The following is a 57,671-nucleotide window of genomic DNA, read 5'->3' on the forward strand; positions in this document are numbered from 1 at the left end:
GGCATCCAGTGACAAGTCGCTCGCAGTACGAGAGGTATTGGGATTGGACACCCCACTGGCAACGGCTGCCATTGGACGTCAGCAGTTGGTGGAACCCGTATTTGCTGACAACAGTATCGTCGGTTTTATTCGCATTACCTTCGAGACAGGCAAAGTGACTGCCTTCTCCGATCATCACTACCGCAAAATTGACCGTTATATGTTTTTGATGATTTTGATGAGCTTTGTCAGTGGCATGCTGTTTATGCTTATTTTGCGTAAAAAACCGCAAACTAAAGTCGAAAACTTACTGCTTAGCCATAAAGAACCTTCTTAATGGACCAAGGTTTTTATGGACCAAGGTTTTTATCGACCAAATCCTCATAAAAAAGCCTGCACAACGAGTGCAGGCTTTCTTTTTACGTCTTTTCTTGAAGCGAATTATTCTGCATCACCAAGCAATACAGAATCCAACGCAACAATCATCATGTCATTGAAGGTATTCTGACGCTCTTCTGATGTGGTTTGCTCACCAGTCTTGATGTGGTCAGAAACCGTACAAATCGTCAGCGCTTTTGCGCCGTATTCCGCAGCAACACCGTAGATGCCCGCCGCTTCCATTTCTACGCCGACAATGCCGTATTTGTCCATCACGTCGAACATTTCTGGATCTGGCGTGTAGAACAGTTCAGCAGAGAACAGGTTACCCACTTTCACATCGATACCACGCGCTTTCGCCGCTTCTTCTGCTGCTTTGACCATTTTGTAGTCAGCAATCGCCGCAAAGTCATGACCTTTAAAACGGATGCGGTTTACTTTGGAATCGGTACATGCACCCATGCCGATCACAACATCGCGTACTTTGATGTCCGTGCTTACAGCACCACAGCTACCCACACGGATGATCTTCTTCACACCGTAGTCTTTGATAAGCTCAGTGGCGTAAATTGAGCACGATGGGATACCCATACCATGACCCATTACCGATACTTTACGACCTTTGTAAGTACCAGTGAAACCATACATATTACGTACATCACAAACCTGAACCACGTCTTCCAGGAAGGTTTCTGCAATGTATTTTGCACGTAGCGGGTCACCCGGCATCAGTACAACATCTGCAAAATCACCCATTTCAGCATTAATATGTGGAGTTGCCATGTTTTCGTTTCCTTGTATTTCAATCACAAAAGAATAGAGAGGCACCCTCTCTATTCGATAAGTTCAATTATAGTTCTGGATTACAAAAAGTTTTTGCCGTAATCCATTGGCGATGTGCCAAAGTAGCTTGCCAGAGTTTGACCGATATCCGCGAACGTTTCGCGACGACCAAGTGAACCGGCAGGGACTTTTGGACCATACACAAGCACTGGGATGTGCTCGCGAGTGTGGTCCGTACCTGGCCACGTTGGGTCACAGCCGTGGTCAGCCGTCAGGATCAGGATGTCATCTTCTTGCATCAGTTCCATCACTTCGTGGATACGACCATCGAAGTACTCCAGTGCCGCTGCGTAACCCGCAACATCACGACGGTGGCCGTAAGCAGAGTCAAAATCAACAAAGTTGGTGAACACGATGGTGTTGTCACCCGCTTGTTTAATTTGCTCAAGTGTCGCTTCAAACAGCGCAGGAATGCCTGTTGCTTTCACTTTCTTGGTGATACCGCAGTTTGCGTAGATATCCGCAATCTTACCAATAGACACCACTTGGCCTTGCTTTTCCTCAGCCAATTTCTGTAGGACGGTCGCTGATGGCGGCTCAACAGAAAGATCTCGACGGTTACCGGTACGCTCAAACTGCCCTTTACCCGGGCCAATAAACGGACGCGCAATGACACGACCAATGTTGTAGTCTGCTAGCTCTTCACGAGCGATTTGGCAAAGCTCAAGTAGACGGTCAAGGCCGAATGTCTCTTCGTGACAAGCGATTTGGAATACAGAGTCCGCAGAGGTGTAGAAAATTGGCTGACCAGTCTTCATGTGCTCTTCGCCTAGGTCATCCAGAACTTGCGTACCAGAGGCGTGGCAGTTACCTAGGAATCCATCAATACCTGCACGAGCAAGAATGCGATCCGTTAACTCTTTTGGGAAGCTGTTTGCTTTGTCAGTGAAGTAACCCCATTCAAACAAAACAGGGACGCCAGCAATTTCCCAGTGACCAGACGGTGTGTCTTTACCAGAAGAAAGCTCCGCGGCATGACCGTAGGCACCGATGATTTCTGCATCCGCATCTAATCCTGGTGCAAAACGACCCGTTGACTCTTTGTGCGCCATCGCCAGACCGAGTTTGGACAGATTTGGCAGACGAAGAGCCCCTTGGCGTTGATCATTGTTTGCCAAGCCCTGCTCACATTGGTCAGCAATATGGCCTAGGGTATCTGAACCGACATCACCAAACTCTTTCGCATCTGCGGTTGCGCCAATACCAAAGGAGTCTAGTACTAAAATAAATGCTCTTTTCATTGCTTCTTCCTCAGGCCTATTACCACCCCATGGCAGTAATAGGCCCAATAGTCATTAAATATCTTCTTGGCGAATTTGACGATATACGTCTGGTGTTGGTGTGTACTCACCACCCACCTTAATCGCTGCTTGTAGTGCATTCGCGGCTTCTTGCCATTGCGCTTCGTTACGAGCGTGAATCATCGCCAGTGGTTTTTCGCTGCTTGCGATTTCGCCCAAACGGATAAACTGATCAAAACCTACCGCGTAATCGATGCTGTCCGTTGCAACGCGGCGTCCACCGCCCATCGCCACCACCGCCATACCAATAGCGCGAGTATCCATTGCAGACACCACGCCGGTCTCTTTGGCGTAAACAGGCTTAATGATTTCAGCTTTATCGAGGTAGTTGTCGTAGTTGTCCATAAAGTCAACCGGACCACCCAAACCTGCCACCATCTTACCAAAGCACTCTGCCGCTTTACCGTTATCCAGTGCTTCCATCAATTTCGCACGTGCATCTTCGGTGTTCTCAGCCAATTTACCAAGTACCAACATTTCTGCACATGACGCCATCGTGACTTCAAGCAAACGAGGGTTACGATATTCACCTTTAAGGAAACGAACCGCTTCACGAACTTCGACAGCGTTACCCGCAGAAGAAGCCAATACTTGGTTCATGTCGGTCAAAATCGCCGTCGTCTTAGTGCCCGCTCCATTCGCCACCGCCACAATGGATTTCGCCAATTCTTCTGAAGCTTCGTAAGTCGGCATAAAGGCGCCCGAACCGACTTTCACATCCATCACTAAAGATTCAAGGCCTGCCGCCAATTTCTTAGACAGAATGGAAGCGGTGATCAGTGAGATGTTGTCCACCGTCGCCGTAATATCACGAGTGGCATAAACTCGTTTGTCTGCTGGTGCAAGGTCGCCCGTTTGGCCGATGATCGCCACACCCGCTTCTTTGGTCACTTGACCGAATACGTCGTTGCTTGGTGTGATGTTGTAGCCAGGAATCGCTTCCAGTTTATCTAACGTACCGCCAGTATGGCCCAAGCCACGACCAGAGATCATCGGCACGAAACCACCACATGCTGCCACCATAGGGCCAAGCATTAAAGAGGTCACATCGCCCACACCGCCGGTAGAGTGTTTATCAACGATTGGGCCACCAAAGTTCATGTGGCTCCAATCAATCACCATGCCAGAATCTCGCATTGCACACGTTAGGGCAATACGTTCAGGCATCGTCATTTCATTGAAAAAGATGGTCATCGCAAACGCGGCAATCTGACCTTCAGAGACCGTATTGTTCGCCACACCTTGGATAAAAAAGTTAATTTCGTCGGCAGTCAGCGCTTCGCCGTCGCGTTTTTTACGAATAATTTCTTGAGGTAAATACATTAGAGCCTCCCAAGCCCAATGGGCCATGGTAAAAGTAGGATAAGAAGGTAACGTGGTGCTTTCACACCACGTTCAGACGTTATTAGAATTAGTACGCTGCAGGATCAGCGACTTGGTCTGTTACTTCTAATGTATTTAGTAGGTTGGTTAGCAAGCTAGATGCACCAAAACGGTAGTGCATATTATCCGCCCACTCAGAACCTAGGATGTCATCTGCCATTGCTAGGTAAGCCGCTGCGTCTTCCGCAGTGCGTACACCACCAGCAGGTTTAAAGCCAACTTTCTCAGCCACGCCCATGTCACGAATCACTTCAAGCATCATGCGTGCGTATTCTGGCGTTGCGTTGACTGGCACTTTACCTGTTGATGTTTTGATAAAGTCTGCACCCGCTTCAATACAGATTTGCGATGCTTTCTTAATCAACGCTTCTTCTTTCAATTCGCCGGTTTCGATGATGACTTTCAAAAGAATGTCGCCACATGCTTCTTTACATTGCTTAACCAATTCGAAGCCCACTTTCTCATCACCAGCCATCAATGCGCGGTATGGGAAAACCACGTCAACTTCATCGGCACCGTAAGCGACCGCTGCTTTGGTTTCAGCGACTGCGATTTCGATGTCGTCATTGCCGTGTGGGAAGTTCGTTACCGTTGCAATGCGAACTTCTGGTGTACCTTGCTCACGAAGTGTCTTCTTAGCAATAGGAATAAAGCGAGGGTAAATACAAATCGCTGCCGTGTTACCTACAGGCGTTTTGGCGTCGTGACAAAGTGCGATCACTTTTGCATCAGTGTCGTCGTCATTTAGCGTTGTTAGGTCCATAAGTTTCAGTGCACGTAGCGCTGCTGCTTTCAAATCGCTCATTTCTATCTCCGATCAATATTCAAAAATTTTACTACTCAGCCCCTTTTTCTGTTCACATCACAACGATAAAACAGCAAAAAAGGTCTTTGCTAAACAGTCATTGATGAACGGACTTGGTTCCTTGAAGACTCGGTAATCATTACAACTACCAATTGCTATCCCTGTCACCGCACAGTACCAATTTGGCCTATGGCACAACAATCTATGATTGCGGTGTCTTGCATATCAGAAGTTAAGCAAGGCATCCTACCTTGTTATTCAACTCTGTTATGTTTGGGCATTTCATTGCCCTTACAAACTCATCTATTCAGCAGGTGATTGGCTCAGCAAGCCTAATCCCTCTGGTCTGATTACTACATTATAGAGTTTCATCGCAAAACTGTAGTGCCAAATAGAGCGCAAACGGTTTGTATCTCAAAAAAACTCAGCCTCTCACACAAGTGAACGTTTGCTCAATGCGTCACCTTCACTGGCGCTAAAAACTGAAAACGCCCCGCAGCAATCTCTTGCTACGGGGCGGATTTAAACGGCGTCTATAAATGCTTTCTCTTAACTAAATTAGAAAGACAGGAAGAAGCCAGCAATGGTCGCTGCCATTAGGTTAGACAGCGTCCCCGCTGCAACCGCTTTAACACCCATACGAGCGATGTCGTGACGACGGTTTGGCGCTAGACCACCTAGACCACCTAGTAGAATCGCGATAGAAGAAAGGTTTGCGAAACCACATAGTGCAAAAGCGATGATTGCTTGAGTCTTCTCAGACATTACAGCACCAGTTGCTGGAATAACCTGAGCATTTTCACCTACGTAAGGTACGAAGTTTAGGTATGCTACGAATTCGTTCACAACCAGTTTTTGGCCGATGAAAGAACCTGCAAATGTTGCTTCTTCCCATGGCACACCGATTAAGAACGCAAGTGGAGCAAATACCCAACCTAGGATCAGTTCGAGCGTTAGGTTTTCCATACCGAACCAACCACCAGCCCAGCCTAACAGGCCGTTGATCATTGCAATTAGACCAATGAACGCTAGTAGCATTGCACCAACGTTTAGTGCTAGTTGTAGACCAACTGATGCACCGCCTGCTGCTGCATCGATAACGTTCGCTGGCTTGTCATCACCGCCGTCAATGTCTGAGCCTAGATCTTCTTTAGGCGTATCGACTTCAGGTTTGATGATTTTAGCGAACAATAGACCACCAGGTGCTGCCATGAATGATGCTGCTACAAGGTACTCTAGAGGTACACCCATAGATGCGTAACCTGCTAGTACACCACCAGCAACAGACGCTAGACCACCACACATTACTGCAAATAGCTCAGATTGAGTCATTTTTGGTACAAACGGACGAACCACTAGTGGTGCTTCAGTTTGACCAACGAAGATGTTAGCTGCTGCAGACATTGACTCGGCACGAGAAGTACCTAGTGCTTTCTGAAGACCGCCACCTAGGATCTTGATAACCCACTGCATCACACCAATGTAGTAAAGTACAGAGATAAGTGCTGAGAAGAAAATCAGTGTTGGTAGTACTTGGAAAGCAAAGATGAAGCCGATACCGTCAACTGAGAAGTTAACTAGGCTGCCGAACAAGAAACCAGTACCGTCTTTACCGTAGTCGATCACGTTTTGAACACCAGCAGAGAAACCCGCCAGTAGATCACGACCCCATGGTACGTAAAGAACGAAACCACCGATGATGAATTGGATAGCAAAAGCGCCAGCCACAGTTCTAAGATTGATAGCTTTACGGTTATCTGACAGTAGTAATGCAATTCCTAGCAATACTGCCATACCGACTAGGCTCATAAACAGGCTCATAGTTTATGACTTCCTTATTAAGTTATTTATTGGCGTGTTACAAAATGGAGCTATTAAGCGGGGCCATTATACTCATGCCCCAATAATTAAAGTAATGCCACCTTCACACTTTCCCATAAGATTCATCGCTAATTCACTGTCATTTGTGAGCAAATTCACAATAACATACAGAATGGAATTTCATTTGAACACGTTTATTAGATTTCATTCACAGATAGAGAACAGGGAATTGCTATTTTTCCAGATTTGAGAGGCAATCGTTTGCCTTGTTTGATTATGCAACAAACCCAACTCATTGAGAGGATGAATAATCTGAGAGGGGGTATTGAGCTTTCCTTGAAAGCCAAAGATGGGCATATCTGGCGCATCAGTTTCAAGCAGCAGTTTTTCTAAGGGGAGTCGACAGACCGCATGGCGCGTTTTGTTCGCTCTGGGGTAGGTAATGGTTCCGCCGACCCCAAGATAAAAACCCAAACGTATCCACTCCATTCCCTGCTCATAGCTACCCGAAAACGCATGGATAACGCCGCCTTTTGGCAACCGGGCTGCTTTGACTAATTGAATGAGTCGATTGTGGCATCGCCGATTGTGCAATATAACCGGCAGTTGATACTGCTTGGCCAAATCAAGCTGGTAGATCAATGCCTGCTCTTGCAATACAGCGTCTTGTTCAACCCCATCATCCAAACCGCATTCCCCGATGGCTACGCAGCGAGCGTCACGCTCGTCCAACAAAGCCACGAGATCACTTTGTTTTTGCTGATAATCCGCCGTCAGATAATAGGGATGAAAGCCCAACGCATAAAAGATTGCTGGCCGAGTCTGTTCAGATGGCATTGCAGACCATTGCGCCAGTGTTTTTACTTTTTGCCAGTTATCGGGGCCAACGGATGGCAGTAACAAACGCTCTACACCAACCTCAAGCCCTCTTTGAAGATGCTGCGAGCGCGCTGGTTCGAAAACATCAAAATCGAGATGGCAATGCGTATCAAACAGTTTCATCGCTTTTCTTTTCTCGCGCAGGATCTTTTTTGTATGGTACACAACTGCGCTTTTGTTCAGGTGTTAATCCCATCTCTTTGCACCAGTCATCGTAGCGCTTTAACCACTTTTTCCACCATTGCATATCGATTACCTCCGAGCTGCATCCAGCTGAACATGCCCAACTGTCGATTCTTCTTTCACTTTTGCCTAAAAAAAACGCAGCGTTATTTTCGCTGCGTTTTTTTAGAAGTGGTGTTATTCACACACATACTCAACAACGTTCAGACCAAAACCGCCAAGGGCATGGTATTTCTTGTTGCTGGAAGAAAGTAGACGCATGTCGTGCACACCTAAGTCTGCAAGAATTTGCGAGCCAACACCAACACGACGTGAAGTGCCCTGCTTCTTGGCCAATTTAGGTGCCTCTTCTTTGTCTTGAGCTTCAAACATTTTGACGCGGTGGATCAGCAGCTCAGGCGACTCTTCATTGCCCAGAATCACCAAAACGCCCCCTTCTTGGCCAATACGCTTCATCGCTTTATCAAGCGTCCAACTGCGCTCAGCATTGCGATCGCTGCGCAGTAAATCGGTAAAGGTGTCTTGTAAGTGAACACGAACCAGTGGTGTTTGATCACCCATCGTACCTTTACGCAAAGCAAAGTGAATTTGATTATCAATGGTGTCGCGGTAGGTCACGAGATCAAACTCACCAAACTCAGTGGGTAGCTTGCACTCAGCAACGCGCTCAATCGTGGTTTCCGTGTTGTTTCGATACTCAATCAAATCGGCAATGGTGCCAAGTTTGAGACCATGCTGCTCAGCAAACACTTCCAAATCAGGGCGGCGCGCCATGGTGCCATCGTCATTCAGAATTTCAACGATAACAGAGGCTGGTTCGAAACCCGCCAAACGAGCAAGGTCGCAGCCCGCCTCAGTATGACCCGCGCGAGTCAACACGCCACCATCTTGCGCGGCTAATGGGAAAATGTGCCCCGGTTGCACCAAGTCTGCCGCTTTGGCTTCTTTTGCGACTGCCGCTTGAACGGTACGAGCACGATCCGCTGCGGAAATGCCTGTTGTCACGCCTTCCGCCGCTTCGATGGAAACAGTGAAGTTGGTGGTGTATTGCGCGTTGTTATCTTGCACCATTGGTGGTAATCCAAGACGCTGACAACGCTCTTTGGTCATGGTCAAGCAGATCAAACCGCGACCATATTTGGCCATAAAGTTGATGGCTTCTGGCGTAATGTGCTCCGCCGCCATAATCAAATCACCTTCGTTTTCGCGGTCTTCATCGTCCATTAGGATGACCATTTTGCCCAAACGAATGTCTTCAATGATCTCTTGGGGTGTACTGATTGGCATAGCGATATTTCCTGTCAATTTAAGCGCTAAAACGCTGATAGACACTAGTCTGATTCATCGTTACCGAGTGTCAACCTGTGGGCTAACATTCTGTGAACTAAGCAAAACCATTCTGTTGCAAGAATTCCATGGTGATGCGGGACTCGTCATTGGATTGTGCTTGTTGACCAAGTAACAAACGTTCCATGTAGCGAGCGAGAACATCCACTTCTAAGTTGACTTTGCGCCCCACTTGGAAATCATTAATCGTGGTTTCGTCTCCCGTATGAGGAACGATGGTCAGTTTAAACGCGTTCTTACGTAGATCATTTACGGTCAAGCTGATCCCATCAACGGTGATTGAGCCTTTTTCCGCAACGTATTTACTCAAACTCTCAGGCATTGCGACCCAAAACTCGATAGCACGACCAACCTGATTACGCTCAACAATTTCACCAACGCCATCCACATGGCCAGAAACAATATGACCACCAAAACGGGTGGTAGGCAGCATCGCTTTCTCGAGATTAACCTTGTCACCCACTTGATAATTGGCAAAGCCCGTTTTCTTTAAAGACTCTAACGAGAGATCGGCACTGTAATGACGGTCTGAAAAATCAATCACCGTCAGGCAAACACCATTCGTGGCAATACTGTCGCCCAACTTAACGTCCGACATATCGAGCTTGCCTGTATTAACCGTAACGGTAATGTCTTCCCCTCTCGGGGTAATCGCAGCCAAGGTTCCAACTGCTTCGATAATTCCTGTGAACATATCAACTTTCTTTTGCTTTGATGTGCGCAATGATGCGGATATCCGCCCCAACCATTCGCACATCTTTAATATCTAAATCGATCACGTGTGACATGGTTTGCAAACCCAGTGCACCCATCAATCCACGTCCATCGCTGCCCATCAGTTTGGGGGCGAGGTAAACAATCAGTTCGTCCACCAAATGGTGTTTTATCAGTCCAGCGGCCAGCGTTGCTCCCGCTTCAACCCAAAGATGGTTGATTGACTGTGTTTGACTCAGTTGCGCGAACAGTTGGGGCAAATTGATCTGTCCGTGCTCATCCAAAGGTGCGGGGAGATCGCCTTTAGGACCAACAATGAGTCGCTCACCCTCGGTTTGGTAAAGTTTTAGCTCCGACGAAAGCTCGGCTTGTCTGTCTAACACAACACGAGTGGGCTGGCGCAGCTGCTCTTGCGGTAAAGCGCGTTGCACAGACGAAGGTAACTCGGACCAACGAACATTAAGAGACGCATTGTCAGCGAGCACCGTTTTACTGGTGGACAAAATCGCCCCTGATTGCGCCCGAAAACGTTGCACATCTCGGCGAGCTTGTGGAGAGGTGATCCACTGACTCTTGCCATTAGCTAAAGCCGTTTGACCATCGAGGGACGCGGCCATTTTGAGTTGAACAAACGGCATGCCCGTTTTCATTCGCTTAATAAAAGCAGGATTCAGTGCTTCTGCTTCTGTTTGAAGTAGGCCCACCGATACCTCGATCCCTGCCTCTCGCAACATGGCAAAACCTCTCCCCGCGACTTGGGGGTTTGGGTCTTCCATTGCACACACCACTCGGCTTACCCCAGCTTTAATTAAGCCTTCCGCACACGGGGGCGTTCGACCATAGTGTGAACAAGGCTCTAGCGTGACATAAGCGGTCGCACCTTTGGTTTTGTCACCAGCCATGCGCATCGCGTGCACTTCCGCATGAGGCTCGCCAGCGCGAAAGTGAAAACCTTCTCCGACAATTTCGCCGTCGCGCAGTAATACACAACCAACATTAGGATTAGGTGCGGTGGTATAGAGGCCGCGTTTCGCCAAAGCAATGGCGCGCAGCATCATTTGTCTATCGATTGCAGTAAATTCCGACATGGTGAACCGTTACCTTGCGTTAATCTTCCAATCTGGCGATTTCTTCACCAAATTCACGAATATCTTCAAAACTACGGTATACGGAAGCAAAGCGAATATAGGCCACTTTGTCTAAATGTTTAAGCTGTTCCATCACCAAGTTGCCGATCATTTTGCTCGGCACTTCACGCTCGCCAGTGGCACGTAATTTGGATTTGATCATGCTGATCGCCAGTTCAATTGCATCGGCACTGACAGGACGTTTCTCTAAAGCACGCTGAATACCACCAACCATCTTGTCTTCATTGAACGGCTCACGGTTGCCATTGGATTTGATCACCTTTGGCATTAACAACTCCGCGGTTTCAAACGTGGTAAAACGTTCGTTACAGGCGAGGCACTGACGACGGCGACGTACTTGATGACCATCGGCCACCAAACGCGAATCAATTACTTTGGTGTCATTTTCTGAACAGAAAGGACAATGCATATCACCTCCCAATGATGCATAGATCCATCTGCACGCTATTGCGAATATCCGTGGTAATAGAGCGAATCACGGCGGCAAAGCAGGTGCAGAACTTGCGGCTAGTTTAGCGGAATTGCTAGGCCGAATAAAACAAAAAGGGGCGTGATGCCCCTTTTTCAAAACGGTTTAGACCGGATATGTTAACTCAAACTCGATTACGCTTACGCGCGTGAAAGGTAATTCGCCTTGCCAACCCATTTGTAACTGGTTAACTCTTCTAATCCCATTGGACCACGTGCGTGCAATTTCTGAGTAGACACCGCCACTTCTGCGCCCAAACCAAATTGTGCGCCATCGGTAAAGCGTGTCGATGCGTTGACATACACCGCCGCAGAGCCCGCCGAGTTGATGAACAACTCAGCATTTTGCAGATGGTTAGTCATGATGGCATCAGAGTGACTCGCGTTATGTTCACGCATGTGGTCGATCGCTTCTTGCACATCCGCAACCACTTTAACTCCCAGCGTGTAACTCAACCATTCGGTATCAAAATCACCCTCACTCGCATCACGCACCTGTTCAGCTTTAGTCATGTACGCTTTGGCTTTTGGCTCAACAACAAAAGTCACTTTGCCATTGAGTTTTGCCACCAGCATCGGAAGAAACTGCTCTGCAATACGCTCATGAACAAGTAAGGTATCCAGCGCATTACAAGCGGAAGGACGCTGAGCTTTTGCATTCTCCACTACATCCACGCTTTTCGCGAGATCGGCCGTTTCATCAACAAAAATATGGCTGATACCGAAGCCACCAATGATCACAGGGATGGTGCTGTTCTCTTTACACATTTTGTGCAGCCCCGCGCCACCACGAGGGATGATCATGTCAACGTAATCGTCCAGTTTCAGCAATTGAGTGACCAGCTCACGATCCGGTTTTTCAATGTACTGCACCGATGCCGCTGGCAGGCCAGCTTTCGCTAACGCCGATTGAATCACCTTCACCAACTCCATGTTGGAGAAGAAGGTCTCTTTACCGCCACGTAGGATGCTCGCGTTGCCGGTTTTTAGGCACAATGCCGCGATGTCGATAGTGACATTTGGGCGCGCTTCGTAAATCACACCAACCACGCCAAGCGGCACACGACGGCGTGACAACTGCATGCCATTTTCCAACACTTTACTGTCGATTTCGCTACCAACCGGATCCGTTAGGCTGATCACGTTACGTACATCGTTGGCGATGCCATTCAAGCGAGATTCATTCAAAAGTAAACGATCCAGCATCGCTTCGCTCAAACCCGCTTGTCGACCGAGTTCGATATCTTTGTTGTTTGCCGCCAAAATATCCGCCGCATTCGCTTCAAGTTCATCTGCAATGATGGCCAATGCTTTGTTCTTTTGTGCCGTAGAAGCTGTGGCAAGCTGAAAAGCCGCGTCTTTTGCCGCTTTGCCTAATGTGATTAAATCCACTTTGTTGTCCTCTTTGATTCTGGTGAGCGACTATTCTTGAATGACAACCATGTCGTCACGGTGAATCACTTCTGAACCATAGTCATAGCCCAGAATCGAAATAATGTCTTTGCTGTGCTTACCGGCAATTTTCGCCATATCTTGGTTGGAATAACTCGCAATACCTCGCGCAACCAAATGGCCTTGTGCATCCGTTACACGAACCACTTCGCCACGAGAAAACTCGCCAAGTACTTTGGTCACCCCTTTCGCCAACAAACTGCTCCCTTTTTCGACCACGGCTTTCACCGCACCTTGGTCAATCACAATATCACCAGAGGCCGCAGGGCCAGCGAGAATCCAACGCTTACGATTTTCCAACGCTTCTTCACAAGGCAAGAAACGAGTTCCTTGAGGGGCAGGGCTCAACGCATCAAAAATGACATTTTGACCACGGCCTGCCGCAATGATGACTTCAATGCCAGCACGACGCGCAATGTCCGCAGCTTGGAGCTTTGTTGCCATCCCACCAGTACCTAGTGTTGTACCACTGCCACCAGCAATTTTACGCAAGGTGTCGTCAATGACTTTAACTTCTTTGATCAGCTCTGCATTGGGATCTTTACGAGGATCGGCGGTATACAAGCCTTTTTGGTCTGTCAGCAATAGCAGTTTATCAGCACCACATAAAATGCCCACCAACGCAGAGAGGTTGTCGTTGTCACCCACTTTGATTTCGCTCGTGGCAACGGCGTCATTTTCATTAACAACAGGAATAATGCCGTTATCCACTAACGCGTTAATCGTATCTCGAGCATTGAGAAAACGTTCGCGATCTTCGAGATCCGCTCGAGTGAGCAGCATTTGGCCAATTTTGATGCCATACAGTGCAAATAACGATTCCCAAGTTTGAATCAACTGACTTTGCCCAACCGCAGCAAGCAACTGTTTGCTTGCCATCGCATTGGGCAGCGCGGGGTAACCTAAGTGCTCACGTCCAGCGGCAATCGCGCCTGACGAGACGACCACCACAGAGTGGCCTTGTTTTTTTAACTCTGCACATTGGCGCGCAAGCTCAACCATATGAGCGCGATCTAACGCTAATGTACCACCGGTCAATACACTGGTTCCAAGCTTCACAACGATAGTTTTTGGTTGAGAAGCTGCGACGCTTTGTTGATTCGTTGTCATGATGTCTTCTGAAATGAAACACAAAAATAGAGAAGATGTTTTAACAATCAAATGAAGAATTCACAAGCAGAAAAGGTGCGAAAATCGCACCTTTTTGATTTAGGTAGTTCCAAGAGGATGAAATCAGACAAATTCCACTGACTGCTCGTGATACGCCACGCTTAGCTGAAAATGCTCTTCCAAGGTTTTGACTAATTTGAGGTGAAAACAGTTCTGGGTTTTGTTCACTTCTTCAAGTAGATTTTTGGGAATAGCCAAATCGAGCCAATTCCCTTCAACATCATATTTTCCAATATGATAGTTTGCTGTAAAGCCTCCCTCTGCCGCTTCCAGCTCCATCCACCAGCCCCAAAATTCGCGCAACTCTGGTGATTTTCGATCATCAATACAAACAGACAAGCAATCAAAGTAGTAAAGCCCTTCCTTAGATTGAGGGTCTCTCAAGTAAGGCCCCATCGCTCGCAATTTTGCCAATAAACGATTGTGGGTAGGGTTGTTCGTCACTTCTGACATGTGAATCTCCATTTTCTTCAATGTTAAGAATGACAATAATTTTTATTTATCATGAGCTTAAATTTTCAGGCTCATATATCACTCTTGACTAAATTAGGAGATTTGTCACCTTAAGAGTTCATCTTCCAGCCATTTTATCGCTAAATCGAGGGATTGCTCATATCCTTGTGTAATTGTTTTGGAACTGATTTTCTTCGCTTTTCCATAAGTGCTAAAAAAAGCAACCATCTGATTATCCGAATATGGCGAGACAGGATCCCCTTCTAAGCTCATCGCCAAGATAGGCACCTTGGTTTTACGACTGCTCAAAAAGCCTTGTACTTTCAGTGACCACGCGGCCATTTGCCCCGATAAGCTGTAAATATCTACCACACTCTTACCTAAACGCGAGGCTAAGACATCGAGATACATCTTCGGCATTTGCTGCAATTTCTGTGGGGAGGCAAAAATATCATGAATAGGTGCGCCTAAGATGACGCACGCTTTGATCTTTTCTTGCTCAAGAAACGAGAGCCTCACCATGGCGTTACCGCCAAAACGAAAGCCGATCAAACCCACTCGATGATGATCGACATAAGGAATAGAGAAAAGCTCGTTCAACACCGCTTGGTGAAGGCGACTGTAATCCTCCGTTAAGGGGTATTTTGAGCTGTACCCCACCGATGGCATGTCTACTGTCAACATGGCAATATCGTGCTTGGCAAGGTGATCTCGAAATAGACGCCACATGTCGGTTTGCAGACTGTCTAATCCCGCACTCACAATAACCACAGGATGCGGTTTGTCCGTATTGGTCAGATGCAAGTGCGCGGTGATCTTCCCTTTCTCAAATGGGATCTCGAGCTGCTTAATGATGTATTTGCTTTTTTTCGCGGCTTCAAGGTAAGCGCTGTTGGCCAATACTTGGGCTTGAATGGCCAAATTATCGCTCTTGAGGTGTGGGTAACCTGCGATGCTGTAACACAAGGATGCGGAGAAGAGCGCTTCCGATGCTGCTTCATTAGTCATCTCACCGGCACGTTTTTGATGCTCCATACCGAGCCGCGTCCATTCATAAGCCCAGTTACCACTGTGATATCCCATCACCGTATCGAGCCATTGCTCATCAGTGCGTGAATGTTTGGAAGACGCAATACGAGCCAATACTTGTTCTTGCTCAATAGGATCGACACCTTGCCACACCCATTGCAAGCGACGAAGGTTGCGATACCAAGAAAAACCATTCTTCTCTTTAATTTCATCAAGTAAGGATTGGCTGGTCGGCATGTATTGAGTCAATGCCGAGGTTTCTTTGGCTTGCTTATGTTTGACAAATAGCGTTTCTGACAGGTTTTTGCTGACTTCTTCTGACATATTCGGGCTCAGAGTGACATTCCAAAAGACTAAAAAAATACAGCTCAGAGGCTTAATACTCTTTCCATGCAAGAGTGTGTGCGCCTAAAAGCCAAATCAGTATAACAGTATAAAAAAAAATGACCCGTAAAAGGGTCATTCTCTCAACAAAATCAGGATTTACTTCTGCTTTCGGTTTACGGGTTCAGCGTAAGCCAAAGCCATATCCCATGGCTGCTCAATCCAAGTATCTTGAGCGATGTCGACGACATAATCATCCAACAACTCTTTACCAGAAGGTTTTGCACAAACCGCAATCAGTTTCGCTTTAGGGTACATTTCACGCAGTTTACGCGCGGTGTCACCGCTATCGACTAGATCTTCAACGATTAGGTAGCCTTCGCCGTCACCTTCCGGTGCTTTCAGTACAGTCATATCACGTTGATGATCGTGGTCATAGCTGGAAATACAGATGGTGTCGACATAGCGAATACCTAGCTCACGAGCCAGAATAGCCCCAGGAACCAAACCACCACGGCTCACTGCCCAAATGCCTTTCCATTGGTCTGCTGGCATCTGTTTTTCAGCAAGTTGACGGCAGTAAGTTTGCATGGCGTCCCAGGTAATAACGAATTTGTTGCTCATTGTAATAACCTAATTATTTGAAAAATCTACTGTCCCAAACAGACAACAGGCTCTCATAAAGATGAGAGCCCGAAACGTAACAGAAAGTTTGGGTATCGAGCTGCGCAAACGATTATTCTACCGGAACGCAACTCTAAAAGCTATTTAAGCCACCAGATACTTGATGATAAAAATAGCCGACATAATCCAGACGCTGAGCGAAACATCACGCCCTTTTCCGCTGAACAATTTGATGGCAGCGTACGCGATGAAACCTAAAGAAATCCCTTCTGCAATCGAGAAAGTCAGTGGCATCAGCAAGCATGTCACAACGACAGGAGCCGCCTCGGTTAAGTCGCGCCAATCAATGCTGACCAATCCAGAAAGCATCAAAATTGCCACGTAGAACAGAGCACCTGCTGTTGCGTATGCGGGAATCATGCCTGCCAGTGGTGAGAAGAACAGTGCCAATAGGAATAGCACACCCACGACAACCGCCGTTAAACCGGTACGGCCACCAGCCGCCACACCAGAGACACTTTCGATGTAAGACGTTGTGTTTGATGTCCCTAGTAGCGCACCTACAGAAGTCGCTGTTGAGTCAGCAAGCAGTGCTTTGTTCAAACGTGGCAGTTTGCCATCTTTCTCAATCAGGTTCGCTTTGGTTGCAACACCCACGAGCGTGCCCGCCGTGTCGAACAAGTCAACAAACAAGAAAGCAAACACCACAGAAATCATGCCAACTTCAAATACCGCAGAGAAGTCCAGTTGCATGAACGTAGGCGCAATACTTGGTGGGGTTGACATCACACCCGCCCATTGGACATCACCAAACACCAAACCAAGTGCTGTCACTGCCAAGATCGCAATCATGACTGCCCCTTTCACACCACGGTGAACCAGTGCAATAGTCAAAAAGAAGCCAAAAGCCGCCAGAGCTGGTGCAAGAGAAGTAATATCGCCTAGAGAAACAAACGTCGCTGGGTTATCAACAACGATACCTGCATTTTTCAGTGCAATGAACGCAAGGAACAAGCCGATACCCGCTGAGATCCCCGTTCTCAAAGAGAGCGGAATCGAGTTGATGATCCACTCACGAATTTTGAAGATGCTCAACAGGATAAAAAGCACACCCGACACAAATACCGCCGCCAATGCAACTTGCCACGTATAGCCCATGCCCAGCACAACAGCATAAGTAAAGAAGGCATTTAGCCCCATACCTGGCGCCTGCGCAATAGGATAGTTGGCAAGTAGACCCATGATGAAACAGCCAATTGCCGCAGCAAGACAGGTGGCGACAAACACCGCACCACGATCCATACCTGCGTCTGCTAAGATCGCAGGGTTAACAAAAATGATGTAAGCCATCGTCAGAAAGGTCGTTACACCTGCAATGATCTCAGTGCGCACATTTGTGCCATGTTCGCTGAGTTTAAATAGCCTTTCGAGCATGTTCGAGTCCTGAAATAGTAAAAGTAAACGGTTGCGTAATCGATTGGCTACAGATTATAAAGTTATCAAATAACAAATTCCAGATAGATTTATCACTCTAATCAAGATTTCTAACTAGATTATGAAACCAATTCAGCAAGAAAAATCAGCCGCCATTATTTTTCCTTTAAGAAACAACTAGAAAAAACAGGGGCCTTAGAAGATAAACTGAAGAATAAATCGACAATGTCGTAAACTTACACGGAATAACGAGGAAAAATTGCAGAGTTTACATGTAAGAAATGCGGCAGATTCGAGCTAAGCGCTCACGCTAAATCAAAGGAAAGAAAACTTAAGGTAATGTGAGACATTTTCCCTAGCTAGAATAAAAAAACGCCACTCAATTTGAGTGGCGGTAGAATCATGTCAGTTCGATTACTGAAAGAAAATTCCAATTTAGGGGTGAACAAATCGTTCGGGGGTCACATGCACTTGGTTAACTTACGTTACTTGTAACCAAAGCTTGTTGGGTACGCAAAGTTGCTGGTGTAAACAGAGTTGTTTGTCCAAAACATTGCAGATGCTAAACCTTTCATAACTATCACCTTATTAAATCAATTAAACACGTTTGATTTCTCGGTTCCTTGGAGGCGATAAACGGACTCATCCTTTGAGCATTTTTTCTTCGCTTCAGAAGCTGGTTATAAATATACCACAAAGAAATTTTATTACAATACTTTTAGTGATTAAAATCACATAAATTTCATTTAATGATCTATATCAAGTTAATTTGGTAATTAAATTACAGAATTATCAAACTCAAAATAGGTTAAGTTACAGAGCATAGCCAACCAATTGAGTAAGTGCTGACAGCCATGTTCACATTCTGTGACAGTGAACTTGTAAACAGCCTGTGACTGGCACTACTCGGCTCTGCTTGCAAGTGATATCCTTGCTCACAACTTATTATTTGCTGAACCCACAACCATCTAATCTACTGGGCTAACAGCAGTGCCATCATCCGGCAAACCTAGAAAAAGGAGTCATCTGTGTCTGAGTTCCATTCTGAAATCAGTACCTTATCACCTGCTCCACTTTGGCAGTTTTTTGATAAGATTTGTTCTATCCCACACCCATCAAAGCATGAAGAAGCCCTTGCTCAGTACATCGTCAACTGGGCGACAGAGCAAGGTCTAGACGTCCGTCGCGATCCAACCGGCAATGTGTTTATTAAAAAGCCTGCGACACCAGGCATGGAAAACAAAAAGGGTGTTGTTCTTCAAGCGCACATCGACATGGTGCCTCAGAAAAACGAAGACACTCAACACGACTTCACCACCGATCCTATTCGTCCATACATTGACGGTGAGTGGGTAACCGCAGAAGGTACAACGCTCGGAGCGGATAATGGAATTGGCATGGCTTCCTGCCTTGCGGTATTGGCCTCAACAGAGATCAAGCACGGTCCAATTGAGGTTCTGCTAACCATTGATGAAGAAGCAGGCATGACGGGCGCTTTCGGTTTGGAAGCGGGCTGGCTAGAAGGCGACATTCTTCTTAATACCGATTCAGAGCAAGAGGGTGAAGTCTACATGGGCTGCGCAGGCGGTATCGACGGCGCGATGACGTTTGATATTCAACGCGAAGCGGTTCCTGCAGACTTTATTACTCGTCAGTTAACGTTAAAAGGCTTAAAAGGCGGTCACTCAGGTTGTGACATCCACACTGGCCGTGGTAACGCAAACAAACTGATGGCACGTTTCCTTGCTGGCCATGCACAAGAATTGGATCTGCGTTTAGTAGAGTTCCGCGGTGGTAGCCTGCGTAATGCGATTCCTCGTGAAGCATTCGTCAAAGTGGCGCTGCCTGCAGAAAACCAAGATAAGCTTGCTCAACTGTTTGACTACTACACTGAACTTCTGAAAGCCGAACTCGGTAAAGTGGAAACCAATATTGTCACGTTTAACCAAGCGGTCGATGTAGAAGTGGGTGTATTGACGAATGCAGATCAACAACGCTTTGTCGCTGCATTAAATGCTTGTCCAAACGGTGTCATTCGCATGAGCGATGAGATTGAAGGTGTGGTTGAAACGTCGCTTAACGTGGGTGTTATCACCACTGAAGAGAACAAAATCACCGTATTGTGCTTGATCCGTTCACTGATCGACTCAGGTCGCAGCCAAGTGGAAAGCATGCTGGCATCAGTAGCGGAACTGGCAGGTGCACACATCGTGTTCTCTGGCGCTTACCCAGGTTGGAAACCGGATGCTGATTCTGAAATCATGGCGATCTTCCGTGATATGTACGAAGGCATTTACGGTCACAAACCGAACATCATGGTTATTCACGCGGGTCTAGAATGCGGCCTATTCAAGAAACCTTACCCTGACATGGACATGGTGTCATTTGGCCCAACCATTAAGTTCCCGCACTCTCCAGATGAGAAAGTGAAGATTGACACGGTACAACTCTACTGGGATCAAATGGTGGCGTTGCTGGAAGCGATTCCTGAAAAGGCGTAACCGCGAAGTTTGCTCTTAAATGAAAGAAGGAGGACCAAGGTCCTCCTTCTTTGTATGCGCTTTATCAATCGCTTTTCCGCTTATAACCAACCAGCAAAATACCCTAGCACATAGAGAGAAATGGCAGACATCACCCCAGCGACAATGTCATCCAGCATAATACCTAACCCACCATGCACACGCTTATCCAACCAGCCAATCGGCCAAGGTTTGACCATATCGAAGAAGCGGAACAACACGAACCCTGCGCCTACCCATTTCAACTCAGAAATGGGGATTTGCAACGCAGGCATGATGGTCATGGTGATCCAAAAGCCAGCAAACTCATCCCAGACAATCGAGCCGTGATCGTGCACGCCCATGTCGTCTGACGTCACTTGGCAAATTTTAATGCCGACTAGACAGGCCGCGAGAACAATCACCAAATAGATAGGAAGAGGCAATGGAGCGAAAACCAAAAACAGAGGAATGGATGCCAACGTCCCCATGGTGCCAGGGATAATCGGCGATAATCCACTGCCAAACCCCGTTGCCAATAAATGCCAAGGATTATTTAAAGAAATTTTATCAAGTGGATTGTTCATGGTGATTACGCCTTAAAGTGGTCAAAGCCACTCAAATCCCAGTTTAATTTTTTGCCATCATCATGGAGTTCAAAAAAGCCATGTGGACGAATTTGCCCGATACACGTCACTTTGCAACCAACGTGTGCCAAGGTACTTTCGATTGTTCCTCTTGCCTCTTCGGGCACGGTAAAACAAAGCTCGTATTCTTCGCCGCTGGTCAGCGCATATTGAAGTGCCGTTTCGCGCTCGGTCACAAAAGAAAGCAGTTCAGATGAAATCGGCAGCTTAGAGACATCCAGGCTAACACCAACCTGAGAACGGTTTAAGATGTGCCCTAGATCCGCAATTAAGCCATCGGAGATATCGATCGCCGCCGAGGCTAATCCGACCAACGCTTGCCCTGCTAAAATCCGCGGCATACTCATATAATGCGCTTTTTCTAGCACTTGTGCGGCTGGGCGAGTACGCAAGTTGCTATCGAGAATCACATCCAATCCCGCCTTTGCATCGCCTAGCGTCCCCGTAACAAACACATAGTCGCCCGCTTTGGCACCACTGCGCGTGATCGCTTTCCCTTCAGGGACAAATCCTTGCACCGTCATGGTCAAACTCAGTGGACCTTTCGTCGTGTCACCACCAATGAGCTGTATGCCGAAGTAATCCGCCAGCTTAAAAAAACCATCACAAAAGGGAGCCAACCAGGCTTCGTCGGCTTGCGGCATAGTCAGAGCAAATGAGACCCACGCTGGTGTTGCCCCCATGGCCGCCAAATCACTGATGTTCGATGCTAACGCCTTATGCGCCACCCAAGCGGGATCAGCATCGGCTAAGAAATGAGTGCCACATACTAAGGTATCGGTGCTAATGGCAATTTGCACGTTAGCTGGGGCTTTGACTAGCGCGCAATCGTCGCCAGCAGCTAGGTGTACATCTTTACGTTGTGCCTGACGGCCAACGAAGTATTTTTCAATCAGATTAAACTCGCCTGACATCAAAATCCTTTCCTTTGTTATAAAAAAGGCCAGCATTGTGCTGACCTTTTGTTATTCAATAACGCTTATTTTTTGCGAACGTGCGGTGCGGCTTTATCAAGCACACCGTTAACAAACTTATGGCTATCTTCTGCTGCAAATACTTTTGCTAGCTCGATCGCTTCGTTAATCACAACTTTGTAAGGTACGTCTTCACGGCGAGTCATTTCGTACATCGCTAAACGTAGCAGCGCCAACTCCATCATATCCAAATCTTGCATTGGACGAGAAACGTAAGGGCGAATCTTACTGTCCAGTTCGGTGTGACTTAGAACAACACCGGTCAACAAGTCGCGGAAGTATGCTACGTCAGTCTCCGGAGCTGCTAGTGCAGGCTCAGCAGCACGATGCTCTTCTTCATCATACTTTTCGCCAGCCAAAAACTGAGCTTCGATAGTGGCAACATTTTCTTTAGTAATTTGCCATGAATAGATTGCTTGTAAAGCGAATTGACGTGCGTTACGACGTGCGGCTGGTTTCACACTGGCCCCCATTAGGAATCAATTTCAGAAAGAACGTTTATCATCTCAAGTGCGCTCAGTGCAGCTTCTGCACCTTTGTTACCAGCCTTGGTTCCTGCGCGTTCAATAGCTTGATCGATAGTATCAACGGTCAAAACACCAAACGCCACTGGAATGCTAAATTCAAGAGACACTTGCGCTAGACCTTTATTCATTTCACTACAAACATAGTCAAAGTGTGGTGTACCACCACGGATCACTGAGCCAAGAGATACAATCGCGTCGAACTTACCTGTTTTTGCTACGCGCTGAGCCACTAAAGGTAATTCAACAGCACCAGGACAACGTACAACGGTGATGTTGTCTTCACTGACTTGACCGTGACGCTTCAAAGTGTCGATGGCACCAGACAATAGACTTTCGTTAATAAAACTGTTGAAACGAGAAATAACGATAGCAATTTTTGCGTTTGGCGCAGGGAAGCCACCCTCGATCACTTTCATAAGCCTTCCTTTAACTATGTTCATCAAGTGAGAATCGCCGGATTCTAGCACAATTTTGTGAGCAATATCTAATGGTATTTCGATCGAGCGTTGTGTGGAACACTAGGCGCTGTCGATGCTTTCGCTTGCCAACATTCGGTTCAACACACTCAATGAGCCAACCACTGGATCGTGCGCTGCAAGATAAAAAGCCCTTGGTGGTCAACCAAGGGCTCTTAAATCATTCACTAGCGTTGACTGGTGATCAGTGCTCACGCGTAGCGCGGAATTCCACTTCAGGGAAACGCTCTTTAGCAAGATTGAGGTTGACCATGGTTGGAGCGATATAAGTCAAGTTGTCACCACCATCCAGTGCTAGGTTCGCTTGGTTCTTACGCTGGAACTCGTCTAGTTTCTTCGCATCACCACATTCAACCCAACGTGCCGTCGCTACGTTCACACCCTCGTAAATCGCTTCTACGTTGTATTCAGATTTCAAACGCGCCACAACAACATCAAACTGAAGCACACCGACCGCGCCCACGATCAAATCGTTGTTCTGCAAAGGACGGAATACCTGTACTGCCCCTTCTTCTGAAAGCTGAACAAGACCTTTTAACAGTTGTTTTTGCTTCAGAGGATCGCGCAGACGAATACGACGGAATAGCTCAGGTGCAAAGTTTGGAATACCAGAGAACTTCAGGGATTCACCTTGGGTAAAGGTGTCACCAATCTGGATAGTGCCATGGTTATGCAAACCAATGATGTCACCGGCATACGCAGCTTCCGCGCGAGAACGATCGCCCGCCATGAAGGTCACGGCATCAGAAATGTTCACTTGTTTACCCAAGCGAACGTGATTCATCTTCATGCCTTGAGTATACGTGCCCGACACAATACGCATAAACGCGATACGGTCGCGGTGCTTAGGATCCATGTTTGCCTGAATCTTAAAGACGAAACCGGTGAACTTGTCTTCAGTGGCTTCCACTTCACGCTCATTGGCTTGACGCGGTAGCGGCGCTGGCGCCCAGTCCGTCAGACCATCAAGCATGTGGTCAACACCAAAGTTACCCAATGCAGTACCAAAGAATACCGGAGTCAATTCACCCTTTAGGAACATCTCCTGATCAAACTCGTGAGACGCGCCAAGAACCAGCTCCAACTCTTCACGCAGTTGCTCAGCAAGATCAGCACCGACGGCTTCATCCAGTTCAGGATTGTCGAGACCTTTGACGATTCGTTCTTCTTGAATCGTATGACCCTGGCCCGTTGAGTACAAAATGGTCTCATCACGATGGATGTGATAAACGCCTTTGAACTCTTTACCACAACCAATTGGCCAAGATACCGGTGCACAGGCAATATTCAGCTCGCTTTCGACTTCATCAAGCAGTTCCATCGGATCGCGAATATCACGGTCCAATTTGTTCATGAAGGTGACGATCGGCGTATCACGCAGACGGGTAACTTCCATAAGCTTACGAGTGCGATCCTCAACACCTTTCGCGGCGTCGATCACCATCAAACACGAGTCAACCGCCGTTAGCGTACGGTAAGTATCTTCCGAGAAGTCTTCGTGTCCCGGAGTATCAAGTAGGTTCACTAAGCAATCGTTGTACGGGAACTGCATCACCGATGTTGTCACCGAGATACCACGTTCTTTTTCCATTTCCATCCAGTCAGACTTAGCGTGCTGGCTAGAACCACGACCTTTTACTGTACCTGCGGTTTGAATCGCACGTCCGAACAGCAGGACTTTTTCTGTGATAGTTGTTTTACCCGCATCTGGGTGCGAGATGATCGCGAAGGTTCTACGTTTAGATACTTCGCTTAAAAAAGGAGCATTTGACATGAAACTGGTCTTCTGTGTTTTATCTGAGCCGGAAATCGGTGCACTTCATGTGAGGTGACTAACCAGATTCCTGAGTAGATTCAATTTTGCGCGGTATTCTCGCTTATTATCGGCCAATCGGCAACTTTGATCCGATCAACTCATCATTTCAATGAGAATAAGCGAGTACTGATAAATAGCCAATCTTAGCAGAATCAAACGGCGATTCTGCTTGCGTACCCAAACACCTCCTCGCAGCGCTAGAGGGACGAATTTCATTTCCTCACCGTTTTCCTTAATTAACCGGTTTACTCCAAACGTCGACCAGCACTTAAGTAAAAAACGATATATAAACAGTCGCTAATACTTGCCTGATTATCATTAATAACGAGTAGTTATCTTGCTTTATCGAGTAAATAACGTGAACCATTACATTTTGTCTCAACAATAGTACAACGCACTCAACAGAAACTTAGGGAAATAACCTTGTTGCGCAATTTCAAGTTGAGAATTAACCAAACGGGAAATATCGTCTATAACTAAAAGAGTAACTCACAGCGGTCATCAGTATGCTTAGAAACAAAAAGGTGCATTCGTTAGCTTTTAAGCAAGCCAGAACTGTGTTTCTGGTATCCGTTGTATTGGGGCTTTGCTTTAGCCTTTACCATATTTTGGCGGATCTACACCAAGAGCAACGTCGTATCGAAGAGCACTATCACTTTAAGCTATTGCAAAATTATTCGAATGCCAGCCAAGCGGCCTATCATTTGAATCACTTATTAGCGGATCAGGTCGCCTCGACCTTGATGATGGATGGCGCGATTTATCGGGTTAAAATTGTTGATGACTTTGGCGATGTGCTCACTCAGAAACATCGCACCGTTGACTCACAGAACTTTACGACACAGTTGCTTTCGAGCTTCCTGACACCTGCTCAGCCTTTTTACAAGACTGAATTACATCAACCGAACACCAACACGATGGTAGGTGAGTTGAGTTTTTCGGTTGATGGTTCAAGTATCGCAGAAGCCTTTATCAAGAAATCGTCTCGCATCCTGTTGTTTGACCTCTTTCGCAACGTACTGCTAACGTCGATATTGCTGTTCTTTTTCTATTTCAAGCTGTCGAAACCAATCATTACTCTGATCAATTGGGTTAACTCACTACAAAATCGGAAAAATGCCGTTGAACTCCCCCCAGGGAATAACAACGATGAATTGGGACGCTTGGCGCTATCCTTTCACAATCTGTGGCAAGCAAGGGCTGCCGCAGAGAGCCAACTCAATCAGCTGGCCTATTTTGACACGCTCACTGGACTCGCCAATCGCAGCTTGCTGCTCAAAAGCCTCACAGAGACACTGAAAGAGTCCCAAGAATCACAAACGCCTGGTGTGTTGTTTTATCTCGATCTCGATCGTTTTAAAACCATTAATGATTCACTTGGTCACACGATTGGCGATAAGCTGATGCGAACCATTGCTAAGCGATTAGAAGCTTGGCTGAAAACTGGAGAAATTGCCGCACGCATTGGTGGAGATGAGTTTGCCATTTTGATTCCCGCGCTTGACAGAGAAAACGCCGCCAACAAGGCGCAACAACTATTAACGTTGATATCCAATCCCTATTCGATAGATGACCACCAGCTCTATTGCACGGTCAGTATCGGCATATCCTGCTTCACCGACAAAGGTGCCTCGAGTATTGACGTTCTACGCCAAGCCGACACCGCTCTCTACCGAGCCAAAGTCGCAGGTCGCAATAAATACGTTTTTTATGAACCTGAAATGCAGGCGCAAGTGGAGTCGTTTTTAGAGATAGAGAAAGGGCTGCATGAAGCGCTGCATAAAGGGCAACTGGAGCTTTATTATCAACCTCAGGTCAACGCGCAACAACAAATCATTGGCGTTGAAGCGCTCATTCGTTGGAATCATCCAGAGAGAGGGGTGCTACCCCCTGGTATATTCATGCCAATAGCAGAGGAAACCGGGCAGATACTGCAAATTGGGGACTGGATCATTGAACAAGCGTGCTTCCAGTACGCCAAATGGAAAAAAGAGAACGTGTTACCCGCCAGTTTTCACCGATTAGCGATCAACATCAGTCCATTGCAGTTTTCTAAAAATGCCTTTGTCGAGCACATTACCCATGCACTGAAACAAGCCAATATCACGGGCGAACATATTGAGTTGGAAATCACCGAAAGCCTGCTATTGGAAAATGTCGAAAGTGCGATCAATAAAATGGCAGAGTTGAAAGAGCTGGATCTCAAAATCTCGATCGATGATTTTGGTACCGGTTACTCCTCACTACGCTATCTTAAGCATCTTGCGGTGGATGTATTGAAAATTGACCGCTCCTTTGTCACTCAACTTCACCTCGATCAAAGTGATCAAGCCATTGTCGATACCATTATCATGATCGCGGAGCGTTTGAACTTAGAAGTCATAGCAGAAGGAGTAGAAACAGAAGAGGAACTCAATGCGTTGATTGAACTCGGTTGTAAGCAGTTCCAAGGATATCTATTTGATAAACCACTCCCTGTAGCCGTGATTACGCAACGGCTAAAAGAGAGCTGCCAACATGAGGCCAGTAGCTTATCAAAAGTCAAAAGCAACCAAATAAGTAACTCATAATAATCGCGTCTTCGTTGCCTGATTGTGTTGGGTAGTAATTGCGACGACGGTCTACCTCGTTAAATCCGATATCTTGATAAAGGTTCATCGCGCTTTGGTTACTTTCGCGCACCTCCAGCCAGGCACTTTCGGCCTTAGCCGCCTCACCTTTATCGATAAACGCTTCCAACAGCTGACGCCCGTATCCCTTTCGCTGATGCTGAGGAGAAACAGCAATATTAAGCAACGTCAGCTCACCGACGATGTTTTGTGCGTAAAAGTAACCTACGACCTCCTCGCCGAGTAGCATTACATGGTGCATTGCACCACGGCTAGACAAATCTTTTACCAAACTCTCAGTCCAAGGATGGCTATGGGCTTGTCGCTCAATGCGGAAAACGGCATCCAAATGCTCTGACGCCATAGGAACAATAGTGAAACTCATCTTGGGACTACTCATAGGAACGAATTTGTTGCCAAAGTGCTCGGCGATGTTCTGTATTACCATCGATTTTACTTAACTCTGGCGATTGCAGAATATTTGCCGTAGCAGCGTTTTCCATTGCAGATAGTGGCTTCACCGCACAACCTGCAAACCACACCCAATTGACCTTTAAAGGCTTAACCAAGCCCAGCTGTTCAGGCGTAATATGCCGAGCTTTCGCTAAGTCAATTTGCATACTTTTTAGCACTTTTTCGAAAAACACGGCTGTGTGTTGAATAGGGCAACTTGGCGCGACAAGCAATAACTGACAATCATCGGGAAGCACAATGCTCGGAGATTCATACCCCATTAAGCGCTCAGGATGACTCACTTGCCAAAGGGATATCCCCATTTCTTGTAAATACAACTTCTCGTGTTCTGTCATTGTTCTACTACCTAAAAAGATCACGGCATACTAACAAAAAAGCGCCCTTTGCGTCATTTATCCATTGAGGTAAAAGCTCACCAAAAACAAATCGGCCTGTTGAACAGGCCGATATCTCGGATATAAACACAAACGTCACGCTTAAACAGCATCAAACTCTGGGCTATATTTCACTAGACCATGCTGGCCAGCAAACCCACCTTCCGCCATTGCAACCGCTTGGAAAGCCCCTTCAGGCAGTTCCCATTGACTATCGAAGCCCAATGTTTTTGCCGCCGAAAACCCAAAGCGCTGATAGAAAGTGGGATCGCCTAATACAAAGCAAGCAGGATAGCCAAACTCCAGCAATGTCGTTAGCCCCTCATTGACCAAGGTGCTCGCAATGCCCTGCTGTCGATAGTCTGCTTTTACCGCCAACGGTGCGAGCCCTTGCCAGCCATTTTCCTCGCCGTTTAAATACATCGGCGTAAACATAACATGACCCACAACCTCACCTTCATCCGTGCAAGCCACTAATGAAAGGGTTAAACGGCCATTTTCGCGCAGCGCCATCACTAAGTTGGCTTCCGCATCCGTTGGAAAAACCTGTTTAAGCAGGCTGTCTATCACCAGTATGTCGGCAGGTGCTTCAGTTCGAATAAGCATTTGGAACCCCAGAATGTGTTTGAGGCGATTGTACTCCCTTATGAACAAAATCTGCTAACTGATTTAAACTAAATTGCACAGCTTTGGGTAACTGTTCTAAATCGACGCTGTCCATTAAGTTTTTTACTTCTAATCCAAGCTCGGTATCACCTTCAATCGTCAAACGACGTTGGAAAAATAGCGTGTCCGGATCTTCCTTTCTACCTGCTATCAGCACCAAATCATTCAAATTGCCCGAAAAGCAAACATCTTCCATTTGCTCTTTATCAGCCACGACGAGCTGCTCATTTTGAGAACTGATGTACCAACGTAAGTTGAGATCTTTAACTTCTACCTTCAACCACTTACCTTCCAAAAACTCAAAATCACCATCTTCCAATGCTTCTTTGAAGACCAACTTGAGCCCTTCAAGCAAGGCTTTTTTCTGTACAACTTGGGGCAATAACTGGACTGGAGATCGCAAAATTGATGCGGCATTTTGAACTAGTTGACTGCGAATCTTGTTTATCACGCTTATTTTCCGTTACTTTGTCATCAATGCGTCTATCTTAGTAGATAGGATGTGATGAATTACTGTTGTGCGTCAAAAAACGATTTCATATCGCGTTGTTTAAAATAATGACAATCAGCGACGTTTTTTTGACCTTGAATGAAATATTGTCACACTTGTACTGATAAAGCCTTTAATAACGCTATTATCGCAGTTATAGTGATTGTGTTTCAGCGATTTCATGACACGGACGAATAATTACGCTCTCTGGAGATGGGTAGTACTTGATGCCTTCCAAGCAAATGCACCACTGGTTTAATAAGTTAACTTCTAATAGCCCTTTTTTCTTTGCTATTCTTGACCAACATCACCACTATTGCTTGGTTAACGAACGCTATTGTGATGTGGCGGGTTTGACCCAAGAAGAACTGGTCGGTATGAGCGACACTGAAGTACTAGGGGATAATTTTTATCTTAAACTCAAACCCTATTACGAGCGAGCTCTGCTTGGTGAACACATTGAAGCGGAAATCACCCTAGACGAAACCGACCTTGAAACCAGTTTGCATTTCAGCTTATCGCCTCTTCTGGAGGGAAATGAGATTGCGCATTTGCTGTTTCAAGCCATCGACACTTCAGAAAAGCACCTGCTCGTCAAATCCCTAGAAGAATCAGAGACCAAATTTTCACGCTTAACCCAGCTGCTGCCTGATGGATTACTGTTGGTTGAAGACGACATGATTCTGTCCGCAAACCCTTCGGCAGCGAGATTGCTGGGCTTTAATTCTCAGCATGATTTGCTGGGCGAAGAACTAAGCCGTCTTTTTATTGATGAAAAGAGCAAAATGGTGTTCAACCACAAGCTCTCAACGCTGCTTTCAGAAAAAGCGTTTATCTGTATGACAAGTGCACGTTGTGGCTTTGAGCGCCGCGTTCAGTTGCATGCGGATTTCACCACCATACTGGGTAGCCAATCGCAAATCATCTTGATCCAAGATGCCGATGAAACGCCAAAACATCTTTCGGTGAAAAACGGCGATGATATTCATATTGACTCCCTCACGAAACTCTACAACCGTTTTGGTTTTACCAAACGTTTGGAACAGTTGATTAAAAGCCAAACCCCCTTGTTGTTGTTTTATCTCGATATCGATAACTTTAAAAACATCAATGACTCACTTGGTCACCATATTGGGGACAAAGTCATACTTGAGGTCGCAGCTAGACTCAAACGCCTATTGCCACAACACGCAGTGATTGGCCATCTTGGCGGTGATGAATTTGGTATTGTGTTGCCTGAACCTGAGAACAATCGCATGGCGGAACTCCTCTCCGAGCGGATTATCTCTTTGATCAACCAACCCTTTGATTTGCACCATTTCAGCAAACGCCTTGCCTGTTCCATTGGCAGTGTTCGTTATCCTGAAGATGGCCAAGATGCGCGAGTGCTGTTGCAAAATGCCGATACCGCGATGTACGAAGCCAAAGATCGCGGACGCAACCGACTCATCAAGTTTAACGACCAGATGAACAAAGAAGCACGTATGCGCCTCTGGTTGGAGATCGAACTGCAAAAAGCACTACAGCAAAATGGCCTTGAAGTGTGGTATCAACCGAAAGTGAATGCGCGTGACTTCAGCATTAATGGCGCCGAAGCGTTAGTACGCTGGAAGCACCCTGTCGAAGGATACATTAGCCCTGCGGCCTTTATTCCCGTAGCCGAAAAGGCGGGATTGATTGAACATCTCGGCCGTGTGGTTATGCGCGATGTGTTCAACACAGTCAAACGCTGGAAACTCCAGGGGATTCTGCCTGGGCGTGTTGCAATTAACTTATCGCCAGAACAGTTTGGTAATCCCAAATTGATCGACTTTATGGAAAAACTCCTGCGAACTACGGAGTTAGACCCTAACTGCATCACCTTCGAGCTGACCGAAAGTGCGGTAATGAGTGACAGTGACCACACTATTCAGATGCTCAACGCGATTAAGAAACTGGGCTTCTCACTCTCCATCGATGACTTTGGTACCGGTTATTCCTCACTGGCGTATTTAGCCCGCTTCCCGATTGATGAGCTGAAGATCGACCGCGCGTTTATCAACGACATTGACGTTTTACCGAAGCAGGTCACGGTGATTGAAAACATCATTAATCTCGGCAAATCTCTCAATCTCACCGTGGTGGCCGAAGGGGTAGAAACTCATCAGCAAGCGGCACTCCTGTCGAATTTGCGCTGTCACTCGATCCAGGGTTTCCATTTCCATCGCCCTCAGCCTAAACATGAGATAGAAGAACTGTTTGCGCAAAATCGTCGCCATAAAAACTGACCTTCTCCCCTCTCCAAAAGAGGTAAATCTCAATTTATTGCGCCAAACCTAACTTACATCAATTCTGCTATTCATATTCCTTCATAAAATGCCCACACCCTTTTCGTCTCAATTTGTAGTGAGCATATGGAACTCCTTTGTCCAGCAGGTAATCTTCCTGCTCTGAAAACCGCCATCGACTGCGGTGCCGATGCGGTGTATATCGGCTTTAAAGATGATACAAATGCCCGTCATTTCGCTGGACTGAACTTCAGCGGGAAAAAACTCGAGAAAGCGGTTCAATACGTCCACGATCACCAGAAAAAAATTCACGTCGCCTTGAACACGTTTGCGCATCCAGATGGCTTTGAGCGTTGGACAAATGCGGTCGATATGGCGGCGGCATTGGGTATCGATGCTCTGATCGTTGCCGACATCGCTGTGTTAGAATATGCAGCACGAAAATACCCTCACCTTGAACTGCATTTATCGGTTCAAGCCTCGGCCACCAATGTCGCAGCGGTCGAGTTCTATCAGCAGAATTTCAATGTTAAACGCGTTGTACTGCCGCGCGTATTGTCGATTCATCAAGTGAAGCAACTGTCACGCAATATCCCACAAGGGGTAGAGTTGGAGGTTTTTGCCTTTGGTAGCTTGTGCATCATGTCAGAAGGCCGCTGCTACTTGTCTTCCTATTTAACGGGAGAGTCTCCCAATACCGTCGGCGCTTGCTCACCCGCCAAATATGTGCGCTGGCAAGAAACACCAACGGGGTTAGAGTCACGTCTCAACAACATATTGATCGACAAATACGGTCATGGTGAAAACGCAGGCTATCCGACTCTCTGTAAAGGCCGCTTTGATGCCCACATAGAGGGGGAATCCAAACGCTACCACGCACTAGAAGAGCCAACCAGTCTCAACACGCTGTCGTTGCTGCCGGAACTGTTTGCTGCCAATGTCGCCTCGGTAAAAATCGAAGGGCGTCAGCGTAGCCCTGCCTATGTCGAGCAAGTGACTCGAACTTGGCGCGCGGCGATTGATCGTTACCAAGCGAATCCACAAGCCTACCAAGTGGAAGAGGCTTGGAATGCCGCACTGGCGAATGTCTCCGAAGGGACACAAACCACGCTCGGCGCTTATCATCGTCAATGGCAATAAGGATTCAAGGAAACAAGATGAAATACTCACTCGGTCCGCTACTTTACTTCTGGCCCAAGCAGAACGTTGAAGACTTTTACCATCAAGCGAAAAACAGCTCTGCCGACATCATCTATTTGGGGGAATCGGTCTGCTCCAAACGCCGTGAAATGAAACCCGCACACTGGTTTGAGTTAGCGAAAGAGCTTTCCGCTGCTGGCAAACAAGTCGTGCTTTCTACCATGGCACTGCTCGAAGCCCCAAGCGAAGTCAACGTGATGAAAAAGTACATCGATAACGGTGACTTTGCCATTGAAGCGAACGACGTATCGGCTATTCAACTGGCGTTTGAAAAGCGAGTTCCCTTTGTTGTTGGCCCAGCAGTCAATACATACAATGCGCACACACTTAAATTGTTTCTTAAACAAGGAATGATTCGTTGGTGCATGCCTGTCGAGCTGTCTCGTGAATGGCTGCAAAATGTATTAATCCAATGCGATGAAGTGGGCATTCGCAACCAATTTGAAGTGGAAGTCTTTAGTCATGGCTATTTGCCGCTCGCCTATTCCGCACGCTGCTTTACCGCCCGTGCAGAAAACAAAGCCAAAGACGACTGTGAAACCTGCTGCATCAAATACCCAACGGGCATTCAAGTGCACAGCCAAGAAGGCCAAGCGGTATTCAATCTCAATGGCATCCAGACGCAATCTGGTTACTGCTACAACCTGATTAACGATCTCCCTGCCATGCAAGGATTGGTGGATGTGGTGCGTGTCAGCCCATTAGGGTTAGAGACATTGACGACTGTCGATCAATTTCGTGCCAACGAACAAGGTGCACAGCCGCGCCAAATCGAAGACCGTCAATGCAATGGCTACTGGCACCAAATTGCAGGCCTAGAGGTGAAAAATCTCTAGCTTTATCCCGTTCAAACAACAAAGAGGGCTTGCGCCCTCTTTGTTCTCTTACCGTTCTATTTCCCTACTCTTCGATGTTCTTCCATATATCTACGCTTCAACCCACTGATTTTTAAGCATTCGCTTAATATCGCGCCATAGCATAACCGCCACCACTAAGGTCAGCGCAATGTTTGATAATGGGAAAGCCAGCCAAACCCCGGTAATACCGAGCAATTTAGGCATAATGAAGAGAAACGGCAGTTGCACCATCATATTGCCAATGCTGACAAATAACGCCTTTCCACCACGATTCACCGATTGATAATAGGCCGCTGTCACCACCAGAAAGCCATCTAAGAACATGGCAAACATATGGAGTCGTATCCCCGTAATGGTGTGCTGAGTCAGTTCAGCGTCGTTCGCATTAAATACCGCCACCACTTGCTCAGGGAATAGATTCAGTAAACCAATAAACACCATGCCCGTCAGCACCGCAGAGCTCATCGCAATTTTGAGTAACTTTTTGATATTGTCACTGTGTCCAGCGCCATGATAGAAACTCGCCAATGGCTGCATACCATTAGCAATTCCTTCGGCAATCAAATAATAGACAACAATGATGTAACCAAGGATCGCATAAGCCCCCACCAACACTGGGCTACCATAGCTCAACAACAAGCTATTGTGCAGCGCCACCATCATGGAGCCATAGGCGTACATAAAGAAGCTTGACGTCCCAATAGCGAAAACTTGTGGCAACAAACGCCATTGAAACGAGAAATTGCGCTTCGACAAACGCAGTTTGGCTTTGCGTGAAAAAAAGTATCTGAGCCCCACCAGCAGCACCACCATTTGAGCCAATGCTGTGGCGATTGCCGCCCCCGTTAACTGCCACTGCAATAGACCGATAAACAGGTAGTCGAGAACGATATTGGTGATCGCGCCCAACACCATCAGCATCGTCGCCAAATTGGGACTACCATCATTGCGCAGCAAAATCGGCATGGCGATCGAGCCCAAGGTGAACAAGCAAGAAAACACCAATACGTCGAGATACTGTAAGCCGAGTTGGAACACCTCTCCTTGCGCGCCTTGCAAACGCAGAAAGTCATCCGCAAAGCACCAGAGCAAAATCGACACCACAGGGCTCATCAGCAGCAACAGTACCAAGCCCGTCGACAACACGGCTTGCGCTTTTTGCGGCTGTTTCTCACCAAGTCGCATAGAAGCCAGCGCGCCTGTTCCTACTCCCACCATTAAACCGATACCCAAAATAGAGCCAATCAGTGGCCACGCCACATTAATCCCCGCAAGCCCTGCTGCACCGACGTAATGGCCAATAAAAATACCATCCACCACTTGATATAAGCCGTTCACAAGCATGGCGGCAATGGTCGGTATGGTATAGCGCCAAAATTGGCGATAAATGGAGACGTTCATCTAGGAAAACTCAAACAGAACAATGAAAACTAGAACTTGATTTGGCGGGCGCTAAAAGAAACCCTCGAGCATCATCAATGTCGAGGGTGGTTCACTGGCGAAGTGACAATGCCTATGGCGTACTTTTTGTTTGTGCCTTAGCCAGTCGCTCCGACTGAAGTTGCTGATATATATGCCCAAGTTCTAAAAACGCGTAGCGATGCTCAACGTACTCATAAACATTGAAAGAGATCGCTAACTTATACAATGAGATCGCATTGGCAAAGTCGCCTTTCTGCTGGTAGCGCTTGGCAAGATAGAAATAGACTTCGGTTAAACGCTGCGCCAATAGCACATTTTCACGAGATGCATCAATGATCGCTTTGAACGCTTGTTCCTCAGACACTTGCTCACCCATCAACGCAACCAGCACCCATCCCCACTCTTCACTGCGCTGTTGATAGCGACTCAGTAAATCCGCCTTGGCTTGAACAGGATCGAGATCCGATTCAATGATGTAAAGCCAAAGCACACGAAACGGATCTTGCGGATCATCTTGATAATGCTTCTGCATCTCTTCTTTCGCCAGATCCAAACGGCCACCGTAATAGAGTGCAATAGCACGATTGCGCTCTGCATAACTATTGCTTGGGTCGAGCTCTAACGTTGAGTCGAATGCTTCGTAAGCGGCATCATATTCACCCACTTGTGTGAAATAGACGCCCAATAAATTGAAGATATCTGGTTGTGCAGGATTTAATTGCAGAGACTGATTAAAATCGAGTCTGGCTAAATCACGCAAACCGACACTGTCATAGTAGTTGCCACGTTCGTAATGCATTTTCGCACGAACTTCATCACTGAGATCGGTGCGTTGCAGCAATTGTGACAAACGCGCAATTTGCACCTCTTGCTGAACACTCGCCTGCAATGGCACTGCCATTGGCGGATACACCCACTGACTCTTGTTGCCACTGGTGGTTGATGCACAGCCTGTTGTCGCCAACGCGATGCACAGACTAACGGTTTGAAACCATTTCACTAAAAGGCACTCCTGTGAAGACTGCGAAAATAAAAAGGGGAGCTCAATGCTCCCCTTTATAACATGCTTTCAGGCTTTTAAGCGAGAAAAGCCCTAGACAAGTATGTGTCAACGTGAAGATTACTCTTCTTCTGCCGCTGGCGCTTCTGCTTCAACTGGCTTTTCTACCGCTTCTTTCATGCTTAGACGAACGCGGCCTTGGCGGTCGATTTCAAGTACTTTAACTTGAACTTCTTGACCTTCAGTTAGGTAGTCAGACACTTTCTCGACACGCTTGTCAGCGATTTGAGAAATGTGAACAAGACCATCTTTACCTGGAAGAATCGTTACGAATGCACCAAAATCCGCTAGGCGAGCTACTTTACCTGTGTAGATTACGCCCACTTCAACTTCAGCGGTGATCTCTTGAATACGACGGATCGCTTCTTTCGCTGCCGCACCTTCTGTTGCTGCAATCTTGATAGTACCGTCATCTTCGATTTCGATGGTTGTGCCTGTCTCTTCAGTTAGAGCACGGATCACTGCGCCACCTTTACCGATAACGTCTTTGATCTTGTCTGCGCTGATCTTCATCGTGTGGATGCGAGGAGCGAATTCAGAGATATCGTCACGAGCACCAGAGATAGCTTGATCCATCACAGATAGGATGTGCTTACGCGCGCCTTGAGCTTGGTTAAGCGCAATTTGCATGATCTCTTTTGTGATACCTTCGATCTTGATGTCCATTTGAAGTGCAGTGATACCAGTAGAAGTACCCGCAACTTTAAAGTCCATGTCACCTAGGTGGTCTTCGTCACCAAGGATATCTGAAAGAACAACAAAATCGTCGCCTTCTTTAACCAGACCCATTGCGATACCAGCAACAGAAGCCTTGATTGGCACACCAGCGTCCATAAGCGCTAGAGAAGTACCACATACAGAAGCCATTGAAGATGAACCGTTAGATTCTGTGATTTCTGAAACAACACGTACTGTGTATGGGAACTCATCGATTGATGGCATCACTGCAGCAATACCACGCTTCGCAAGTTTACCGTGACCGATTTCACGACGCTTCGGAGAACCGACAAAACCCGTTTCGCCTACACAGTATGGAGGGAAGTTGTAGTGTAGTAGGAAGTAATCTTTCTTCTCACCCGTTAGCTCGTCGATGATTTGCGCATCACGTTGAGTACCTAGCGTCGCCGTTACGAGCGCCTGAGTCTCACCACGAGTGAATAGTGAAGAACCATGAGTACGTGGAAGAACGCCAGTACGTACATCTAGTGCACGAACCATGTCTTTTTCACGGCCATCGATACGTGGGTTGCCAGCAATGATGCTACGACGCACAACAGTCTTCTCAAGATCGTGGAAGATAGTGTGAATTTCTTTTGCATCTGCTTCTGGATCTTCAGCAAGGATAACTGCATTAACTTCTGCCGCAATCTCATGGATACGGTCGTAACGAGCCATCTTTTCAGTAATTTTGTAAGCTTCAACAAGTTTCGCTTCTGCTAGATCTGCCACTTTCTCGTTAAGAGCTGTGTTCGCTTCAGGAGCAACCCAGTTCCAAGATGGCGTCGCAACTTCTGCTGCGAATTCGTTGATCGCTTTGATCACTGCTTGTTGTTGGTCGTGACCAAATACCACTGCAGATAGCATTTCTTCTTCAGTTAGGTTGTCAGCTTCTGACTCAACCATTAGCACTGCAGATTCAGTACCCGCAACCACAAGATCTAGACGAGATGCGTTTAGTTCAGTATTGCTTGGGTTTAGTACAAGTTGACCGTCAATGTGACCAACACGTGCCGCGCCGATAGGACCGTTGAATGGGATACCAGAGATAGCAAGCGCTGCAGAGGTACCAATCATTGTTGGGATATCTGGTTGTACGTCTGGGTTAACAGACACTACCGTAGCGATAACTTGTACTTCGTTATTAAAACCCTCTGGGAATAGAGGACGAATTGGGCGGTCGATTAGACGTGCAGTCAGCGTTTCACCTTCAGAAGGACGGCCTTCACGCTTGAAGAAACCACCTGGGATTTTACCTGCAGCGTAAGTACGCTCTTGGTAGTTTACGGTTAGAGGGAAGAAGTCCTGACCTGGAACTGCTTCTTTCTTACCGACAACAGAAACAAATACTGCAGTGTCATCCATAGTAACCATAACAGCAGCGGTTGCTTGACGTGCGATAACGCCAGTTTCTAGAGTAACCGTGTGGTTACCGTACTGGAACGTTTTAACAACTGGTTTTTCGAACATTGTTATTCCTTGTTCTAAGCGAGGCTTAGATGAGTTATCAGATGTCCATGCATTACGAATCGCGACTAGTAAAAACAGGCTTACAGAGAATAGAAACAGAAGTCACTTTCAGTCCCCAAGGTTAGAGAAACCCACTTTTAATAGTCGCGACCTTTAGGTCGACGAGGTTGACTGTAATGCGATGAACGATATCGTCATTTCCACTAAGGAAATGACCGACCGTAGTATAACGGCTTGAAAACGATTTGGCTAAATTTAGCGTACAAAAAAGGGGCATATAGCCCCTTTTTCAACAAACTGTGCTATGCAGTCACTAATTAGCGACGTAGGCCTAGACGTTTGATTAGGTCTTGGTAGCGAGCTAGATCTTTACCTTTTAGGTAGTCTAGAAGCTTACGACGACGAGAAACCATGCGTAGAAGACCACGACGGCTGTGGTGATCGCCTTTGTGCGCTTGGAAGTGACCTTGTAGGTGGTTGATAGAAGCAGTTAGTAGTGCTACTTGTACTTCTGGTGAACCAGTGTCGCCTTCGCCACGTGCGTAATCAGCAACGATTGCTGCTTTAGTTTCTGCATTCAGAGACATAATTCTCTCCTAATAAGAGTAGGTTAATATTTGTGCCAGCCAATCTCTGATTCAGCCGACACGAGGAGCGCGAATTATAGGGAATATTCTCCCTTTGAGCAATACAAAAATACCGGCCTCTGTGCCGGTATTTTTATTTATGCTCTGCTTCGCTACTCTTCGTCGCGAAAAACCACCAAACGTTTTGGTGCAATTTTCCCATCGCGATTCATTTCACCGACACCGATAAAGCGTCTTTCTTCACCCATGGTCAGTCTGAGTTGGCCTTCTGTAGGCGCACCCAAGACTTGAACAGCTTGGCCATGCATCACCATATCGGCTAGATCCGCGATCAGATTCACTTCTGGCAAATCTTCAACTGCGGTATCCATCGGCATCAGCAGTGGATCCAACACCTCACGTGGTGCAACACCATCACGATTGGCGTTATCAACCAATTCATTAAGCTGCTCTAAGGTCACCATGTTTTCATAAGGGTATTTTGCAACACCTGTACGACGTAGCATGGTTACGTGGGCACCACAGCCAAGCATTTCACCTAGATCGTCGACGATTGTGCGAATGTAAGTACCTTTTGAGCAATGCACTTCCATTTCCACTTCCTCGCCTTCAAAGCGGTGAAGAGTGATCTCATAGACGGTTATCTTACGAGACTCACGTGGCACCTCAATGCCTTTACGTGCATATTCATATAAAGGCTTACCTTGATATTTCAATGCTGAGAACATCGAGGGTACTTGATCAGATTCGCCACGGAATTTCGCAATACACGCTTCTAGGGTCTCAAGCGTCACGTTAACAGGGCGAGTTTCCACTACGTCACCGTCAGAATCTGAGGTGTCGGTGCGCTCACCTAGCTTGGCAATCACTCGATAGCGTTTGTCTGAGTCGAGCAAGAACTGAGAAAACTTTGTCGCTTCACCAAGGCAGATTGGCAACATACCCGTCGCCAAAGGGTCAAGCGCGCCTGTATGGCCGGCTTTTTCAGCGAAGTAAAGACGTTTTACTTTTTGCAAAGCATCGTTAGATGACATTCCTGTTGGTTTATCTAATAAGATAACACCATCAATCGGGCGACCTTTACGACGACGAGCCATTACTCTTCGTCCTCACGACCTGCATCTTTTTGCTTGAGTTTGTCTTTGTTAACCACTTCCGTTACTAGGTTTGACATGCGCATACCTTCAACCAAAGTGTTGTCATAATAGAAGCGAACTTCTGGCGTTAGACGAAGACGGATACGTTTACCCAACATCATGCGAATATGCACTTCGTGTTCACGCAGCGCGGCAAGACAAGATTCAGGGGTTTGCTCGCCAATGCACAGGAAGGTAACAAACACTTTCGCATAAGCGAGGTCACGTGAGACTTCCACATCAGAAATCGTCACCATGCCCAAACGAGAATCACGAACTTCACGCTGAAGGATCATCGCAAGTTCTTTTTGCAGCTGCTGTGAAACACGCTGCGTGCGGCTAAAATCTTTTGACATATCTTTTCTCTTATATAGAAAGAATGGGGGGTGGATATCCCAACCCCCCATGGCGTATTCAACAACCTACTATTGCCCGTTATCGGCAATTTTAGTCAATTAATCGATAGTACGCTTGATCTCAATCGTTTCGAATACTTCGATTTGGTCACCAACGCGAACGTCATTGTAGTTCTTAACGCCGATACCACACTCGTAGCCATTCTTAACTTCTGCAACGTCGTCTTTAAAGCGACGTAGTGACTCAAGCTCACCTTCGTAAATTACAACGTTATCACGAAGTACACGGATTGGTGCGTTACGCTTGATCAGACCTTCAGTAACCATACAGCCAGCGATTGCGCCAAGCTTAGGTGACTTAAATACGTCACGAACTTCAGCCAGACCAATGATCTCTTGTTTGAATTCAGGCGCAAGCATACCGCTCATCGCTTGTTTCACTTCGTCAATCAATTGGTAAATGATTGAGTAGTAACGTAGATCAATGCTTGCCGCTTCGATAGCACGACGCGCAGAGGCATCAGCACGAACGTTAAAGCCCAAGATGATCGCGTTAGACGCTTCAGCCAGAACCGCATCAGTCTCAGTGATACCACCAACACCAGAGCCCACAATGTTCACTTTCACTTCTTCAGTTGAAAGTTTTGTTAGTGAGTCTGCGATAGCTTCAACAGAGCCTTGTACGTCCGCTTTCAGTACGATGTTCAATTCTGCAACATCACCAGCCGCCATGTTAGAGAACATGTTCTCTAGTTTAGACTTCTGTTGACGAGCCAGTTTCACTTCGCGGAACTTACCAGCGCGGTAGTTAGCAACTTCACGTGCTTTACGCTCATCACGAACCACAGTCGCTTCATCACCTGCCGCTGGAACGCCAGAAAGACCTAAGATCTCTACAGGGATTGATGGACCAGCTTCGTTAACTTCGTTACCGATTTCGTCACGCATCGCACGTACACGGCCATACTCTTGACCACATAGAACGATATCGCCTTTACGTAGCGTACCAGATTGAACAAGTACAGTTGCAACAGGACCACGACCTTTATCAAGGCGAGATTCCACAACCACACCAGAAGCCATACCTTCTTTCACTGCTGTTAGTTCTAGAACTTCAGCTTGAAGAAGGATTGTCTCAAGTAGTTGATCAATGTTAGTACCTTGTTTCGCAGAGATGTGAACGAACATGTTCTCACCGCCCCACTCTTCAGGCATTACGTTGTACTGAGATAGCTCGTTCTTAACGTTGTCTGGGTTTGCTTCTTCTTTATCGATCTTGTTCACTGCAACAATCAGTGGAACACCCGCCGCTTTCGCGTGCTGAATTGCTTCTACAGTTTGTGGCATTACACCATCGTCTGCCGCAACAACAAGAACAACGATATCCGTCGCTTGAGCACCACGAGCACGCATTGCGGTAAACGCCGCGTGTCCAGGAGTATCTAGGAAGGTGATCATGCCGTTTTCAGTTTCAACGTGGTATGCGCCGATGTGCTGAGTAATGCCGCCCGCTTCGCCAGATGCAACGTGAGTACGACGAATGTAGTCAAGCGTTGACGTTTTACCATGGTCAACGTGGCCCATGATGGTTACAACAGGAGCACGTGGTACCGCTTCAAACATGTTGTCACGATCAGAAAGTACCGCTTCTTCAAGCTCGTTTTCTTTGCGTAGGACAACTTTATGACCCATTTCTTCAGCAACAAGCTGCGCTGTTTCTTGGTCGATAACTTGGTTGATGGTTGCCATAGCACCCATCTTCATCATCACTTTGATAACTTCTGTCGCTTTTACCGACATCTTGTTCGCAAGTTCTGAAACAATGATCGTTTCACCAATCACAACGTCTGATTTCGCAACAACTGCGCTCTTATCAAAACCGTGTTGCATTGATTTAGGCTTAGAAAGTTTGCCTTTACGGCCACCCTTTCCGCCACGTTGTACACGTGGGCCACCACGCTCATCATTTTCGCTCGCTTTAGCAGAAGATTTAGTCTTCTTCTTACGGCGACGAGCTTCTTCTTCTTTACGATCTGCTTCATCTTCGGCTTCACGTGCATATTGTGAAGTCGTTACATGGTAATCTGTATCTTCCATATCACCCTTATTCTCTTCTGCAGCAGACCAACGCTCTTTATTCTTTTCAGCCATCTCGCGAGCTTCTTCAAGCTTGCGCTGACTTTCCTCTTCAGCCTTACGCTTAGCTTCTTCTTCCTGACGACGTTTTAGCTCTTCGGCCTCTTTTCGCGCTGCTTCTTGCTTAACTTTTTCTTCAACGTCACGTTTTGCTTTACCTTCAGCATCACGTTTCGTTTTCTCTTCTGCATTACGATCAACCGATTTCTCAGCTTCACGTTTTGCGGCTTCTTCAGCTTCACGTTTTGCTTTTTCTTCAGCTTCACGTTTCGCTTTTTCTTCAGCTTCACGTTTCGCTGCTTCTTCGGCCGCACGTTTTGCTGCTTCTTCAGCTTCACGTTGCGCCGCTTCTTCAGCTTCGCGTTTTGCTTCGTCTTCGATTGCACTACGTTTCACGTAGGTACGTTTTTTGCGCACTTCAATCTGAACATCTTTACTCTTACCGCCGCCAGCATTAACACTTAGCGTGCTGCGTGTTTTACGCTGTAGAGTCAAACGAGTTGGTTCGGTCTCACCTGAAGTGTCACCGTGCTCTTTTTTCAGATGAGTCAACAGTTTCTGCTTCTCTTCATCTGATACTTGATCTGAACTCGATTTTTTCATGCCTGCATCAGCAAGTTGTTCCAATAAGCGGTCAACTGGCGTACCAATTTCTTCACTCAGTGCTTTAACTGTAAGTTGTGTCATGCCGCTTCCTCCCCTTGCTGAATATTATGCTTCTTCTCCGAACCAACAGATATTACGCGCTGCCATGATCAACTGACCGGCACGCTCTTCTGTTAGACCGTCGATACCTTCTAAATCATCGATGCCTTGGTCTGCTAGATCTTCCAGTGTCGAAACACCTTTAGCAGCCAGTTTGAAGGCCATATCACGTTCAAGACCTTCAAGGCTCAGCAGATCTTCTGCTGGCTCTACGCCTTCAAATGACTCTTCACGAGCAAGTGCAATTGTCGTTAGCGCGTCTTTCGCGCGGCTACGAAGTTCTTCAATTAGGTCTTCATCCAGACCTTCAACTTCTAATAGCTCATTAACTGGTACGTATGCGACTTCTTCTAGTGTAGAGAAACCTTCCTCAACCAAAAGTTGTGCAAAGTCTTCTTCAATATCCAGATACTTCATGAAGTTTTCGATTGACGCTTGAGACTCTTCTGCGTGTTTCTTTTGCAGATCTTCAACCGTCATTACGTTGAGTTCCCAACCAGTTAGCTGAGAGGCAAGACGTACGTTTTGACCATTACGACCGATAGCTTGAGCCAAGTTACCCGCCTCAACTGCGATATCCATCGAGTGTGCATCTTCATCAACGATGATGGATGCAACATCCGCTGGTGCCATCGCGTTGATAACGAACTGAGCCGGGTTATCGTCCCAAAGCACGATATCGATACGCTCGCCGCCAAGCTCACCAGAAACCGCCTGAACACGAGCACCACGCATGCCAACACACGCACCCACTGGATCGATACGTCTGTCGTTGGTTTTCACTGCAATTTTGGCGCGAGAACCAGGATCGCGTGCAGCCGCTTTAAGCTCAATGATCTCTTCTGCGATTTCAGGCACTTCAACTCGGAATAGTTCAGCAAGCATTTCTGGTTTAGAACGCGTGATGAATAGTTGGAAGCCACGTGCTTCTGGCGCCACTTTATAAAGAAGACCACGTACACGGTCACCCGGACGGAAGTTTTCACGAGGTAGCTGATCGTCACGTAGGATTACCGCTTCCGCGTTGTTGCCTAGATCAAGAACAACTGTTTCACGGTTTACTTTTTTCACAACGCCAGTAACTAGGTCACCTTCGTTGTCAATAAACTGCTCAACGATTTGTGCACGTTCCGCTTCGCGAACTTTTTGCACGATAACCTGTTTCGCGGTTTGTGTGGTGATGCGGTCAAACGTGACTGACTCAATCTCTTCTTCAATAAAGTCACCAAGCTGGACAGATTCGTCGTCGTAGTTGGCAGCTTCGAACGAAATTTCTTTCGTTGGGTTTTCAACTTCGTCAACCACCAACCAACGACGGAATGTCACGAACTCGCCCGTTTTACGGTCGATTGCAACACGAACATCAATTTCGATTTCGTATTTTTTCTTAGTCGAAGTCGCTAGAGCAATCTCCAAAGCTTCAAAGATACGCTCACGAGGTACCGCTTTCTCGTTCGATACCGCTTCTGCTACCGCTAGAATTTCTTTACTCATTTAATTAGCCTCTAATCTGAAAATTTTTTCAGGAACTAAAATTTAGGGATAAGGTTAGCTTTGGATATGTTGCTCAAAGCAAAGTCTTCTTGCTGTCCATCAACAGTCAGCGTGATCGTCTCACCATCAACAGAATGAATTTCGCCTTTCCATTTACGACGGTTGGCGACAGCCATCTTCAGTACAACATTGACTTCTTGGCCAATGAACTGCTCGTAATGTGCAGGTTTAAAAAGTGGTCTGTCTAAACCTGGTGAAGAAACCTCTAGGCTATAAGCCACTGAAATTGGATCTTCTACGTCCAAAACCGCGCTCACTTGGTGACTTACTTCAGCACAGTCATCAACAGTGATGCCATTTTCGTGGTCAATAAAGATACGCAAGGTTGAGTGCTCACCAGCACGAATAAATTCTAATCCAACCAACTCATAACCTGATGCAACAACGGGTGCTTCAAGCATCTCTGTCAGTTGTCTTTCTAAACCAGTCATTCAAACCACTCCAGAAATAAAAAAAGGGCTCAGAGCCCAATAAAAAAACCAAGCAAGATCTGAACACTGACTGTTTGATACAGAGAGAAATTCAGATAACAAAAAACCCCGAAAGTCGGGGTTTTTTGTTGCTGGACCCTGATACGTTAAATAACTTTGTCACTAAAATGACTAACTTATTTAACTTGTAGTGTGGTTAGCACTACCAAACTTGCATCCAATCTAAAATTGGTTGCGGGGGCCGGATTTGAACCGACGACCTTCGGGTTATGAGCCCGACGAGCTACCAAGCTGCTCCACCCCGCGTCCGACTAGCTGAGCATTATACGCTCAACACAGCTATTTACAAGTTTGTAAAACAATGGTGCCGAGAGAGGGACTCGAACCCTCACACCATAGGCGCTAGCACCTCATGCTAGTGTGTCTACCAATTTCACCATCTCGGCAAATTCAAAGCTTTCGCTTATTGAGGAATCTCATCTGACTGAGCAGGAGTTTCACTCGTGCTATCTTGAACCTGTTCAATAACTTGACCTTGTGTTGGGTCAATCCACTGAGACTCAGTTTTATGTGTAGACATACGACCAAGAGTCAAGCTCACGATAAAAAATACTGTTGCTAAAATAGCAGTTGTTCGGGTTAGGAAATTACCTGAGCCGCCAGCACCAAAAACTGTGTTTGATGCACCTGCTCCGAACGAGGCTCCCATATCTGCGCCTTTACCTTGCTGAATCAACACAAGGCCAATTACACCAAGCGCTGCCAACAGGTAAATCACAAGTAGAACGCTAAACATTTTTCCACCTATGTTCCAAATTGTTGAGCCAGCGCCGTTCTCACGTCCCAATTAGACACTCAAGAACAAGGCTAGCATCCTCCTAACTGAAGGCCGAGCAATACTAACGAAAGGTGTCATTCATGACAAGCGAAAAATACAAAAAAAAGAACACAATGCACTGAACGGTCAAAAAAGGGGCAAAATATCAATTTTAACCGAAAAAAAGAGCTACTTTCAAAGTAGCTCCTTTCACATTCTAGAAGATAAGCTTGTGATAATTTAGCAGTTGTCTTTCACTGCTTGTGCAATTTTAAGTGCGCTGTTTTGTACAAGTTCACTATCTTCGCCTTCTACCATCACACGAATTAGTGGCTCGGTGCCTGATTTACGCAGTAGAACTCGACCTTTTGTGCCTAGTGTTGTTTCGACTTCTGCTACTGCATGTTTCACCGCGTCCGCTTCTAATGGGTTGCTATCGCCAGTGAATCGTACGTTTTCTAATACTTGCGGGTACAGGCTCATACCTTTAGAAAGCTCATTTAGGGAGAGTTCGCTACCAACTACCGAAGCAAGAACTTGTAGCGCGGCTACAATTGCATCCCCCGTCGTCACTTTATCCAATAGGATAACGTGACCAGAGTTTTCAGCACCAATTCTCCAACCTTTCTCCAACAGTTTTTCCATCACATAGCGATCGCCAACCGCAGCGCGTACAAACGGAATGCCCAGTTGTTTTAATCCGTTTTCCATACCAAGGTTTGTCATTAGGGTGCCTACGACGCCCCCTTTTAGCTCACCACGACGCAATGCATCTCGCGCAATAATATAAGCAATTTGGTCGCCGTCGATTTTATTACCTAAGTGATCGACCATGATAATTCGGTCACCATCGCCATCAAACGCCAAGCCTAAATCGGCCTTTTCGTCGAGTACACGTGCCTGAAGAGCGCGGACATCGGTCGCACCTACCTCATGGTTAATGTTCGTTCCATTTGGTGTTACGCCCATAGCAATCACATCCGCACCAAGCTCGGTAAATACGCTCGGGGCGATATGGTAGGTGGCACCATTTGCACAATCGACAACGATTTTAAGTTTTGACAAGCTAAGGGCGGAAGGGAAAGTACTTTTACAAAACTCGATGTAACGTCCTGCTGCATCATTGAGGCGCGTCGCTTTACCCAGTTCGGCAGATTCAACACACTCTATCTCTTTATCGAGTTCTGCTTCAATTGCGAGCTCAATATCATCGGGTAATTTAGTCCCTTCGGAAGAGAAAAATTTGATGCCATTGTCATAATATGGGTTGTGTGAAGCAGAAATCACGATGCCTGCTTCCGCACGAAATGTTTGTGTCAGGTAAGCGACAGCGGGTGTCGGCATTGGACCGGTAAATGTTGCTTTTAACCCCGCAGCAGCCAGACCCGCTTCGAGTGCAGACTCAAGCATGTAACCGGAAATACGAGTATCCTTACCGATAATAACTTTTTTGGTTCCTTGCTTCGCCAAAACGCGACCTGCAGCCCAGCCAAGTTTTAGTACAAAGTCGGGAGTAATAGGATACTGACCTACTTTTCCACGAACACCATCTGTACCAAAATAACGTCTTTTATCCGACATATTTATTCCTTCTTATATTCTTATTTAACTCAGATATTTTTATGCATCATTTGAATGACTCGCATCGCTTCAACGGTTTCTTCAACGTCATGAACACGAATGATCTGAGCGCCTTTCATAGCAGCAATCGTCGCACATGTTACACTAGCCACCATGCACTCTGCAGGCTTTTTGTCCAGTAATTTAAAAACCATCGATTTACGAGACATGCCCGCTAAAATAGGCAAACCTAATTGCTGAAACACCTCTAAATGCGCTAACAAATGATAATTGTGTTCAATGGTTTTGCCAAAACCAAACCCAGGGTCAAGAATGAGCAGCTCTTTCGCAATACCGACCTCTTGACAGGCTGCAACACGCTCTTCCAAAAATTCGCTAACTTCTTTTAACACATCTTGATAGCTTGGGCTGTGCTGCATGCTTCGAGGTTGGCCTTGCATGTGCATCAGGCAAATCGGGACTTGGGCTTTTGCTGCAACCGCAAGGGCCCCTGGCTCCTGCAAAGCACGGACATCATTAATCAAATCGACACCGGCGGCTATCGCTTGCTCCATCACTTGCGCTTTACTGGTATCAATTGAAATCCACACATCGTATTTTTCACGAATTGCCTTAATGGCAGGAATTACACGTTGAAGCTCTTCCTCCACTAAAACCTCTGGTGCCCCAGGACGAGTAGACTCCCCCCCGATGTCTATAATACTCACTCCGGCTTTGATCATTTTTTCTGCTTGAGCAAGGGCAGCCGCGGGGGCATTGAACTTTCCTCCATCAGAGAAGGAGTCAGGCGTGACGTTTAGAATCCCCATGACAACAGGGGTAGAGAGGTCTAAAGATTTGTTGTTTGAATATAGAATCATATTTAAAACACAAAAACCCCGAGTCACCTCGGGGTTTTTCCTAGTTAACGAAACCTATTATTCTGCATCTTTCTTGTCAGTAGGTTGCTCTGCTTCTTCAGTTTGAGACTGCTTAGCCGCATCAGTTTCAGCCGGTTTTTCTTCTGCTTTCGCTTCTGCTTGTACCGTTTTCTCTGAGGTCGCTTTATCGCCCCAGCCTGCAGGCTCACGAATGCTCTCTTTGCGTGCCATTAAATCGTCAATCTGGCCAGCATCAATCGTTTCATACTTCATCAATGCATCTTTCATTGCATGCATAATATCCATATTATCGATCAGTATCTGCCTTGCGCGCTCGTAATTGCGATCAATTAACTTGCGAACTTCATCATCAATCAACTTAGCAGTATCGTCAGACATATGTTTGGTCTGTGTTACGCTACGGCCCAAGAATACTTCGCCTTCATCTTCCGCATACAGCATTGGACCTAGTTTTTCTGAGAAGCCCCACTGAGTCACCATCTTACGCGCAATATCTGTTGCACGTTCGATATCATTGGAAGCGCCTGTCGATACTTTATCAACACCATAGATCAACTCTTCCGCTAAACGACCACCGTACAGACTTGAAATCATAGATTCAAGATGTAAACGAGACATACTCACTCGGTCTTGCTCTGGCAAATACATGGTAACACCGAGAGCACGGCCACGAGGAATGATCGAAACTTTATAAACAGGGTCATGTTCAGGTACTAAGCGACCGACAATGGCGTGACCCGCTTCATGGTAGGCTGTTGACTCTTTGATTTCTTCAGACATCACCATAGAGCGACGTTCTGCACCCATCATGATTTTATCTTTAGCAAGCTCAAACTCAACCATGGAGACATTACGTTTGTTACCACGCGCAGCAAACAACGCTGCTTCATTTACCAAGTTTGCAAGGTCAGCACCAGAGAAGCCTGGCGTGCCACGGGCAATTAACGAAGGCTCAACATCACCCGCTAAAGGTACTTTGCGCATATGCACTTTTAGGATCTGCTCACGACCACGCACATCAGGCAAACCAACGACAACCTGACGGTCAAAACGACCAGGACGAAGTAATGCAGGGTCCAGAACATCTGGACGGTTAGTGGCGGCAATAACGATGATACCTTCATTACCTTCAAAACCATCCATTTCAACTAGCATTTGGTTTAGTGTTTGCTCACGCTCATCGTGACCACCACCAACACCTGCGCCGCGCTGGCGACCAACAGCATCGATTTCATCAATGAAGATGATACAGGGTGAGGCTTTTTTCGCTTGTTCAAACATATCACGAACACGCGATGCACCAACACCAACAAACATTTCAACGAAGTCGGAACCAGAAATGGTGAAAAATGGCACCTTCGCTTCACCAGCGATCGCCTTTGCTAGCAACGTTTTACCGGTACCAGGAGGACCAACCATTAACACACCAGTTGGAATCTTACCGCCCAGTTTCTGGAAACGGCTAGGATCACGTAGGTAGTCTACAAGTTCTTTAACGTCTTCTTTCGCTTCATCACAGCCTGCAACATCACCAAATGTCGTTTTGATCTGCTCTTCGCTCATCATGCGGGCTTTACTTTTCCCAAATGACATGGCGCCTTTACCGCCGCCGCCTTGCATTTGACGCATGAAGAAAATCCATACACCAATAAGGAGGATCATTGGGAACCAAGAGATGAAGATAGTACCGAGCAAGCTTTGCTCTTCTGGTGGTGTCCCTTGTACTTTTACGTTTTGGTTGATCAGGTCATCTAATAGCTTCTGGTCATATACTGGCATGTAAGTCACAAACTTACCGCCACCACCACGTCTAACGAAGGTAATTTGACCGTCTTTAAATGTCGCTTCTTGAATCTGGCCTTGACCAACTTCCTGTACGAATGTGGTGTAATCCACTGCTCTGCCATTATTTTCCCCAGGGCCGAAGCTCTGGAATACCGACATTAGCACGACAGCGATAACCAGCCACAGAATTAAATTTTTTGCCATGTCACTCAAGGTGTCAGCCTCTCGATAACTAATTGTAATTAAAGGTAGGGTACTACAGTTTGTAACCTGTATCTATAGTGTTAACTTTTACCTGTGAAGGCAAATAGTTAACCTTTGTAACCAGTGGCTACGACAAAGACTTCTCGTGAGCGCGCTCTCGATGAGTCTGGTTTCCTGATTTTTACGACTTTAAACATGTTTCGGACTTCTTTGACATATTCATCAAAGCCTTCGCCTTGGAAAACCTTTACAACAAAGCTACCATTAGGCGCAAGAACTTGTCGACACATATCTAAAGCCAATTCAACTAAGTACATTGCACGAGGCTGATCAACTGAATTGTTGCCGGCAATATTAGGCGCCATATCCGACATCACAACATCTACCATATCAGGTTGAATGCGATTCAATAACGCCTCCAGTACCGCTTCTTCTCTAAAATCACCTTGTAGGAAAGAAACACCAGCAATGGAATCCATCGGCAAGATATCACAAGCAATTACGCGTCCAGAATCTCCAACCACACCAATAGCGTATTGAGACCAACCACCTGGAGCTGCACCTAAATCGACGACCGTCATGCCTGGTTTTAGCAATTTGTCTTTTTGTTGAATTTCTTCAAGTTTAAAGATAGCACGAGAACGGTAACCTTTTCTTCTGGCTTCGTTCGCATACTTATCGTCAAAATGTTCTTTTAACCAGCGGCCAGAGCTCGCTGAATGTTTTTGTTTACTCATTCTAGTCTCAAAAAAGCCAGTTGCAGAGTTATCAATTTAATAGGCAGAACCTATTAATTAATAAATTATAGTCTTCAGCAATAGATGGCGTTAAAATAGGTTTTTTCAACCCTTAGTTTAAACAAAAATGGCGGCGTAATGAACCTAAGCACCAAACAAAAGCAGCACCTAAAAGGCCTAGCTCACAGTTTAAAACCTGTTGTGCTAATGGGCGCAAATGGACTTACTGAAGCCGTGCTAGCCGAAATTGAGATCGCACTAAACTTCCACGAGCTGATCAAAGTAAAAATCGCTTCTGAAGATCGTGAAACAAAGTTGCTGATCGTTGATGCCATTGTGCGCGAAACAGGCGCAGAAAAAGTTCAAGTCATCGGAAAAACACTTGTTCTTTTCCGTCAATCAGAAGAGCGAAAAATCGAACTTCCTCGTAAGTAATTCGTTAACGCTTCTTCAAAGCACAAAAGAAAGGTCGCCATTGGCGACCTTTTTCATTCTGAGAGCCATCAAATTACAAATATTCGACGCTATCAATTTCAAAGTCTTTCGTGCCACCAGGCGTAGAAATGGCCACTTCGTCACCTTCCATCTTGCCAATAAGGCCACGAGCTATCGGTGAGTTGACAGAGATACGGCCAGATTTAATGTCCGCTTCATCATCACCCACGATTTGGTAGGTTTTTTCTTCTTCAGTATCACAGTCAATCAAAGTGACAGTCGCACCAAAAATCACCTTACCCGCGTTATCCATTTTACTGACATCAATAACTTGAGCCATGGAAAGCTTGTACTCGATATCTCGAATTTGCGCTTCACATATACCTTGCTCTTCTCGAGCTGCATGATATTCAGCATTTTCTTTTAAATCGCCAAGTTCACGAGCTTCTGCAATCGCTTCAGTGATCAATGGGCGTCTTTTTAAAAGTCGATCTAATTCTTTGCGCAGCAACTGTTCGCCGCGAACCGTCATTGGAACTTTTTCCATTTTCAACCTCAATGCCAAAGTCAACTTTGGACAAAAAAAACCTACCCAAACACTGGTTTGGGTAGTTACGGAACGGATTAATTTTGTCTAGTGTAAACAAAGTTTCAGTCTAGATCATCTTAAATTGATTGTGTCCATTTCCTCCTTGCCACTGAACCTAAAAAGCCATTTCCTAGAACTCATTCCTGTAACTTATCAGTTTTATTTGGCTTTATTTAAACGCCAACAACACCACTTTTTGAGAGGGAAATTAACTAAAAAAACATAAAAAAAACCAATGTCAGAAGAGTGTCATGCCAAATATAAACCCAAAAATACAAATACTTAAGATATAAACCAAATAATTGAACACCGTTCAAAATCGGAATTTATATTATTTTACTAACAGATCAAGGAACTTTAGTTGTACAACATTGACGTCAACCAATAACTCTAGTGTGACTATTTGAGATTCATCTCATTTATGAATCTAGAACCATAGTGATAATCTGTGAGATATTGCTCTCACAATCCAAAAGATTATGGACAGCTAAACTAGGACAACAAAACAATGAAAAAGACATTAATCGCACTTTCTGTATCTGCTGCTGCAGTGGCAACTGGCGTTAACGCTGCTGAACTTTACAACCAAGATGGCACTTCTCTAGACATGGGCGGCCGTGCTGAAGCTCGCCTATCGATGAAAGATGGTAACGTTGCAGACAACTCTCGTATTCGTCTTAACTTCCTAGGTAAAGTAGAAATCCAAGACGGTCTATACGGTGTTGGTTTCTACGAAGGTGAATTCACTACTGCAGACAACGCTGATGGCAGCGATCTAGACAACCGTTACACTTACGCAGGTCTAGGCGGCAAGTTCGGTGAAGTGACTTACGGTAAAAACGATGGCGCACTAGGCGTAATCACCGACTTCACCGATATCATGGCTTACCACGGTAACTCTGCGGCTTACAAAATCTCAGCAGCAGATCGTACCGACAACATGCTGTCATACAAAGGCCAATTCGACGCACTAAGTGTAAAAGCAAGCTACCGTTTTGCTGATCGCACAGAACTGACTTCAAATGGATCAATTGCTGGTGACAAAGACACCGTAGACCGTTATGGTGACAACGGTAAAGATGGCTACTCTCTATCAGCTATCTACGCTATTGGCCAAACAGGCCTAACGCTTGGTGGTGGTTACGCTGATCAAGCCGAGCAAAACGAATACATGCTAGCGGCCTCTTACACCATGGGCAACCTATATTTTGCGGGTGTGTTTACTGACGGTGAAGTAGCTAAAAATGTTGATTACACCGGTTATGAATTAGCAGCGAAATACACTTTGGGTCAAACCGTGTTCACCACTACGTACAACAACGCCGAAACAGATAAAGAAACATCAGCAGATAACTTTGCTGTTGACGCAACCTACTACTTTAAACCTAACTTCCGTGGTTACGTTTCATACAACTTCAACCTGCTAGATGCTGACGCAGCGAAAGGGATCACTAAAGCAGATGCAGAAGACGAGCTAGCACTAGGTCTACGTTACGACTTCTAATTTCAGCCTTGACTGAATCGTAAACGCCCGCAACTAGCGGGCGTTTTTTATCCTCGCTATAATCAAGCCATTCTAGATAGATTGGGTTGTCATAATGCGTTTTCTCGCTTCATTTTTCGCATCGAGCTTTTGCTTCTTGCTTGCTGCTTCTCCCACCATTCATGCAGAAGAATACTCACCGCTAAGCAATCTCCCAGATGGCAGTAGAAGCAGTATTTGGGTTGAAGACTTACAAAGCCAAACCTCTTGGCAAACCTTAGCGCAAAATACCCGCTTTTTTCCGCCAGCAAGCACACTCAAACTGGCCACCGCCCTAGCGGCCAAACTGGAACTTGAAGACGACTTTGCCTTCACCACCGAACTGTTAAGCAATGGCCGTGACATCAGCATTCGTTTCTCTGGCGATCCCACGCTTAAAACCGCACATTTAAAACAGCTTTTAGAAGCCTACAAGCAGCAGAATGGCGCGAACATTCGTGGAGACCTTTGGCTCGATAACTCGGTGTTTACAGGCTATGAGCGCGCAGTGGGTTGGCCTTGGGATATTTTGGGTGTCTGCTACAGCGCCCCTTCAAGTGCCATCACATTAGATGAGAACTGCGCACAGGCCTCTATTTACACATTGGCCGATGGCAATACACGAGTTTACGTACCAGAGCAGTACCCGATTCACGTTACCACCAATGCAAAAACCGTCTCTAAAGCGATCCAACAGAGTAATCATTGCGACTTAGAGCTGTTGACGGGGGATAACAACCAATATCAATTGCAAGGCTGCCTAGTTGAGAGAGACAAACCCTTGCCCCTTAAGTTCGCGATTCAAGACTCAACTCAATACACGAGTCGAACCTTATATACCTTGTTGAGACAGCTCAAAATCGAACTTGATGGAGAAATTAAAATTGGCGTCATGCCGAACAAAGCCAATGTCATTGCCAGCCACTCTTCAGCAACCTTGCCAGAGTTATTAGACACCATGCTAAAGGACTCTGATAATCTTATTGCCGACAACCTTACCAAAGCGATTGGTGCTCGCTTTTACTTGCAACCCGGTAGCTTTGCCAATGGCACTGAAGCGGTGAAACAGATCCTTTATTCCAAAGCAGGAATCGATCTTTCTCGCGCTCAACTCGCCGACGGTTCGGGCTTGTCGCGTAATAATCGCATCAACCCTATGGATATGATGTCGATCTTAAAATACATCTGGCAACACGATAAAGAGCTCGGTTTAGTGGCATTGATGCCCAAATCCGGAGAATCCGGCACCCTAAAGTACCGCCAAAGTATGCGCAGTGACCCAGTTAAAGGGCAGATCGTTGCTAAAAGTGGCTCACTTTATGGCAGCTATAATATGGCTGGATTTGTGTTAGATCAGAACGGACAGCCAAGCGCCGCCTTCATTCAATTTATTACCGATTACTACCCTGATAAAAGTGAAGAGAGTAGCAATGTTGCGCCTATCACACGCTTTGAGCGTGAGTTTTATCGAGACTTAGTTGAGTTCACACAAGTAAAACACCACTAACGAAAAACAGCACAAGTTGCCATTTCAGGCAAACCCCAGCCATACTTGTTGATATTTGGCTGGGGAACATCATCATGAAACATCACCCAATAAAAAACAAAGAAGCCTTTCGCCGTAAAGGTTACAGCTGCATTGGCTGGACGTGTGTCATTCTAGGCACCATCGGCGTCACAGTGCCACTGTTACCCACGGTGCCCTTTATCCTATTGGCGCTATACTGTTTCGGGAAATCTTCCCCTGTTTTTCAACAGTGGCTACTCAATCATCCTAAGCTTGGACCTTTAGCACAGCGCCTTAACAAGAAACAAGGTTTAACGCGGCGAGAGAAAACTCACTCTTTACTGTTGATTTGGGTATCTATGCTCAGCGTATTATTTTTTGTGGCTTACGGAACGCATTGGCAGTACGCCATTTTGTCGCTTCTCCTCTTTGAAACTTGGTTCATCTTACGTTTCAAAACCTATCAACAAGCAGAAAAAAAGCGCCTTTAAGGCGCTTTTCAATAGTAGTGAGATGTCCTAGGGGCGCATCTTACGCAATGGTGATTCGAGCAAACTTACGTTTACCAACTTGGAACACATACGTACCAACGGCTGGTTCTACTTTGGCATCTTCTACTTTTTCACCATCCATCTTGGCCGCGCCTTGCTTCACCATACGCATCGCTTCCGATGTTGATGAACATAGCTCTGCTTCTTTTAGCAAGTTCGCCATTGGCGTGCCTACAGCAAAAGTAAACTCCGGCATTTCATCAGGGATCTGATTTTTCGCAAAACGGTTCACGAACTCTTGCTCTGCCGCATCCGCATCGGCTTCACTATGGAAACGAGCAATGATCTCTTTTGCTAACAGTACTTTGATATCACGTGGGTTTTTACCTGCTGCAACATCCGCTTTGAACTGAGCTAACTCTTCCAATGGACGGAAAGAAAGCAACTCGTAGTAGCTCCACATCAGATCGTCTGAGATGGACATGATCTTACCAAACATCTCGCTTGGTGCTTCGCTAACACCAATGTAGTTGTGGGCTGATTTTGACATTTTCTTCTCGCCGTCTAGGCCAACAAGAAGAGGCATCATCAATACCACTTGCGGTTTTTGTCCGTTCGCTTTTTGCAGTTCACGGCCCATTAGCAAGTTAAACTTCTGGTCAGTACCACCGAGCTCTACGTCGGTTTCCATCGCTACAGAGTCATAGCCTTGTAGAAGTGGGTACATAAACTCATGAATCGCGATTGGCTGACCACCTGCATAGCGTTTTTTGAAATCATCACGCTCTAGCATACGTGCAACAGTTTGGTTTGCCGCAAGACGAATCATGCCTTCGGCACCAAGCTCAGACAACCATTCAGAGTTAAACTGAATTTTCGTTTTCGCAGGATCAAGAATTTTGAACACTTGCTGCTTATAGGTTTCAGCATTGCGTAGCACATCTTCACGAGTCAACGGTGGGCGCGTCGAGTTTTTACCCGTTGGATCACCGACCATACCAGTAAAGTCACCAATCAAAAATGTCACATCATGGCCAAGATCTTGAAATGCACGCAGCTTATTCAAAATGACGGTATGACCTAAGTGAATATCAGGCGCAGTTGGATCGGCACCCAATTTAATGCGAAGAGGACGACCTTCTTTTAGTTTTGCGATTAACTCTTCTTCTGGAATCAGCTCTTCAACACCGCGCTTAATCTCGGCTAAAGCGGCTTCAATGCTCGCCATGCTTGTTCACTCCCACAAATTTGGCAAAATATAATAGCTGGACATCTTACTTGAATAGCGATGATTTTTGAAACAAGTTAGACTGTTCCGTTGTTAATTTTGTCTTCATCAACCGTATAAACTCGATATGCTTTCAATTTTTGCCCGTCTTCCCATATTGCACAAAGTGCTGATCGGCTTTTTTAGCGCGATGATTTTTGTCGCCTTGTTTCTTTTGCCTAACGCCAGTGAGTTACGTCCTAAAGAGAACCGTTTGGAATTGGGGCGTCACTACCCTGTTGATATCGAGATGCAACGCTTGTCCATTAGCCCTGCTTTATCGGCAGAGTCCTCAGTACATCGATGGGAACGATATCGTGTCAATGAAGGGGAAAGCGCTGCGATTTTGTTCCAGCGAATCGGATTATCAGCATCTTTGCTTCATCAGCTGATCACAACCAATGATGAGATCAAAAACCAATTATCTCGCTTGAAGCCAGGTGATCTATTGCAGTTTGGCTTTGATGCACAGGATCAACTCGTCAAGCTCAGACGCCAGTTGAGCGCGTTTGAAACTTTCGAAATCAGCCGAACCGCCGCTGGATATACTTCTCAACTCAACAACAAAGAAGTGAACTACCAGTTCGCTTATGCTGAAGCGGCCATTACATCAAATTTTTGGAACGCCGCGATTGGCGCAGGCCTGACTGCGAACCAAATCATGGAGCTCG

At 46.3% G+C, this 57,671-nt stretch carries 53 protein-coding genes and 2 tRNA genes (2 of these 55 only partly in view); 11 read left to right on the forward strand and 44 right to left on the reverse strand.

Translation table 11 applies throughout. The annotated features are described in order from the left end of the window. Window positions 1-316 carry the 3' portion of a YtjB family periplasmic protein gene (locus tag LZU85_RS07610; protein WP_237286815.1) on the forward strand. It extends 296 nt beyond the left edge of the window, so the window shows 316 of its 612 coding nt (coding positions 297-612); the start codon falls outside the window, past its left edge; its stop codon occupies window positions 314-316. Window positions 317-420: 104 nt separating this feature from the next. On the opposite strand, the gene deoD is transcribed toward LZU85_RS07610, so the two are convergent. From deoD to LZU85_RS07695, 17 genes are all read right to left on the reverse strand, one after another. Further along, window positions 421-1,140, reverse strand: a complete 720-nt coding sequence (gene deoD / locus LZU85_RS07615; protein ID WP_011079645.1) for a purine-nucleoside phosphorylase — start codon at window positions 1,138-1,140, stop codon at window positions 421-423. An 80-nt stretch (window positions 1,141-1,220) separates the two neighbouring features. After that, window positions 1,221-2,441, reverse strand: a complete 1,221-nt coding sequence (locus LZU85_RS07620; protein WP_176298891.1) for a phosphopentomutase — start codon at window positions 2,439-2,441, stop codon at window positions 1,221-1,223. A gap of 54 nt (window positions 2,442-2,495) precedes the next feature. Further along, window positions 2,496-3,824, reverse strand: a complete 1,329-nt coding sequence (deoA, locus tag LZU85_RS07625) for a thymidine phosphorylase (RefSeq protein ID WP_237286816.1) — start codon at window positions 3,822-3,824, stop codon at window positions 2,496-2,498. 88 nt (window positions 3,825-3,912) lie between these two features. Beyond that, entirely contained in the window at window positions 3,913-4,689 is a 777-nt protein-coding gene (gene deoC / locus LZU85_RS07630) for a deoxyribose-phosphate aldolase (RefSeq protein WP_011151059.1), read from the reverse strand. Between the two features lie 558 nt (window positions 4,690-5,247). Then, complete coding sequence (locus tag LZU85_RS07635) at window positions 5,248-6,510, reverse strand: NupC/NupG family nucleoside CNT transporter (RefSeq protein WP_039554547.1); 1,263 nt, start codon at window positions 6,508-6,510, stop codon at window positions 5,248-5,250. Between the two features lie 204 nt (window positions 6,511-6,714). Continuing rightward, entirely contained in the window at window positions 6,715-7,512 is a 798-nt protein-coding gene (locus LZU85_RS07640; protein ID WP_237286817.1) for a TatD family hydrolase, read from the reverse strand. Beyond that, window positions 7,499-7,636, reverse strand: a complete 138-nt coding sequence (locus tag LZU85_RS07645; protein WP_176298894.1) for a DUF5363 family protein — start codon at window positions 7,634-7,636, stop codon at window positions 7,499-7,501. The genes LZU85_RS07640 and LZU85_RS07645 overlap by 14 nt, the downstream gene beginning before the upstream one ends. Window positions 7,637-7,749: 113 nt before the next feature. After that, the gene (gene ribBA / locus LZU85_RS07650; protein ID WP_011078425.1) at window positions 7,750-8,859 is read right to left on the reverse strand and encodes a bifunctional 3,4-dihydroxy-2-butanone-4-phosphate synthase/GTP cyclohydrolase II; all 1,110 of its coding nucleotides are present in this window, start codon (window positions 8,857-8,859) and stop codon (window positions 7,750-7,752) included. A gap of 97 nt (window positions 8,860-8,956) precedes the next feature. Beyond that, window positions 8,957-9,613 (reverse strand): riboflavin synthase, encoded by a 657-nt coding sequence (locus tag LZU85_RS07655; protein ID WP_011078426.1) that lies wholly within the window; start codon window positions 9,611-9,613, stop codon window positions 8,957-8,959. Between the two features lies 1 nt (window position 9,614). After that, a complete protein-coding gene (gene ribD, locus LZU85_RS07660) occupies window positions 9,615-10,721 on the reverse strand; it encodes a bifunctional diaminohydroxyphosphoribosylaminopyrimidine deaminase/5-amino-6-(5-phosphoribosylamino)uracil reductase RibD (RefSeq protein WP_224638873.1) in 1,107 nt (368 codons plus the stop codon). A gap of 19 nt (window positions 10,722-10,740) precedes the next feature. After that, the gene (nrdR, locus tag LZU85_RS07665; protein WP_011149678.1) at window positions 10,741-11,190 is read right to left on the reverse strand and encodes a transcriptional regulator NrdR; all 450 of its coding nucleotides are present in this window, start codon (window positions 11,188-11,190) and stop codon (window positions 10,741-10,743) included. 200 nt (window positions 11,191-11,390) lie between these two features. Further along, window positions 11,391-12,659, reverse strand: coding sequence for a glutamate-5-semialdehyde dehydrogenase (locus LZU85_RS07670; RefSeq protein ID WP_332183286.1), 1,269 nt, complete (start codon window positions 12,657-12,659; stop codon window positions 11,391-11,393). Window positions 12,660-12,671: 12 nt separating this feature from the next. Then, window positions 12,672-13,811 carry a glutamate 5-kinase gene (proB, locus tag LZU85_RS07675; RefSeq protein WP_011149676.1) on the reverse strand — a complete coding sequence of 380 codons (1,140 nt, stop codon included), beginning with the start codon at window positions 13,809-13,811 and terminating at the stop codon, window positions 12,672-12,674. 123 nt (window positions 13,812-13,934) lie between these two features. Next, window positions 13,935-14,324 (reverse strand): sigma factor-binding protein Crl, encoded by a 390-nt coding sequence (gene crl / locus LZU85_RS07680; RefSeq protein ID WP_103277474.1) that lies wholly within the window; start codon window positions 14,322-14,324, stop codon window positions 13,935-13,937. Window positions 14,325-14,429: 105 nt separating this feature from the next. Then, window positions 14,430-15,677, reverse strand: a complete 1,248-nt coding sequence (gene frsA, locus LZU85_RS07685) for an esterase FrsA (RefSeq protein WP_011078432.1) — start codon at window positions 15,675-15,677, stop codon at window positions 14,430-14,432. A gap of 159 nt (window positions 15,678-15,836) precedes the next feature. After that, window positions 15,837-16,301 carry a xanthine phosphoribosyltransferase gene (gene gpt, locus LZU85_RS07690; protein ID WP_011078433.1) on the reverse strand — a complete coding sequence of 155 codons (465 nt, stop codon included), beginning with the start codon at window positions 16,299-16,301 and terminating at the stop codon, window positions 15,837-15,839. 144 nt (window positions 16,302-16,445) lie between these two features. Next, window positions 16,446-17,735 (reverse strand): NCS2 family permease, encoded by a 1,290-nt coding sequence (locus LZU85_RS07695; protein WP_237286819.1) that lies wholly within the window; start codon window positions 17,733-17,735, stop codon window positions 16,446-16,448. Window positions 17,736-18,763: 1,028 nt separating this feature from the next. Here LZU85_RS07695 and LZU85_RS07700 point away from each other — a divergent pair. After that, window positions 18,764-20,236, forward strand: coding sequence for an aminoacyl-histidine dipeptidase (locus tag LZU85_RS07700; protein WP_237286820.1), 1,473 nt, complete (start codon window positions 18,764-18,766; stop codon window positions 20,234-20,236). An 80-nt stretch (window positions 20,237-20,316) separates the two neighbouring features. Here the strand turns inward: LZU85_RS07700 and pgpA are convergent, their stop codons facing one another. The 5 genes from pgpA to prfC form a co-directional block, all read right to left on the reverse strand. Continuing rightward, complete coding sequence (pgpA, locus tag LZU85_RS07705; RefSeq protein ID WP_237286821.1) at window positions 20,317-20,820, reverse strand: phosphatidylglycerophosphatase A; 504 nt, start codon at window positions 20,818-20,820, stop codon at window positions 20,317-20,319. Window positions 20,821-20,825: 5 nt separating this feature from the next. Beyond that, a complete protein-coding gene (thiL, locus tag LZU85_RS07710) occupies window positions 20,826-21,794 on the reverse strand; it encodes a thiamine-phosphate kinase (protein WP_237286822.1) in 969 nt (322 codons plus the stop codon). Between the two features lie 65 nt (window positions 21,795-21,859). Continuing rightward, window positions 21,860-22,327 carry a transcription antitermination factor NusB gene (gene nusB, locus LZU85_RS07715; protein WP_011078423.1) on the reverse strand — a complete coding sequence of 156 codons (468 nt, stop codon included), beginning with the start codon at window positions 22,325-22,327 and terminating at the stop codon, window positions 21,860-21,862. Next, window positions 22,327-22,797: a 6,7-dimethyl-8-ribityllumazine synthase gene (gene ribH, locus LZU85_RS07720; RefSeq protein ID WP_011078424.1), complete on the reverse strand. Its 471-nt coding sequence runs from the start codon at window positions 22,795-22,797 to the stop codon at window positions 22,327-22,329. The genes nusB and ribH overlap by 1 nt, the downstream gene beginning before the upstream one ends. A 244-nt stretch (window positions 22,798-23,041) precedes the next feature. Beyond that, window positions 23,042-24,631 (reverse strand): peptide chain release factor 3, encoded by a 1,590-nt coding sequence (gene prfC, locus LZU85_RS07725; RefSeq protein WP_237286823.1) that lies wholly within the window; start codon window positions 24,629-24,631, stop codon window positions 23,042-23,044. Window positions 24,632-25,179: 548 nt separating this feature from the next. On the opposite strand from prfC, the gene LZU85_RS07730 reads away from it, so the two are divergent. After that, window positions 25,180-27,243: a putative bifunctional diguanylate cyclase/phosphodiesterase gene (locus tag LZU85_RS07730; protein WP_237286824.1), complete on the forward strand. Its 2,064-nt coding sequence runs from the start codon at window positions 25,180-25,182 to the stop codon at window positions 27,241-27,243. On the opposite strand, the gene rimI is transcribed toward LZU85_RS07730, so the two are convergent. The 4 genes from rimI to ubiT all read right to left on the reverse strand — a co-directional run bounded on the left by rimI (window position 27,215) and on the right by ubiT (window position 29,247). Then, on the reverse strand, window positions 27,215-27,667 hold the full coding sequence (gene rimI / locus LZU85_RS07735) for a ribosomal protein S18-alanine N-acetyltransferase (RefSeq protein ID WP_237286825.1): 453 nt from the start codon (window positions 27,665-27,667) through the stop codon (window positions 27,215-27,217). The two genes, LZU85_RS07730 and rimI, sit on opposite strands and share 29 nt — an antisense overlap. A 7-nt stretch (window positions 27,668-27,674) precedes the next feature. Next, entirely contained in the window at window positions 27,675-28,091 is a 417-nt protein-coding gene (locus LZU85_RS07740; RefSeq protein WP_237286826.1) for a DNA polymerase III subunit psi, read from the reverse strand. A 141-nt stretch (window positions 28,092-28,232) separates the two neighbouring features. Beyond that, window positions 28,233-28,736, reverse strand: a complete 504-nt coding sequence (locus LZU85_RS07745; RefSeq protein WP_176298904.1) for a GNAT family N-acetyltransferase — start codon at window positions 28,734-28,736, stop codon at window positions 28,233-28,235. Further along, entirely contained in the window at window positions 28,720-29,247 is a 528-nt protein-coding gene (gene ubiT, locus LZU85_RS07750; RefSeq protein WP_176298905.1) for a ubiquinone anaerobic biosynthesis accessory factor UbiT, read from the reverse strand. Before ubiT ends, LZU85_RS07745 begins: the two co-directional genes overlap by 17 nt. A gap of 266 nt (window positions 29,248-29,513) precedes the next feature. On the opposite strand from ubiT, the gene LZU85_RS07755 reads away from it, so the two are divergent. From LZU85_RS07755 to LZU85_RS07765, 3 genes are all read left to right on the forward strand, one after another. After that, window positions 29,514-31,553 (forward strand): sensor domain-containing protein, encoded by a 2,040-nt coding sequence (locus LZU85_RS07755; RefSeq protein WP_237286827.1) that lies wholly within the window; start codon window positions 29,514-29,516, stop codon window positions 31,551-31,553. 126 nt (window positions 31,554-31,679) lie between these two features. Then, a complete protein-coding gene (ubiU, locus tag LZU85_RS07760; RefSeq protein WP_011151067.1) occupies window positions 31,680-32,693 on the forward strand; it encodes a ubiquinone anaerobic biosynthesis protein UbiU in 1,014 nt (337 codons plus the stop codon). Window positions 32,694-32,710: 17 nt separating this feature from the next. Further along, the gene (locus LZU85_RS07765) at window positions 32,711-33,589 is read left to right on the forward strand and encodes a U32 family peptidase (protein ID WP_419795963.1); all 879 of its coding nucleotides are present in this window, start codon (window positions 32,711-32,713) and stop codon (window positions 33,587-33,589) included. 90 nt (window positions 33,590-33,679) lie between these two features. Here LZU85_RS07765 and LZU85_RS07770 read toward each other — a convergent pair whose 3' ends face one another. The 16 genes from LZU85_RS07770 to rlmE all read right to left on the reverse strand — a co-directional run bounded on the left by LZU85_RS07770 (window position 33,680) and on the right by rlmE (window position 51,189). Then, window positions 33,680-35,011, reverse strand: coding sequence for an MATE family efflux transporter (locus tag LZU85_RS07770; protein ID WP_237286829.1), 1,332 nt, complete (start codon window positions 35,009-35,011; stop codon window positions 33,680-33,682). 112 nt (window positions 35,012-35,123) lie between these two features. Further along, window positions 35,124-36,032: a lipoprotein NlpI gene (gene nlpI, locus LZU85_RS07775; RefSeq protein WP_237286830.1), complete on the reverse strand. Its 909-nt coding sequence runs from the start codon at window positions 36,030-36,032 to the stop codon at window positions 35,124-35,126. Between the two features lie 120 nt (window positions 36,033-36,152). Further along, window positions 36,153-38,279, reverse strand: coding sequence for a polyribonucleotide nucleotidyltransferase (gene pnp / locus LZU85_RS07780; protein ID WP_011079626.1), 2,127 nt, complete (start codon window positions 38,277-38,279; stop codon window positions 36,153-36,155). Between the two features lie 317 nt (window positions 38,280-38,596). Then, on the reverse strand, window positions 38,597-38,866 hold the full coding sequence (gene rpsO / locus LZU85_RS07785; protein WP_011079620.1) for a 30S ribosomal protein S15: 270 nt from the start codon (window positions 38,864-38,866) through the stop codon (window positions 38,597-38,599). Between the two features lie 152 nt (window positions 38,867-39,018). Next, window positions 39,019-39,963, reverse strand: coding sequence for a tRNA pseudouridine(55) synthase TruB (gene truB / locus LZU85_RS07790; RefSeq protein ID WP_176298911.1), 945 nt, complete (start codon window positions 39,961-39,963; stop codon window positions 39,019-39,021). Beyond that, on the reverse strand, window positions 39,963-40,358 hold the full coding sequence (rbfA, locus tag LZU85_RS07795) for a 30S ribosome-binding factor RbfA (RefSeq protein ID WP_080536620.1): 396 nt from the start codon (window positions 40,356-40,358) through the stop codon (window positions 39,963-39,965). Before rbfA ends, truB begins: the two co-directional genes overlap by 1 nt. A gap of 99 nt (window positions 40,359-40,457) precedes the next feature. Continuing rightward, the gene (infB, locus tag LZU85_RS07800) at window positions 40,458-43,181 is read right to left on the reverse strand and encodes a translation initiation factor IF-2 (protein WP_176298912.1); all 2,724 of its coding nucleotides are present in this window, start codon (window positions 43,179-43,181) and stop codon (window positions 40,458-40,460) included. A gap of 24 nt (window positions 43,182-43,205) precedes the next feature. Further along, window positions 43,206-44,693: a transcription termination factor NusA gene (gene nusA, locus LZU85_RS07805; RefSeq protein WP_176298913.1), complete on the reverse strand. Its 1,488-nt coding sequence runs from the start codon at window positions 44,691-44,693 to the stop codon at window positions 43,206-43,208. Window positions 44,694-44,728: 35 nt separating this feature from the next. Further along, window positions 44,729-45,184 (reverse strand): ribosome maturation factor RimP, encoded by a 456-nt coding sequence (gene rimP, locus LZU85_RS07810; RefSeq protein ID WP_176298914.1) that lies wholly within the window; start codon window positions 45,182-45,184, stop codon window positions 44,729-44,731. Between the two features lie 229 nt (window positions 45,185-45,413). After that, window positions 45,414-45,490: transfer RNA gene (locus tag LZU85_RS07815), tRNA-Met, on the reverse strand. A 56-nt stretch (window positions 45,491-45,546) separates the two neighbouring features. Next, window positions 45,547-45,630, reverse strand: a tRNA-Leu gene (locus LZU85_RS07820). A 17-nt stretch (window positions 45,631-45,647) separates the two neighbouring features. Continuing rightward, a complete protein-coding gene (secG, locus tag LZU85_RS07825) occupies window positions 45,648-45,980 on the reverse strand; it encodes a preprotein translocase subunit SecG (protein ID WP_176299189.1) in 333 nt (110 codons plus the stop codon). 261 nt (window positions 45,981-46,241) lie between these two features. After that, window positions 46,242-47,582 carry a phosphoglucosamine mutase gene (glmM, locus tag LZU85_RS07830; protein WP_176299190.1) on the reverse strand — a complete coding sequence of 447 codons (1,341 nt, stop codon included), beginning with the start codon at window positions 47,580-47,582 and terminating at the stop codon, window positions 46,242-46,244. A 29-nt stretch (window positions 47,583-47,611) separates the two neighbouring features. Continuing rightward, window positions 47,612-48,442, reverse strand: coding sequence for a dihydropteroate synthase (folP, locus tag LZU85_RS07835; protein WP_176299191.1), 831 nt, complete (start codon window positions 48,440-48,442; stop codon window positions 47,612-47,614). A 57-nt stretch (window positions 48,443-48,499) separates the two neighbouring features. Beyond that, window positions 48,500-50,452, reverse strand: a complete 1,953-nt coding sequence (gene ftsH / locus LZU85_RS07840) for an ATP-dependent zinc metalloprotease FtsH (RefSeq protein ID WP_176299192.1) — start codon at window positions 50,450-50,452, stop codon at window positions 48,500-48,502. A 107-nt stretch (window positions 50,453-50,559) separates the two neighbouring features. Then, window positions 50,560-51,189, reverse strand: coding sequence for a 23S rRNA (uridine(2552)-2'-O)-methyltransferase RlmE (gene rlmE, locus LZU85_RS07845; protein ID WP_176299193.1), 630 nt, complete (start codon window positions 51,187-51,189; stop codon window positions 50,560-50,562). 138 nt (window positions 51,190-51,327) lie between these two features. On the opposite strand from rlmE, the gene yhbY reads away from it, so the two are divergent. Then, window positions 51,328-51,624 (forward strand): ribosome assembly RNA-binding protein YhbY, encoded by a 297-nt coding sequence (yhbY, locus tag LZU85_RS07850; protein ID WP_176299194.1) that lies wholly within the window; start codon window positions 51,328-51,330, stop codon window positions 51,622-51,624. Window positions 51,625-51,697: 73 nt separating this feature from the next. Here yhbY and greA read toward each other — a convergent pair whose 3' ends face one another. Beyond that, window positions 51,698-52,171 carry a transcription elongation factor GreA gene (gene greA / locus LZU85_RS07855; RefSeq protein WP_176299195.1) on the reverse strand — a complete coding sequence of 158 codons (474 nt, stop codon included), beginning with the start codon at window positions 52,169-52,171 and terminating at the stop codon, window positions 51,698-51,700. A gap of 550 nt (window positions 52,172-52,721) precedes the next feature. On the opposite strand from greA, the gene LZU85_RS07860 reads away from it, so the two are divergent. From LZU85_RS07860 to LZU85_RS07870, 3 genes are all read left to right on the forward strand, one after another. Continuing rightward, a complete protein-coding gene (locus LZU85_RS07860) occupies window positions 52,722-53,717 on the forward strand; it encodes a porin (RefSeq protein ID WP_237286831.1) in 996 nt (331 codons plus the stop codon). A gap of 94 nt (window positions 53,718-53,811) precedes the next feature. Further along, window positions 53,812-55,242, forward strand: a complete 1,431-nt coding sequence (dacB, locus tag LZU85_RS07865) for a serine-type D-Ala-D-Ala carboxypeptidase (RefSeq protein WP_237286832.1) — start codon at window positions 53,812-53,814, stop codon at window positions 55,240-55,242. A 74-nt stretch (window positions 55,243-55,316) separates the two neighbouring features. After that, complete coding sequence (locus tag LZU85_RS07870; RefSeq protein ID WP_225464460.1) at window positions 55,317-55,733, forward strand: YbaN family protein; 417 nt, start codon at window positions 55,317-55,319, stop codon at window positions 55,731-55,733. A gap of 40 nt (window positions 55,734-55,773) precedes the next feature. Here LZU85_RS07870 and tyrS read toward each other — a convergent pair whose 3' ends face one another. Continuing rightward, window positions 55,774-56,961: a tyrosine--tRNA ligase gene (gene tyrS / locus LZU85_RS07875; RefSeq protein WP_237286833.1), complete on the reverse strand. Its 1,188-nt coding sequence runs from the start codon at window positions 56,959-56,961 to the stop codon at window positions 55,774-55,776. Window positions 56,962-57,088: 127 nt separating this feature from the next. Between tyrS and LZU85_RS07880 the strand changes: the two genes are divergently transcribed. After that, window positions 57,089-57,671: the 5' portion of a peptidoglycan DD-metalloendopeptidase family protein gene (locus tag LZU85_RS07880; RefSeq protein ID WP_176299199.1), read on the forward strand. 710 nt of this gene lie beyond the right edge of the window; 583 of the gene's 1,293 nt are visible here — the first part of the coding sequence; it begins with the start codon at window positions 57,089-57,091; its stop codon lies beyond the right edge, outside the window.

The sequence above is a fragment of the Vibrio floridensis genome, assembly GCF_021852965.1.
Classification (GTDB): Bacteria; Pseudomonadota; Gammaproteobacteria; order Enterobacterales; family Vibrionaceae; genus Vibrio; species Vibrio floridensis.

Coding starts and splice junctions, on each gene's coding strand:
- LZU85_RS07770 (WP_237286829.1), bottom strand. CDS start 35,011: ATGAACGTCTCCATTTATCGCCAATTTTGGCGCTATACCATACCGACC.
- deoC (WP_011151059.1), bottom strand. CDS start 4,689: ATGAGCGATTTGAAAGCAGCAGCGCTACGTGCACTGAAACTTATGGAC.
- prfC (WP_237286823.1), bottom strand. CDS start 24,631: ATGTCAAATGCTCCTTTTTTAAGCGAAGTATCTAAACGTAGAACCTTC.
- deoA (WP_237286816.1), bottom strand. CDS start 3,824: ATGTATTTACCTCAAGAAATTATTCGTAAAAAACGCGACGGCGAAGCG.
- LZU85_RS07635 (WP_039554547.1), bottom strand. CDS start 6,510: ATGAGCCTGTTTATGAGCCTAGTCGGTATGGCAGTATTGCTAGGAATT.
- greA (WP_176299195.1), bottom strand. CDS start 52,171: ATGGAAAAAGTTCCAATGACGGTTCGCGGCGAACAGTTGCTGCGCAAA.
- ftsH (WP_176299192.1), bottom strand. CDS start 50,452: ATGGCAAAAAATTTAATTCTGTGGCTGGTTATCGCTGTCGTGCTAATG.
- pgpA (WP_237286821.1), bottom strand. CDS start 20,820: ATGAACAATCCACTTGATAAAATTTCTTTAAATAATCCTTGGCATTTA.
- truB (WP_176298911.1), bottom strand. CDS start 39,963: ATGGCTCGTCGTCGTAAAGGTCGCCCGATTGATGGTGTTATCTTATTA.
- deoD (WP_011079645.1), bottom strand. CDS start 1,140: ATGGCAACTCCACATATTAATGCTGAAATGGGTGATTTTGCAGATGTT.
- LZU85_RS07740 (WP_237286826.1), bottom strand. CDS start 28,091: ATGACAGAACACGAGAAGTTGTATTTACAAGAAATGGGGATATCCCTT.
- infB (WP_176298912.1), bottom strand. CDS start 43,181: ATGACACAACTTACAGTTAAAGCACTGAGTGAAGAAATTGGTACGCCA.
- rlmE (WP_176299193.1), bottom strand. CDS start 51,189: ATGAGTAAACAAAAACATTCAGCGAGCTCTGGCCGCTGGTTAAAAGAA.
- LZU85_RS07620 (WP_176298891.1), bottom strand. CDS start 2,441: ATGAAAAGAGCATTTATTTTAGTACTAGACTCCTTTGGTATTGGCGCA.
- rbfA (WP_080536620.1), bottom strand. CDS start 40,358: ATGTCAAAAGATTTTAGCCGCACGCAGCGTGTTTCACAGCAGCTGCAA.
- nusB (WP_011078423.1), bottom strand. CDS start 22,327: ATGGGGGCCAGTGTGAAACCAGCCGCACGTCGTAACGCACGTCAATTC.
- LZU85_RS07765 (WP_419795963.1), top strand. CDS start 32,711: ATGAAATACTCACTCGGTCCGCTACTTTACTTCTGGCCCAAGCAGAAC.
- rpsO (WP_011079620.1), bottom strand. CDS start 38,866: ATGTCTCTGAATGCAGAAACTAAAGCAGCAATCGTTGCTGATTACGCA.
- rimP (WP_176298914.1), bottom strand. CDS start 45,184: ATGACTGGTTTAGAAAGACAACTGACAGAGATGCTTGAAGCACCCGTT.
- proB (WP_011149676.1), bottom strand. CDS start 13,811: ATGACAACGAATCAACAAAGCGTCGCAGCTTCTCAACCAAAAACTATC.
- LZU85_RS07655 (WP_011078426.1), bottom strand. CDS start 9,613: ATGTTCACAGGAATTATCGAAGCAGTTGGAACCTTGGCTGCGATTACC.
- ubiU (WP_011151067.1), top strand. CDS start 31,680: ATGGAACTCCTTTGTCCAGCAGGTAATCTTCCTGCTCTGAAAACCGCC.
- LZU85_RS07730 (WP_237286824.1), top strand. CDS start 25,180: ATGCTTAGAAACAAAAAGGTGCATTCGTTAGCTTTTAAGCAAGCCAGA.
- LZU85_RS07745 (WP_176298904.1), bottom strand. CDS start 28,736: ATGCTTATTCGAACTGAAGCACCTGCCGACATACTGGTGATAGACAGC.
- nusA (WP_176298913.1), bottom strand. CDS start 44,693: ATGAGTAAAGAAATTCTAGCGGTAGCAGAAGCGGTATCGAACGAGAAA.
- thiL (WP_237286822.1), bottom strand. CDS start 21,794: ATGTCAGGCGAGTTTAATCTGATTGAAAAATACTTCGTTGGCCGTCAG.
- ribH (WP_011078424.1), bottom strand. CDS start 22,797: ATGAAAGTGATCGAGGGTGGCTTCCCTGCGCCAAACGCAAAAATTGCT.
- folP (WP_176299191.1), bottom strand. CDS start 48,442: ATGATTCTATATTCAAACAACAAATCTTTAGACCTCTCTACCCCTGTT.
- crl (WP_103277474.1), bottom strand. CDS start 14,324: ATGTCAGAAGTGACGAACAACCCTACCCACAATCGTTTATTGGCAAAA.
- LZU85_RS07695 (WP_237286819.1), bottom strand. CDS start 17,735: ATGCTCGAAAGGCTATTTAAACTCAGCGAACATGGCACAAATGTGCGC.
- LZU85_RS07645 (WP_176298894.1), bottom strand. CDS start 7,636: ATGCAATGGTGGAAAAAGTGGTTAAAGCGCTACGATGACTGGTGCAAA.
- yhbY (WP_176299194.1), top strand. CDS start 51,328: ATGAACCTAAGCACCAAACAAAAGCAGCACCTAAAAGGCCTAGCTCAC.
- pnp (WP_011079626.1), bottom strand. CDS start 38,279: ATGTTCGAAAAACCAGTTGTTAAAACGTTCCAGTACGGTAACCACACG.
- LZU85_RS07640 (WP_237286817.1), bottom strand. CDS start 7,512: ATGAAACTGTTTGATACGCATTGCCATCTCGATTTTGATGTTTTCGAA.
- LZU85_RS07755 (WP_237286827.1), top strand. CDS start 29,514: ATGCCTTCCAAGCAAATGCACCACTGGTTTAATAAGTTAACTTCTAAT.
- rimI (WP_237286825.1), bottom strand. CDS start 27,667: ATGAGTTTCACTATTGTTCCTATGGCGTCAGAGCATTTGGATGCCGTT.
- nrdR (WP_011149678.1), bottom strand. CDS start 11,190: ATGCATTGTCCTTTCTGTTCAGAAAATGACACCAAAGTAATTGATTCG.
- gpt (WP_011078433.1), bottom strand. CDS start 16,301: ATGAGCAACAAATTCGTTATTACCTGGGACGCCATGCAAACTTACTGC.
- frsA (WP_011078432.1), bottom strand. CDS start 15,677: ATGTCAGAAGAAGTCAGCAAAAACCTGTCAGAAACGCTATTTGTCAAA.
- LZU85_RS07870 (WP_225464460.1), top strand. CDS start 55,317: ATGAAACATCACCCAATAAAAAACAAAGAAGCCTTTCGCCGTAAAGGT.
- secG (WP_176299189.1), bottom strand. CDS start 45,980: ATGTTTAGCGTTCTACTTGTGATTTACCTGTTGGCAGCGCTTGGTGTA.
- ribBA (WP_011078425.1), bottom strand. CDS start 8,859: ATGCCAATCAGTACACCCCAAGAGATCATTGAAGACATTCGTTTGGGC.
- glmM (WP_176299190.1), bottom strand. CDS start 47,582: ATGTCGGATAAAAGACGTTATTTTGGTACAGATGGTGTTCGTGGAAAA.
- dacB (WP_237286832.1), top strand. CDS start 53,812: ATGCGTTTTCTCGCTTCATTTTTCGCATCGAGCTTTTGCTTCTTGCTT.
- ribD (WP_224638873.1), bottom strand. CDS start 10,721: ATGTCGGAATTTACTGCAATCGATAGACAAATGATGCTGCGCGCCATT.
- LZU85_RS07860 (WP_237286831.1), top strand. CDS start 52,722: ATGAAAAAGACATTAATCGCACTTTCTGTATCTGCTGCTGCAGTGGCA.
- tyrS (WP_237286833.1), bottom strand. CDS start 56,961: ATGGCGAGCATTGAAGCCGCTTTAGCCGAGATTAAGCGCGGTGTTGAA.